The 56959-nt window shown below is 68.4% G+C and carries 60 protein-coding genes and 1 pseudogene (1 of these 61 cut by a window edge); 59 read left to right on the forward strand and 2 right to left on the reverse strand.

Features of this window, described 5'->3' with window-relative positions; translation table 11 throughout:
* From DEJ17_RS17795 to rpoC, 5 genes and pseudogenes are all read left to right on the forward strand, one after another.
* Positions 1 to 413: pseudogene (locus DEJ17_RS17795) on the forward strand (hypothetical protein); the annotation flags it as partial.
* A complete protein-coding gene (locus DEJ17_RS11150; RefSeq protein ID WP_110893899.1) occupies positions 410 to 1081 on the forward strand; it encodes a response regulator transcription factor in 672 nt (223 codons plus the stop codon). The pseudogene DEJ17_RS17795 and the gene DEJ17_RS11150, both read left to right, overlap by 4 nt.
* 331 nt (positions 1082 to 1412) lie before the next feature.
* Positions 1413 to 2012 carry a hypothetical protein gene (locus tag DEJ17_RS11155; protein ID WP_110893901.1) on the forward strand — a complete coding sequence of 200 codons (600 nt, stop codon included), beginning with the start codon at positions 1413 to 1415 and terminating at the stop codon, positions 2010 to 2012.
* Between the two features lie 420 nt (positions 2013 to 2432).
* Positions 2433 to 5921 carry a DNA-directed RNA polymerase subunit beta gene (rpoB, locus tag DEJ17_RS11160; protein ID WP_110893903.1) on the forward strand — a complete coding sequence of 1163 codons (3489 nt, stop codon included), beginning with the start codon at positions 2433 to 2435 and terminating at the stop codon, positions 5919 to 5921.
* Positions 5922 to 5965: 44 nt separating this feature from the next.
* The gene (gene rpoC, locus DEJ17_RS11165) at positions 5966 to 9847 is read left to right on the forward strand and encodes a DNA-directed RNA polymerase subunit beta' (protein ID WP_110893905.1); all 3882 of its coding nucleotides are present in this window, start codon (positions 5966 to 5968) and stop codon (positions 9845 to 9847) included.
* Positions 9848 to 9975: 128 nt separating this feature from the next.
* Here rpoC and DEJ17_RS11170 read toward each other — a convergent pair whose 3' ends face one another.
* Positions 9976 to 10371: a VOC family protein gene (locus tag DEJ17_RS11170; RefSeq protein WP_071245506.1), complete on the reverse strand. Its 396-nt coding sequence runs from the start codon at positions 10369 to 10371 to the stop codon at positions 9976 to 9978.
* An 85-nt stretch (positions 10372 to 10456) separates the two neighbouring features.
* Here DEJ17_RS11170 and DEJ17_RS11175 point away from each other — a divergent pair, with 85 nt between their 5' ends.
* The 44 genes from DEJ17_RS11175 (at position 10457) to map (ending at position 46436) form a co-directional block, all read left to right on the forward strand.
* The gene (locus DEJ17_RS11175) at positions 10457 to 11485 is read left to right on the forward strand and encodes a GNAT family N-acetyltransferase (RefSeq protein WP_181421141.1); all 1029 of its coding nucleotides are present in this window, start codon (positions 10457 to 10459) and stop codon (positions 11483 to 11485) included.
* 178 nt (positions 11486 to 11663) lie between these two features.
* Positions 11664 to 13331, forward strand: a complete 1668-nt coding sequence (locus DEJ17_RS11180) for a GspE/PulE family protein (protein WP_110893909.1) — start codon at positions 11664 to 11666, stop codon at positions 13329 to 13331.
* A 20-nt stretch (positions 13332 to 13351) separates the two neighbouring features.
* Positions 13352 to 14950, forward strand: a complete 1599-nt coding sequence (locus tag DEJ17_RS11185; protein WP_309146742.1) for a type IV pilus twitching motility protein PilT — start codon at positions 13352 to 13354, stop codon at positions 14948 to 14950.
* A complete protein-coding gene (locus DEJ17_RS11190; RefSeq protein ID WP_110893911.1) occupies positions 14950 to 16182 on the forward strand; it encodes a type II secretion system F family protein in 1233 nt (410 codons plus the stop codon). The genes DEJ17_RS11185 and DEJ17_RS11190 overlap by 1 nt, the downstream gene beginning before the upstream one ends.
* 184 nt (positions 16183 to 16366) lie before the next feature.
* Positions 16367 to 16825 (forward strand): type IV pilin protein, encoded by a 459-nt coding sequence (locus tag DEJ17_RS18155; protein ID WP_110893913.1) that lies wholly within the window; start codon positions 16367 to 16369, stop codon positions 16823 to 16825.
* A 76-nt stretch (positions 16826 to 16901) separates the two neighbouring features.
* Positions 16902 to 18245, forward strand: coding sequence for a carboxypeptidase-like regulatory domain-containing protein (locus DEJ17_RS11200; RefSeq protein ID WP_110893915.1), 1344 nt, complete (start codon positions 16902 to 16904; stop codon positions 18243 to 18245).
* Entirely contained in the window at positions 18245 to 18898 is a 654-nt protein-coding gene (locus DEJ17_RS11205; protein ID WP_110893917.1) for a PilW family protein, read from the forward strand. The genes DEJ17_RS11200 and DEJ17_RS11205 overlap by 1 nt, the downstream gene beginning before the upstream one ends.
* Positions 18895 to 20763 (forward strand): hypothetical protein, encoded by a 1869-nt coding sequence (locus tag DEJ17_RS11210; RefSeq protein ID WP_110893919.1) that lies wholly within the window; start codon positions 18895 to 18897, stop codon positions 20761 to 20763. Before DEJ17_RS11205 ends, DEJ17_RS11210 begins: the two co-directional genes overlap by 4 nt.
* Positions 20760 to 21623, forward strand: coding sequence for a prepilin peptidase (locus DEJ17_RS11215; RefSeq protein WP_375342571.1), 864 nt, complete (start codon positions 20760 to 20762; stop codon positions 21621 to 21623). Before DEJ17_RS11210 ends, DEJ17_RS11215 begins: the two co-directional genes overlap by 4 nt.
* 59 nt (positions 21624 to 21682) lie before the next feature.
* On the forward strand, positions 21683 to 22735 hold the full coding sequence (pilM, locus tag DEJ17_RS11220; protein ID WP_110893921.1) for a type IV pilus assembly protein PilM: 1053 nt from the start codon (positions 21683 to 21685) through the stop codon (positions 22733 to 22735).
* Positions 22732 to 23508: a hypothetical protein gene (locus tag DEJ17_RS11225; protein WP_110893923.1), complete on the forward strand. Its 777-nt coding sequence runs from the start codon at positions 22732 to 22734 to the stop codon at positions 23506 to 23508. Before pilM ends, DEJ17_RS11225 begins: the two co-directional genes overlap by 4 nt.
* Position 23509: 1 nt before the next feature.
* Positions 23510 to 24220 (forward strand): hypothetical protein, encoded by a 711-nt coding sequence (locus DEJ17_RS11230; protein ID WP_110893926.1) that lies wholly within the window; start codon positions 23510 to 23512, stop codon positions 24218 to 24220.
* A 176-nt stretch (positions 24221 to 24396) separates the two neighbouring features.
* Entirely contained in the window at positions 24397 to 24978 is a 582-nt protein-coding gene (locus tag DEJ17_RS11235) for a hypothetical protein (protein ID WP_146239702.1), read from the forward strand.
* Between the two features lie 27 nt (positions 24979 to 25005).
* The gene (locus tag DEJ17_RS11240; protein WP_110893930.1) at positions 25006 to 25491 is read left to right on the forward strand and encodes a DUF6121 family protein; all 486 of its coding nucleotides are present in this window, start codon (positions 25006 to 25008) and stop codon (positions 25489 to 25491) included.
* 35 nt (positions 25492 to 25526) lie between these two features.
* Positions 25527 to 26702, forward strand: a complete 1176-nt coding sequence (locus DEJ17_RS11245) for a hypothetical protein (RefSeq protein ID WP_110893932.1) — start codon at positions 25527 to 25529, stop codon at positions 26700 to 26702.
* 228 nt (positions 26703 to 26930) lie between these two features.
* Positions 26931 to 27299, forward strand: a complete 369-nt coding sequence (rpsL, locus tag DEJ17_RS11250; protein WP_017885540.1) for a 30S ribosomal protein S12 — start codon at positions 26931 to 26933, stop codon at positions 27297 to 27299.
* Positions 27300 to 27304: 5 nt separating this feature from the next.
* Positions 27305 to 27775 carry a 30S ribosomal protein S7 gene (gene rpsG, locus DEJ17_RS11255; protein WP_017885539.1) on the forward strand — a complete coding sequence of 157 codons (471 nt, stop codon included), beginning with the start codon at positions 27305 to 27307 and terminating at the stop codon, positions 27773 to 27775.
* Positions 27776 to 27872: 97 nt separating this feature from the next.
* Positions 27873 to 29990, forward strand: a complete 2118-nt coding sequence (fusA, locus tag DEJ17_RS11260) for an elongation factor G (protein WP_110859496.1) — start codon at positions 27873 to 27875, stop codon at positions 29988 to 29990.
* Between the two features lie 147 nt (positions 29991 to 30137).
* Positions 30138 to 31325 carry an elongation factor Tu gene (tuf, locus tag DEJ17_RS11265; protein WP_110859497.1) on the forward strand — a complete coding sequence of 396 codons (1188 nt, stop codon included), beginning with the start codon at positions 30138 to 30140 and terminating at the stop codon, positions 31323 to 31325.
* Between the two features lie 174 nt (positions 31326 to 31499).
* Complete coding sequence (locus DEJ17_RS11270) at positions 31500 to 32477, forward strand: DNA topoisomerase IB (protein ID WP_110859498.1); 978 nt, start codon at positions 31500 to 31502, stop codon at positions 32475 to 32477.
* A gap of 80 nt (positions 32478 to 32557) precedes the next feature.
* Positions 32558 to 33385, forward strand: coding sequence for a DarT ssDNA thymidine ADP-ribosyltransferase family protein (locus DEJ17_RS11275; RefSeq protein ID WP_110859499.1), 828 nt, complete (start codon positions 32558 to 32560; stop codon positions 33383 to 33385).
* A gap of 520 nt (positions 33386 to 33905) precedes the next feature.
* Complete coding sequence (gene rpsJ, locus DEJ17_RS11280; protein ID WP_017885534.1) at positions 33906 to 34214, forward strand: 30S ribosomal protein S10; 309 nt, start codon at positions 33906 to 33908, stop codon at positions 34212 to 34214.
* Positions 34215 to 34226: 12 nt separating this feature from the next.
* Positions 34227 to 34883, forward strand: a complete 657-nt coding sequence (gene rplC / locus DEJ17_RS11285; protein ID WP_110893934.1) for a 50S ribosomal protein L3 — start codon at positions 34227 to 34229, stop codon at positions 34881 to 34883.
* 2 nt (positions 34884 to 34885) lie between these two features.
* Positions 34886 to 35545: a 50S ribosomal protein L4 gene (gene rplD, locus DEJ17_RS11290; protein WP_027466730.1), complete on the forward strand. Its 660-nt coding sequence runs from the start codon at positions 34886 to 34888 to the stop codon at positions 35543 to 35545.
* A complete protein-coding gene (gene rplW, locus DEJ17_RS11295; RefSeq protein WP_027466729.1) occupies positions 35542 to 35841 on the forward strand; it encodes a 50S ribosomal protein L23 in 300 nt (99 codons plus the stop codon). The genes rplD and rplW overlap by 4 nt, the downstream gene beginning before the upstream one ends.
* Before the next feature lie 18 nt (positions 35842 to 35859).
* Entirely contained in the window at positions 35860 to 36699 is an 840-nt protein-coding gene (gene rplB / locus DEJ17_RS11300; RefSeq protein ID WP_027466728.1) for a 50S ribosomal protein L2, read from the forward strand.
* A gap of 11 nt (positions 36700 to 36710) precedes the next feature.
* A complete protein-coding gene (gene rpsS / locus DEJ17_RS11305; RefSeq protein WP_017885529.1) occupies positions 36711 to 36992 on the forward strand; it encodes a 30S ribosomal protein S19 in 282 nt (93 codons plus the stop codon).
* A 25-nt stretch (positions 36993 to 37017) separates the two neighbouring features.
* Positions 37018 to 37410: a 50S ribosomal protein L22 gene (gene rplV / locus DEJ17_RS11310; protein ID WP_035809257.1), complete on the forward strand. Its 393-nt coding sequence runs from the start codon at positions 37018 to 37020 to the stop codon at positions 37408 to 37410.
* Positions 37410 to 38222, forward strand: a complete 813-nt coding sequence (rpsC, locus tag DEJ17_RS11315) for a 30S ribosomal protein S3 (protein WP_017885527.1) — start codon at positions 37410 to 37412, stop codon at positions 38220 to 38222. Before rplV ends, rpsC begins: the two co-directional genes overlap by 1 nt.
* Positions 38223 to 38224: 2 nt before the next feature.
* Positions 38225 to 38644: a 50S ribosomal protein L16 gene (gene rplP, locus DEJ17_RS11320; RefSeq protein WP_017885526.1), complete on the forward strand. Its 420-nt coding sequence runs from the start codon at positions 38225 to 38227 to the stop codon at positions 38642 to 38644.
* Entirely contained in the window at positions 38644 to 38964 is a 321-nt protein-coding gene (gene rpmC / locus DEJ17_RS11325; RefSeq protein ID WP_017885525.1) for a 50S ribosomal protein L29, read from the forward strand. The genes rplP and rpmC overlap by 1 nt, the downstream gene beginning before the upstream one ends.
* Positions 38964 to 39248 carry a 30S ribosomal protein S17 gene (rpsQ, locus tag DEJ17_RS11330; RefSeq protein WP_017885524.1) on the forward strand — a complete coding sequence of 95 codons (285 nt, stop codon included), beginning with the start codon at positions 38964 to 38966 and terminating at the stop codon, positions 39246 to 39248. Before rpmC ends, rpsQ begins: the two co-directional genes overlap by 1 nt.
* Positions 39249 to 39279: 31 nt before the next feature.
* Positions 39280 to 39648 (forward strand): 50S ribosomal protein L14, encoded by a 369-nt coding sequence (gene rplN / locus DEJ17_RS11335; protein WP_017885523.1) that lies wholly within the window; start codon positions 39280 to 39282, stop codon positions 39646 to 39648.
* Positions 39649 to 39651: 3 nt separating this feature from the next.
* Complete coding sequence (gene rplX, locus DEJ17_RS11340; RefSeq protein WP_017885522.1) at positions 39652 to 40011, forward strand: 50S ribosomal protein L24; 360 nt, start codon at positions 39652 to 39654, stop codon at positions 40009 to 40011.
* Positions 40011 to 40601 (forward strand): 50S ribosomal protein L5, encoded by a 591-nt coding sequence (rplE, locus tag DEJ17_RS11345; RefSeq protein WP_110859500.1) that lies wholly within the window; start codon positions 40011 to 40013, stop codon positions 40599 to 40601. The genes rplX and rplE overlap by 1 nt, the downstream gene beginning before the upstream one ends.
* Positions 40602 to 40754: 153 nt before the next feature.
* A complete protein-coding gene (gene rpsH / locus DEJ17_RS11350) occupies positions 40755 to 41153 on the forward strand; it encodes a 30S ribosomal protein S8 (protein ID WP_017885519.1) in 399 nt (132 codons plus the stop codon).
* A gap of 6 nt (positions 41154 to 41159) precedes the next feature.
* Positions 41160 to 41696 carry a 50S ribosomal protein L6 gene (gene rplF, locus DEJ17_RS11355; protein WP_017885518.1) on the forward strand — a complete coding sequence of 179 codons (537 nt, stop codon included), beginning with the start codon at positions 41160 to 41162 and terminating at the stop codon, positions 41694 to 41696.
* Between the two features lie 2 nt (positions 41697 to 41698).
* Positions 41699 to 42073: a 50S ribosomal protein L18 gene (rplR, locus tag DEJ17_RS11360; RefSeq protein ID WP_027466725.1), complete on the forward strand. Its 375-nt coding sequence runs from the start codon at positions 41699 to 41701 to the stop codon at positions 42071 to 42073.
* A complete protein-coding gene (rpsE, locus tag DEJ17_RS11365) occupies positions 42070 to 42894 on the forward strand; it encodes a 30S ribosomal protein S5 (protein WP_110893936.1) in 825 nt (274 codons plus the stop codon). The genes rplR and rpsE overlap by 4 nt, the downstream gene beginning before the upstream one ends.
* Positions 42894 to 43079, forward strand: coding sequence for a 50S ribosomal protein L30 (rpmD, locus tag DEJ17_RS11370; protein ID WP_173168934.1), 186 nt, complete (start codon positions 42894 to 42896; stop codon positions 43077 to 43079). Before rpsE ends, rpmD begins: the two co-directional genes overlap by 1 nt.
* Complete coding sequence (gene rplO / locus DEJ17_RS11375; protein ID WP_110893938.1) at positions 43076 to 43540, forward strand: 50S ribosomal protein L15; 465 nt, start codon at positions 43076 to 43078, stop codon at positions 43538 to 43540. Before rpmD ends, rplO begins: the two co-directional genes overlap by 4 nt.
* 147 nt (positions 43541 to 43687) lie before the next feature.
* Complete coding sequence (gene secY, locus DEJ17_RS11380; protein WP_110893940.1) at positions 43688 to 45010, forward strand: preprotein translocase subunit SecY; 1323 nt, start codon at positions 43688 to 43690, stop codon at positions 45008 to 45010.
* Positions 45007 to 45597: an adenylate kinase gene (locus DEJ17_RS11385; protein ID WP_110893941.1), complete on the forward strand. Its 591-nt coding sequence runs from the start codon at positions 45007 to 45009 to the stop codon at positions 45595 to 45597. Before secY ends, DEJ17_RS11385 begins: the two co-directional genes overlap by 4 nt.
* Positions 45598 to 45602: 5 nt before the next feature.
* Complete coding sequence (map, locus tag DEJ17_RS11390; protein WP_375342572.1) at positions 45603 to 46436, forward strand: type I methionyl aminopeptidase; 834 nt, start codon at positions 45603 to 45605, stop codon at positions 46434 to 46436.
* 145 nt (positions 46437 to 46581) lie between these two features.
* Here the strand turns inward: map and DEJ17_RS11395 are convergent, their stop codons facing one another.
* On the reverse strand, positions 46582 to 47868 hold the full coding sequence (locus tag DEJ17_RS11395) for an LCP family protein (RefSeq protein WP_110893945.1): 1287 nt from the start codon (positions 47866 to 47868) through the stop codon (positions 46582 to 46584).
* Positions 47869 to 48162: 294 nt separating this feature from the next.
* On the opposite strand from DEJ17_RS11395, the gene infA reads away from it, so the two are divergent.
* The 10 genes from infA to DEJ17_RS11445 form a co-directional block, all read left to right on the forward strand.
* Positions 48163 to 48384, forward strand: a complete 222-nt coding sequence (gene infA, locus DEJ17_RS11400; RefSeq protein ID WP_017885509.1) for a translation initiation factor IF-1 — start codon at positions 48163 to 48165, stop codon at positions 48382 to 48384.
* A 70-nt stretch (positions 48385 to 48454) separates the two neighbouring features.
* The gene (gene rpmJ, locus DEJ17_RS11405) at positions 48455 to 48571 is read left to right on the forward strand and encodes a 50S ribosomal protein L36 (protein ID WP_022903266.1); all 117 of its coding nucleotides are present in this window, start codon (positions 48455 to 48457) and stop codon (positions 48569 to 48571) included.
* Between the two features lie 186 nt (positions 48572 to 48757).
* On the forward strand, positions 48758 to 49132 hold the full coding sequence (gene rpsM / locus DEJ17_RS11410) for a 30S ribosomal protein S13 (RefSeq protein WP_017885508.1): 375 nt from the start codon (positions 48758 to 48760) through the stop codon (positions 49130 to 49132).
* Between the two features lie 9 nt (positions 49133 to 49141).
* A complete protein-coding gene (gene rpsK, locus DEJ17_RS11415; RefSeq protein ID WP_017885507.1) occupies positions 49142 to 49540 on the forward strand; it encodes a 30S ribosomal protein S11 in 399 nt (132 codons plus the stop codon).
* 205 nt (positions 49541 to 49745) lie between these two features.
* Positions 49746 to 50741 (forward strand): DNA-directed RNA polymerase subunit alpha, encoded by a 996-nt coding sequence (locus DEJ17_RS11420; protein ID WP_017885506.1) that lies wholly within the window; start codon positions 49746 to 49748, stop codon positions 50739 to 50741.
* Between the two features lie 63 nt (positions 50742 to 50804).
* Positions 50805 to 51383 (forward strand): 50S ribosomal protein L17, encoded by a 579-nt coding sequence (gene rplQ / locus DEJ17_RS11425; RefSeq protein ID WP_110859505.1) that lies wholly within the window; start codon positions 50805 to 50807, stop codon positions 51381 to 51383.
* Positions 51384 to 51538: 155 nt separating this feature from the next.
* Positions 51539 to 52657 (forward strand): aromatic acid exporter family protein, encoded by a 1119-nt coding sequence (locus tag DEJ17_RS11430; RefSeq protein WP_110859506.1) that lies wholly within the window; start codon positions 51539 to 51541, stop codon positions 52655 to 52657.
* 76 nt (positions 52658 to 52733) lie between these two features.
* Complete coding sequence (gene truA / locus DEJ17_RS11435) at positions 52734 to 53642, forward strand: tRNA pseudouridine(38-40) synthase TruA (protein ID WP_258366775.1); 909 nt, start codon at positions 52734 to 52736, stop codon at positions 53640 to 53642.
* A complete protein-coding gene (locus DEJ17_RS11440; RefSeq protein ID WP_110893947.1) occupies positions 53639 to 54382 on the forward strand; it encodes an MBL fold metallo-hydrolase in 744 nt (247 codons plus the stop codon). The genes truA and DEJ17_RS11440 overlap by 4 nt, the downstream gene beginning before the upstream one ends.
* 148 nt (positions 54383 to 54530) lie before the next feature.
* On the forward strand, positions 54531 to 56959 hold the 5' portion of the coding sequence (locus DEJ17_RS11445) for an ExeM/NucH family extracellular endonuclease (RefSeq protein WP_146239705.1). Its footprint extends 658 nt past the window's final position; 2429 of the gene's 3087 nt are visible here — the first part of the coding sequence; it begins with the start codon at positions 54531 to 54533; its stop codon lies off the right edge, out of view.

The following is a 56959-nucleotide window of genomic DNA, read 5'->3' on the forward strand; positions in this document are numbered from 1 at the left end:
CCGCCGACCACGCGTCGGGCCTGACGGCCCTCGTCGACGCGCACCGCTCGTTCGGCGGCGAGCTCGTGGTGCAGGGCGACGCGACCCTCGCGGTCCTCGACGCCGCCCACCGTGCCGCCGTGGTCCAGGTCGTCCGGGAGGCCCTCAGCAACGCCCGCAGGCACGCTCCCGGCCGCCCCGTGTCCCTGTCCGTGATCCGGGACGGCGACGCCGTGGACGTCGTCGTGGCGAACCCGCTGCCGAGCGGCGGGCAGGGGTTGCTCGGGATGCGCGAGCGGTTCGCGGAACTCGGCAGCGAGGCCACGGTGGAGGCCGAGCGTTCCGACGACGAGTTCGTCGTCGCCATGCACCTGCCGGTCGACGTCACGGTCGACGCGGACGCAGCGGCCGCCGTCGAGGACGACCACTCGTGACCATCCGGGTGCTCGTGGTCGACGACCAGGCCATCGTCCGCGACGGCCTGGTGACGGTGCTGTCGCTCGTGCCCGACCTGCAGGTCGTCGGGCAGGCGGCGGACGGTGCCCAGGCCATCGCCGCCGTCGAACGACACACGCCCGACGTCGTCCTGATGGACCTGCGGATGCCGGGGGTCGACGGGCCGACCGCCACCGCGCGGATCGTCGCCGAGCACCCCGGGGTGGCGGTCCTGGTGCTGACGACCTACGCCGACGACGACTCGATCGTGACCGCACTCCGGGCGGGGGCCCGCGGCTACCTGACGAAGGACGCCGGGCGGACGGAGATCGCGACCGCGGTCCGGGCGGTGGCCTCCGGGCAGTCGACGTTCGACGCGACCGTCGGTGCACGGCTGGTGGCGCGCCTCGCCGGCGGTGCCGCTGCCGGTGCTGGTTCCGCTGCGCTGGCGGGAGCTGATCCGGCCCCGTCGCTCGGTGCCCGGTTCCCGGAACTCACTCCGCGCGAAGTGGACGTCCTCGAGCGGATCGCGGACGGCCGGACCAACCCGCAGATCGCCGCCGAGTTGTTCCTCACGGTGCCCACGGTGAAGTCGTACGTGAACCAGGTCTTCGCGAAGCTCGGGGTCCGGACCCGCGCCGAGGCCGTCGCCCGCGTCCTGCGCTGATCGTCCGCGGGACCCCGTCGTCCCCGGGGTGCACTGCGGACTCGTGAATGCGTACACATGGACAACCAGCGGACGCCAAGACTCGTTGCGTACCGTTGACGCCTGTCGTCACGACGTCCGAGCGTCGATGCGTGCGGTGCCCCACACACCACGCGTCCGCCCGGTCACCGTGACCACGACGTGCCCGTGAGCGCCCCCTCCGCTCGAGCGTGCGCGCCGTCGGCGTGCTGCTGCGCGCCACCCCTCCGGCCACCCGTGCGCGCTGGCCGTCGAACGCACCGCACCCGACGTCGAGTGCACCACTGCTGATCCGCCGCAGGAGACCTCCGTCATGACCGCCGACACCATGAGCGTGCCCACCGCCCGCTCCACCGCTCCGGACACCCGCCGGGCGGGCACCCGCCCCACCAGGGTGATCCGGGCCTCCCGGCCGTTCCACGCCGACCGCGAGACGGCACCCACCTGGATGCGCGTCGTCGGCACGGCGCTGCTCGTCGGCGGCGCCGGCCTGTCCGCCGCCGTGCTGGGCTGGCCCGGCGACGCACCGGAGGTCGCCCTCCTGGTGCCGGCCCTGCTCGCCGTCGCCCTCGGGCTGTTGCTCCTGCTCGCACGTGCGGGGTTCACCGTCACCGAGCGGTACGTGACCCTGCACTTCCGCCCGCTGCCGCCGCGGCGCATCCCGCGTCGGCGGATCACCGACGTCCGCCTGGTCGAGGCGGACGCGGCCACCTACGGCGGCGTCGGCCTGCGGGTCCGTCGCGGCGTGCGGGCGCTCATCCTCACGCCGGGGCTCGGGATCGAGCTCACGGACGACCGGGGGCGGGTGACGTTCGTCCGCACACGTCGTCCGGAGGACGCGTTCCGTGCGCTGGCCGGACTGCCGGGCGGGCCGGGAGGCGCGGATCGCGTCGAGCGCGAGCGTCTCGGCTGAGCAGGCCCCGGCTGAGCAGGCCCCTGGCTGAGCACGGGAATGGAAGCGGTGTGTGGCGGCTTATACACGCCACTGCCGAATCCGGTCAAGCCGGGACTGGACAGCCCGCCACGGAGCGAACTATGATGACAGTTCGCGCTCCCTGGCATCCGTGTCGTCATATTTCGGTCGACGCAGAGTCTTCAGAACCACCGAGTTCTGAGATGTACAGACTCATCTCGCCCTGGTGCAGCCGGACCCGTATATGGCGGCGGGTACCGCTCACGGAGATCATCCCACACGTGCACCGACGTTCCGCGTCAGGCACGCGTCGGCGTGGTCGCAGGGCTTGCATCCTCAGGGGTCGCCGAGCGATCAATCCACTCACCTACACACTGCTCGTCAGTGTCGGCCCGACGGGGCCTACCGGAGGTCACACCCTTGGCTGCTGCGCCCAACGCATCCACCAACCCCAAGAACGGTCGCAACCACTCGCGACTCTCGTTCGCCAAGATCACGGACACCCTCACGGTTCCTGATCTGCTCGCACTCCAGACGGAGAGCTTCGACTGGCTCGTCGGCAACGACGTCTGGAAGGCCCGCCTCGCCGAAGGGCAGGAGCAGGGTCGCACCGACCTCGCGCTGCACTCGGGGCTCGAGGAGATCTTCGAGGAGATCTCCCCGATCGAGGACCTCGGCGAGACCATGCAGCTCTCGTTCACCGCGCCCGAGCTCGAGGACCCGAAGTACTCGATCGACGACTGCAAGGAGCGCGGCAAGACCTACGCTGCTCCGCTGTACGTCAACGCCGAGTTCATGAACCACATGACGGGTGAGATCAAGACGCAGACGGTCTTCATGGGCGACTTCCCGCTCATGACCGAGCGCGGCACGTTCATCATCAACGGCACCGAGCGCGTCGTCGTGTCGCAGCTCGTCCGTTCGCCCGGCGTGTACTTCGAGCGCCAGCAGGAGAAGACCTCCGACAAGGACATCTACTCGGCGCGGATCATCCCGTCGCGTGGTGCCTGGCTCGAGTTCGAGATCGACAAGCGCGACCAGGTGGGCGTGCGCATCGACCGCAAGCGCAAGCAGTCCGTGACCGTCTTCCTCAAGGCCCTCGGCCTGACGAGCGAAGAGATCATGGACGAGTTCCAGGGCTTCGCGTCGATGGAGTCGACCCTCGAGAAGGACGCCGTCCTCACGAAGGAAGAGGCGCTCAAGGACATCTACCGCAAGCTCCGTCCGGGCGAGCAGGTCGCTGCCGAGGCCGCGCGTGCGCTCCTCGACAACTTCTACTTCAACCCGAAGCGCTACGACCTGGCGAAGGTCGGCCGCTACAAGGTCAACCGCAAGCTCGGCATGGACGCTCCGCTGTCCGACTCGGTGCTCACCGTCAAGGACATCGTCGCGACGATCAAGTACCTGGTGTCGCTGCACGCCGAGCGCACCACGATCGACGGCGTCCGTGACGGCGAGCCGGTGCAGCTGCGCCTCGACGTGGACGACATCGACCACTTCGGCAACCGTCGCATCCGCGCTGTCGGCGAGCTCATCCAGAACCAGGTCCGCACGGGTCTGTCCCGCATGGAGCGCGTCGTCCGCGAGCGCATGACCACGCAGGACATCGAAGCGATCACGCCCCAGACGCTCATCAACGTGCGTCCGGTCGTCGCCGCGATCAAGGAGTTCTTCGGAACGTCCCAGCTGTCGCAGTTCATGGACCAGAACAATCCGCTCGCGGGCCTGACGCACAAGCGTCGTCTCTCGGCCCTCGGCCCGGGTGGTCTGTCCCGTGAGCGTGCCGGTGTCGAGGTCCGTGACGTCCACCCGTCGCACTACGGCCGCATGTGCCCGATCGAGACCCCGGAAGGCCCGAACATCGGCCTGATCGGTTCGCTCGCGTCGTTCGGTCGGATCAACTCCTTCGGCTTCATCGAGACCCCGTACCGTCGCGTCGTCAACGGCGAGGTCACGAAGACCATCGACTACCTCACCGCTTCGGAAGAAGACGACTTCGTCGTCGCGCAGGCCAACGCCCCGCTGACGAACGACTTCCACTTCGCCGACGACAAGGTGCTCGTCCGCAAGAAGGGTGGCGAGGTCGAACTCGTCGCCAAGGACGAGGTCGACTACATGGACGTCTCCCCGCGCCAGATGGTGTCGGTCGCGACGTCGCTCATCCCGTTCCTCGAGCACGACGACGCGAACCGCGCCCTCATGGGTGCGAACATGCAGCGTCAGGCCGTCCCGCTGCTCCGTTCCGAGTCGCCGCTCGTCGGCACCGGCATGGAGGGCTACACGGCCATCGACGCCGGCGACGTCGTCACTGCCGACAAGGCCGGTGTCGTCTCCGAGGTCTCGGCCGACGCCGTCACCCTGCAGCTCGACGAGGGCGGCACGCAGACCTACTACCTGCGCAAGTTCGACCGCTCCAACCAGGGCACGAGCTACAACCACCGCGTCATCGTCTCCGCAGGCGAGCGCGTGGAGCAGGGCGAGGTCATCGCCGACGGTCCCGCGACGGAGAACGGCGAGCTCGCGCTCGGCAAGAACCTCCTCGTCGCGTTCATGCCGTGGGAGGGCTACAACTACGAGGACGCGATGATCCTGTCGCAGAACCTCATCAAGGACGACACGCTCTCCTCGATCCACATCGAGGAGTACGAGGTCGACGCCCGCGACACCAAGCTCGGCAAGGAGGAGATCACCCGTGACCTCCCCAACGTCAGCCCGGACCTGCTGGCCGACCTCGACGAGCGCGGCATCATCCGCATCGGTGCCGAGGTCCGCCCCGGCGACATCCTCGTCGGCAAGGTCACACCGAAGGGCGAGACCGAGCTGAGCGCCGAGGAGCGTCTGCTCCGTGCCATCTTCAACGAGAAGTCGCGCGAAGTCCGCGACACCTCGCTCAAGGTGCCCCACGGTGAAGAGGGCACGATCATCGGTGTCAAGGTGTTCGACGCGCAGGACGGCGACGACGAGCTCGGCTCGGGCGTCAACCAGCGCGTGGTCGTCTACATCGCCCAGAAGCGCAAGATCACCGCGGGTGACAAGCTCGCCGGTCGTCACGGCAACAAGGGCGTCATCTCGACCATCCTCCCGGTCGAGGACATGCCGTTCCTCGCCGACGGCACCCCCGTCGACATCGTCCTCAACCCGCTCGGCGTCCCCGGCCGCATGAACTTCGGCCAGGTGCTCGAGATCCACCTCGGGTGGCTCGCCAAGCAGGGCTGGAACGTCGAGGGCATCCAGGACTGGGCCGAGAACCTGCCGGAGGCAGCGCACAGCGCCGAGCCCGGCACCAAGGTCGCCACCCCGGTGTTCGACGGTGCGTACGAGCGCGAGATCGAGGGCCTCCTCGACTCGACCCTCCCGAACCGCGACGGCGAGCGCCTGATCGGCTCGTCCGGCAAGGCACAGCTCTTCGACGGCCGCTCCGGCGAGCCGTTCCCGGAGCCCGTCTCGGTCGGTTACATGTACATCCTCAAGCTGCACCACCTGGTCGACGACAAGATCCACGCGCGTTCGACCGGTCCGTACTCGATGATCACGCAGCAGCCGCTGGGTGGTAAGGCGCAGTTCGGTGGACAGCGATTCGGTGAGATGGAGGTGTGGGCGCTCGAAGCGTACGGTGCCGCCTACGCCCTCCAGGAGCTCCTGACGATCAAGTCCGACGACATCCTCGGCCGCGTGAAGGTCTACGAGGCGATCGTCAAGGGCGAGAACATCCAGGAGCCCGGTATCCCCGAGTCCTTCAAGGTCCTCATGAAGGAGATGCAGTCGCTCTGCCTGAACGTCGAGGTCCTCTCGGCCGACGGCCAGGCGGTCAGCCTGCGCGACAACGATGACGAGGTCTTCCGCGCTGCGGAGGAGCTGGGCATCAACATCTCCTCGCGGTTCGAGTCGTCCTCTGTCGACGACATCTGATCCCGCCCGTACATCGAAGCCTGAATCAGCAAGAGAGAAGAACATTGCTCGAAGCAACTTCCTTTGACGCCATTCGGATCGGCCTCGCGACCGCCGAGGACATCCGTCAGTGGTCGTACGGCGAGGTCAAGAAGCCGGAGACCATCAACTACCGCACCCTGAAGCCCGAGAAGGACGGTCTGTTCGGCGAACAGATCTTCGGTCCTTCCCGCGACTGGGAGTGCGCCTGCGGCAAGTACAAGCGTGTCCGCTTCAAGGGCATCGTCTGCGAGCGCTGCGGCGTCGAGGTCACCAAGTCCTCGGTCCGTCGTGAGCGCATGGGCCACATCGAGCTCGCCGCCCCCGTCACGCACATCTGGTACTTCAAGGGCGTCCCGTCGCGCCTCGGGTACCTCCTCGACATGGCGCCGAAGGACCTCGAGAAGGTCATCTACTTCGCGGCGTACATGATCATCGACATCGATGAAGAGGGCCGTCACGCGGACATGCCGGGTCTCGAGAACGAGATGCGTCTCGAGATCAAGACCCTCGAGGGCCAGCGCGACTCGATCATCGCCGACCGCCTCAAGAAGCTCGAGGACGACCTCGCAGCCCTTGAGGAAGAGGGTGCGAAGGCCGACGTCAAGCGCCGCACCAAGGACACCGCCGAGAAGGAGATGTCCCAGGTCCGCAAGTCGTTCGACGAGGACATCACCCGTCTCGAGCGTGTGTGGGAGGACTTCCGCAACCTCAAGGTGGGCGACCTCAAGCCCGAGGACGCCGTCTTCCACGAGCTCCAGGACCGGTTCGGGATCTACTTCGACGCCTACATGGGCGCCGAGGCGATCAAGCTCCGGCTCGAGGCGTTCGACCTGGCTGCCGAGGCCGAGGCACTGCGTCTGCAGATCGCCGAGGGCAAGGGCCAGAAGAAGATCCGCGCGATCAAGCGTCTGCGCGTCGTCAGCTCCTTCCTCGCCACCGGCAACTCGCCGGCCGCGATGGTGCTCGGCGTCGTGCCGGTCATCCCGCCGGAGCTGCGCCCGATGGTGCAGCTCGACGGTGGCCGTTTCGCCACGTCGGACCTCAACGACCTCTACCGTCGTGTGATCAACCGCAACAACCGTCTCCGCCGCCTGCTCGACCTCGGTGCCCCCGAGATCATCGTGAACAACGAGAAGCGCATGCTGCAGGAAGCGGTCGACGCGCTGTTCGACAACGGTCGTCGTGGACGTCCGGTCACGGGTACCGGCAACCGCGCCCTGAAGTCCCTGAGCGACATGCTCAAGGGCAAGCAGGGTCGTTTCCGCCAGAACCTGCTCGGCAAGCGCGTCGACTACTCGGGCCGTTCGGTCATCATCGTCGGCCCGCAGCTGAAGCTGCACCAGTGCGGTCTGCCCAAGCAGATGGCGCTCGAGCTCTTCAAGCCGTTCGTGATCAAGCGCCTCATCGACCTGTCGCACGCGCAGAACATCAAGTCGGCCAAGCGCATGGTCGAGCGTTCGCGTCCGCAGGTGTGGGACGTGCTCGAGGAGATCATCCGCGAGCGCCCCGTCCTGCTGAACCGTGCGCCGACGCTGCACCGTCTGGGCATCCAGGCGTTCGAGCCGCAGCTCGTCGAGGGCAAGGCCATCCAGCTCCACCCGCTCGTGTGTGCTGCGTTCAACGCGGACTTCGACGGTGACCAGATGGCCGTGCACCTGCCGCTGTCGGTCGAGGCCCAGGCCGAGGCCCGCATCCTGATGCTCGCCTCGAACAACATCCTGAAGCCGTCCGACGGCCGTCCGGTGACCCTGCCCGCACAGGACATGATCATCGGTCTGCACCACCTCACGACCGTCCGCGAGGGCGCCGTGGGCGAGGGCCGTGCGTTCTCGTCGGTGGCCGAGGCGATCCTGGCGAACGACCAGCACACGCTGCACCTCAACGCGATGGCGAAGATCCGCATGACGGGTGTCCACTTCGCCGAGGGTGAAGCACCCGAGGGCTACGAGCAGGGCGACACCGTGCTGCTCGAGACGACCCTGGGCCGTGCGCTCTTCAACGAGACCCTGCCGGCGAACTACCCGTTCGTCCAGAAGGTCACGGACAAGGGCGTGCTCTCCGCGATCGTCAACGACCTCGCCGAGCGCTACTCCAAGACCGAGACGGCCGCTGCGCTGGACCGGATCAAGGACGCCGGTTTCTACTGGGGCACGCGCTCCGGTGTGACCGTCGCCCTGTCGGATGTCGTGACGCCTCCTCGCAAGAAGGAGATCATCGCGGGCTACGAGATCCAGGCCGCCAAGGTGCAGGGCGAGTTCGACAAGGGTCTGATCACCGACTCCGAGCGTCGCGCCGACCTGATCAAGATCTGGACCGAGGCCACGAACGAGATCGCGCAGGAGATGCGCGACAACTTCCCGGTCGACAACACCATCAACCGCATGGTGTCGTCCGGTGCTCGTGGTAACTGGCTCCAGGTCCGCAACATCGCCGGTATGCGTGGTCTGGTGAACAACCCGAAGGGCGAGATCATCGCCCGCCCGATCATCAACTCGTACCGCGAGGGCCTGACCGTGGCGGAGTACTTCATCGCCACCCACGGTGCTCGTAAGGGTCTTGCCGACACCGCGCTCCGTACCGCTGACTCCGGGTACCTCACCCGCCGTCTCGTGGACGTTTCGCAGGACGTCATCATCCGCGAGGACGACTGCGGCACGACGCGTGGCCTCGAGCTGCCGATCGCGACCGTGGACGCCGACGGCAAGCTCGTCCGCGACCCGCGCGTCGAGAACACCGTGTACTCCCGCACCCTGGCCACCGAGGCCGTGGACGCACAGGGCACGGTCGTGGCAGAGGCCGGTGAGGACGTCGGTGACGTGCTCATCGACAAGCTGCTCGCGGCCGGTGTCGAGAGCATCAAGGTGCGCTCGGTCCTGACCTGCGAGTCCGCCGTCGGTGTCTGCGCGAAGTGCTACGGCCGTTCGCTCGCCACGGGCAACCTCGTCGACATCGGCGAGGCGGTCGGCATCATCGCCGCCCAGTCCATCGGTGAGCCCGGTACCCAGCTGACGATGCGTACCTTCCACACGGGTGGTTCGGCCTCGGCCGACGACATCACCCAGGGTCTGCCGCGTGTCACGGAGCTCTTCGAGGCGCGTACCCCCAAGGGCGCGTCCCCGATCGCCGAGGCCCCCGGGCGCGTCGTGGTCGAGGACACGGACAAGGGTCGTCGGATCATCCTCACGCCGGACAACGGCGACGAGCCGTTCATCTACCCGGTGCTCAAGCGTGCGACGCTCCTCATCGAGGACAACCAGCACGTCGAGCTCGGCGAGCAGTTCATCGCCGGCACCGTCGACCCGAAGGAAGTCCTCCGGGTCAAGGGTGTCCGAGAGGTCCAGAAGCACCTGGTCAACGGTGTGCAGGACGTCTACGGCTCGCAGGGTGTGCCGATCCACGACAAGCACATCGAGGTCATCGTCCGCCAGATGCTCCGCAAGGTCACCGTCGTCGACCACGGCGACACCGACCTGCTCCCGGGTGAGCTCGTCGACCGGTCGCGCTACAACGCGCTGAACCGTGCGGCGCTGCAGGAGGGTCGCAAGACCGCCTCCGCTCGCCAGGAGGTCATGGGCATCACGAAGGCGTCCCTCGCGACCGAGTCGTGGCTGTCCGCCGCTTCCTTCCAGGAGACCACCCGCGTGCTCACGCAGGCGGCCATGGAGGGCAAGCAGGACCACCTCGTCGGCCTCAAGGAGAACGTCATCATCGGTAAGCTCATCCCCGCCGGGACGGGCCTCAGCCGGTACCGTGACGTGGACGTGAACGCGACCGAAGAGGCGAAGGCGGAGCGGTACCCCAACCGCATCTTCGCCGACGACTCGTCGTTCTCGGACGCCGACCTGAGCTTCGTCGACTTCGACAGCTTCTCGTCGGACGACTTCACGCCGGGCACGTACAACTGAGCCTGATGTGATCCCCCGAAGGCCCCGTCTCCGCAAGGAGGCGGGGCCTTCGTCGTGTCGTCACCACGGGTCGGCCTGGAGGCGCGGTGCGGGGCCGCCACGGGCCTCCGGTCCGCCGTGGGTCGCGACTAGAGCGCGCGGCCCGCGCCGTTGTCGCGGCCGGAACCGCGACCGGTCTCGTCGACCAGCGAGAACAGGCTCAGCACGTTGCCGTCGGGGTCGCGGACGTCGAACCAGTCGACCGCCCCGTCGACGCACTCGACGGGGCCGATGTCGATGCCGAGCGCGCCGATGCGTGCGTGCTGCGCGGCGACGTCGTCGACACCGAAGCGGACGCTGACCGGGTTCTCCTCGGCCTGTTCGTCGACGTAGAGCTGGATCCAGATGCCGCCGACCTCGTACTCGGCGACGCCGTCCTCGGGCTCGAGGTCCGGCTCGGTGCGCTCGAAGACCGCGCCGTACCAGAGGCAGGACGCCTCGATGTCGCTGACGGGCAACCCCACGGTCACGCTCGTGATGTCCATGACTCATCATGTGCCCGGGTGGGGGTGTGCGTCGAGGGGGATTCCGCGGTGCCGCGCTGTCCGGCCCGCATGGCAGGGTGGGGTGATGGCAACCCTGCGCGAACGGATCCCCGCCCCGTCCCAGCTCGAGCTGCCGTCACCCGTGAGCGGCATCGTCTTCCGTCCGGGGTCGCGCGACGATTTGGTGGGCATGCACGCGGTCGCAGTCGCTGCCGCTGCACTCGACGATCCTCGTGCCCGTCCCTCCACAGCGGACCTCGACCGCTCGTTGTCCACCGAAGGGCTCATCGTCAATCTGGACACGGTCGTCGGCGTCGATGCTGATGGACGTGTGCAGGCTTACGGCATCGTCATCGACGTCCCTTCGCGGGTCACCGCGGCACGGGCGGTGCTCAGCGGTGCCGTCCACCCCCGGTACCGGAGCAGTGGTGTCGGGCGCCGGCTCCTGGCGTGGCAGGTCGGTCGAGCGCGGCAACGGCTCGCGGCGCTCGACATCGACCTTCCCGCGACCCTCGACATCGGTGGCCGCTCCGGTGCTCCCGTCCTCGCCCTCGCCGAGCGGCTCGGGTTCCGGCCGGTCCGGCACTGGGTCGAGATGGAGCTCGTCTTCGCCGACCATGCCGTCGACGGCCCCCCGATGCCCGCGTTCCCCGATGGTCTGGTCCTCCGTCCAGCGGCCCCGGACGACATCGAGCCGATGCGAGCCGCCAAGAACGACGCCTTCCGCGACCACTGGGGCTCGCAGCCGATGGTCGCGTCCGACTGGCGGGGCTTCCTCACCGCACCGAAGAGTCGGCTCGACCTGTCCCGACTCGTGGTCGATCCCCTGGGCAACGTGCTCGCCTTCGCCGTCGTCGAGGTCGATCCGGACGGGTTCGCCGAACGCGGACGGGCGTTCGGCTACGTGCACTGGGTGGGGGTCACCCGTTCCGCGCGTGGTCGCGGGTTGGCGCCGCTCGTGCTCGGCGCCGCACTCGCGGCGATGCGAGCGGACGGGCTGTCGGCTGCGGTGCTGGACGTCGACACCGAGAACCCGAGCGGCGCGGCCCGGATCTACGAGCGGCTCGGATTCGTCCGGGGCGAGGTCCACGTCACGGCCGCGGTGTCCCTCTGACCGGGGCCGAACGGGTCGTGGACCCCAGTTCTGGGTGCAGCCAGACCCCCTCCGCCCCCTCTTTCTGGGACTGCGGTCGGCGAGGGCGCCAGAAGTAGCGTGGTCGGGCGCCACATCCCTGGTGGTGCATCACCCGACGACGTCTCGCCGTGCGCGAGTCCAAGGAGGCACGGGACTCATGGCGACCCTGTCCGAGATCCTCATCCTGAACGGCGCGCTTCCGATCGAGCACCTCGATGCGATGACGGGCGACGAGGACCTCGACGAGCGCGCCATCCGGGGCCTGGTCGACCAGGGCGTCGTGAGCGAGGCCCAGTTCATCACTGCCCGGGCCGCGTCGAACAACTCGCGCACCGTCCCGCTCAGCGACTACCCGGTCGACGGCACCGCCGTGTCGATCCTGCCGGCCGCACTCTGCCGTCGCCACGGCGTGCTCGGTGTCGGATTCGAGGGCGACCTCCTCATCCTCGCGATGGTGAACCCCACGAACGTGCTCGCGATCGACGACGCCCGCACCGCCTCGGGCCGCACGATCAAACCGCTGCAGGTCGAGGAGCGTGACCTGGTCGCAGCGCTCGACCGCTACCTGCGCGCCGACGACGAACTGAACGACCTCACGTCGTCGCTGGAAGAAGAAGCGTCGGCCACCTCGAACACGCAGGTCGACATCGCCGACGGCGCCCTCGACGACGTCCCGATCGTCCGCTTCGTGAACCTGCTCGTGTCGCAGGCCATCCAGGACCACGCATCCGACATCCACATCGAGCCGGGCGAGCACGAGGTCCGGATCCGGTACCGCATCGACGGCGTGCTGCACGAGATGGCGCCGGCGCCGAAGAACATCCAGAACGGTGTGATCAGCCGTCTGAAGATCATGAGCGACATCGACATCGCCGAACGTCGCAAGCCGCAGGACGGCCGCATGTCGGTGCGGCACGGTGGTCGGCAGATCGACCTCCGTGTGGCGACGCTGCCCACCGTGTGGGGCGAGAAGGTCGTCATGCGGATCCTCGACAACACGAACACGTCGCTGACCCTCAAGGACCTCAACCTCCTCGAGCAGAACTTCCAGGCCTACCAGCGGTCTTACTCGAAGCCGTACGGCATGATCCTGGTCACCGGCCCCACCGGTTCGGGCAAGTCGACGACCCTGTACACGACCCTCAACGCCGTGGCGAAGCCCGAGATCAACGTCATCACGGTGGAGGACCCGGTCGAGTACCGGATGGCCGGCATCAACCAGGTGCAGGTCAACCCGAAGGCCGGGCTGACGTTCGCGTCCGCGCTCCGCTCGATCCTCCGCTCCGACCCCGACGTCGTGCTGCTCGGTGAGATCCGCGACCACGAGACCGCCCAGATCGCGATCGAGGCGTCGCTCACCGGGCACCTCGTGCTCTCGACCCTGCACACCAACGACGCGCCGTCGGCCGTGACCCGCCTGACCGAGATGGACATCGAGCCGTTCCTGGTCGGGTCCGCACTCGACTCCGTCGTCGCCCAGCGACTCGCGCGCCGGCTGTGCGACCGGTGCAAGGCGCCCGCCGTGTACGAGATCGAGCAGCTCCAGGCGCTCGGGTTCCTGCGCCCCGGCGACGAGATGCCCGCGTTCTTCGCCCCGGTCGGCTGCGCCGTCTGCTCGAACACCGGGTACCGCGGCCGCATCGCCCTGCACGAGGTCATGACCGTGACCGAGGAGATCGAGCGGCTCGCCGTCGGTCGCGCATCGAGCGCGGAGATCAGTCGTGTGGCGCAGCAGCAGGGCATGCTGACGCTCCGCCAGGACGGCTTCGAGAAGGTCAAGCTCGGCATGACGAGCGTGGACGAGATCCTGCGCGTCGTCGCGTGACCGGGGAACAGGACGAGCAGATGACCGACTCCGTGTACGACATCACGATGCCCGGCGACGAGCCCGTCGCCGGGTGGCACCCCGGCACCCCCGGCGCCGAGGTCGGTTCCCGCCGCGCCGCGCGTCTGGCCGCGGCAGCCGCTGCCCCGCCCGAGCAGGTCTACGACCTGACGGACGACTCGGCGGTGTGGCCCGCGCCCACCGGCACGCCGGTTGCGAGCCCGGTTGCCGGTCCCGTGGGTGGTCCGGTCGCTGCGCCCGTGGCGCAGTCCGCCACCGCTCCGGCGACGCCGCCCGCCGCGGTGCCGTCGTCGACCGCCACCTACGGGTACGCCGAGCCGGCGACCCAGCAGCTGCCGGCCATCGCGTACAGCGGCGCCCACCACGCCCCACCGGCGGCACCTGCTCCGGCTCCCGCCCCCGCCGCGGCATCGGCCGGTGACATCGACTTCGCCCGGCACGCGCGCGAGGTCGCCGACCCCGACCTCATCACCGCACTGGCGCAGGTCGTCTACCAGGGGGCCTCCGACCTGCACGTCACGGCCGACGCCCCGCCCACCGTCCGCGTCGACGGCTCGCTCCGGCCGGCCGTGCCCGGAGGCGCGTGGTCGCGCGGCAAGGTCATCGCGGCACTCAAGACGCTGCTGTCCGTCGAACAGGCCGGGCAGTTCGACCACGACCAGGAGCTCGACTTCGCGTACTCGCTGTCGCCGGAGTACCGCTTCCGCGCGAACTACTACCAGCAGCGCGGCAACTGGGGCGCGGCGTTCCGCATCATCCCCACCAGGATCAAGACGCTCAAGCAGCTCGGCATCCCCGCGCACGTCGGTGACTTCGCCGGCCTGCCCCGTGGCCTGGTCCTCGTCACCGGTCCGACCGGTTCGGGCAAGTCGACCACGCTCGCCGCGCTCATCGACCTGGTCAACGAGAGCCGTGCCGACCACATCGTCACGGTCGAGGACCCGATCGAGTTCATGCACGACCACAAGCGGTCCATCATCAACCAGCGCGAGGTCGGCGCCGACACCCACTCCTTCGCCTCGGCGCTCAAGCACGTGCTGCGGCAGGACCCCGACGTCATCCTGATCGGTGAACTCCGCGACCTCGAGACCATCTCCGTCGCGCTCACCGCCGCCGAGACCGGCCACCTGGTGTTCGCCACCCTGCACACGCAGAGCGCACCCGGCACGATCGACCGCGTCATCGACGTCTTCCCGCCGCACCAGCAGGGGCAGATCCGCACCCAGCTCGCCGCCACCCTGCAGGGTGTCGTCTGCCAGACCCTCGTCCCGAAGGCCAACGGCGTCGGCCGGGTCGTCGCCACCGAGATCATGACGATCACCCCGGCCATCGGCAACCTCATCCGCGAGGGCAAGACCTACCAGATCACGTCCGCCATGCAGGCCGGACGTGACCTCGGCATGCACACCATGGACCAGGACCTCGCCGAACTGGTCAACGTCGGCACCATCTCGCGCAAGGCCGCGATGGAGAAGGTGCACGACGAAGAGGGCTTCGACCGGCTCGTCCAGCGCGTCGAGTCCCCGTCCGACTCCTCGGCCGCCGCGATCGCCGCCAGCGGCATCGACTTCGGCGACAAGTTCTCCGGAGGCTACTGATGTCACTCGCGTTCGACTACCGCGGGCGTGACGGGGCCGGCAAGCTCGTCAAGGGCCGCCTCGACGCCGCGTCCGAAGGGGCCGTCGTCCAGCGTCTCCGGGGGATGGGCGTCTCCCCGATCGCGATCACCGAGGCGAAGGCCGGCACCGGGCTGCAGACCGAGATCAAGATCCCTGGGTTCGAGAAGGGCGTCGGGCTCAAGGACCTCGCGATCATGTCGCGGCAGGCCTCGACGATGCTCACCTCGGGGCTCTCGCTCCTGCGGACCCTCACGATCCTGTCCGACCAGACCGAGAACAAGAAGCTGAAGGACATCCTCGGCAAGGTCCGCGACGACGTGGAGCGCGGCGTCTCGTTCTCCGACGCCGTCGCGAAGTACCCGGTCGACTTCCCGCCGATCATGATCAACATGATCCGTGCGGGGGAGACCGGCGGGTTCCTCGACCAGGCCATGGACTCCATCGCGACGAACTTCGAGAAGGAGCACAAGCTCCGCTCGACGATCAAGTCGGCGATGACCTACCCGGTGGTCGTGCTCGTGATGTCACTGGTGGCGGTCGCCATCATGCTCATCTTCATCGTTCCGATCTTCCAGGACATGTTCTCGTCGCTCGGCGGAACGCTCCCGCTGCCGACGCAGATCCTCGTCTCCCTCTCGCACGCCATGCGGTACGTCGCGATCCCGCTCGCGATCGTCGTCGTGCTGGCGTGGCTGTGGTGGCGGGCGAACAAGAACACCGAACGCGTCCGGGCGTTCATCGATCCGATCACCTTGAAACTGCCGGTCTTCGGACCCCTGCAGAAGAAGATCGTCATCGCACGGTTCGCGCGCAACTTCTCGAACATGATCGGCGCCGGCGTTCCTATTCTGCAGGCATTGCGCATCGTCGGTGAAGTGTCGAACAACTTCGTCGTGAAACGCGCGCTCGACAATGTCGCCGAAGCTGTCCGGAAAGGCGAATCCATCGCCGTCCCGCTCGCCGCGCAATCGGTGTTCCCAGCAATGGTGACGCAAATGGTCGCGGTGGGTGAAGACGCCGGATCGCTCGAGATCATGCTCGAGAAGATCGCGGTGTTCTACGACGCCGAGGTCGAGGCCACCACGGATGCCCTGACCTCGCTGATCGAGCCGCTGCTCATCGCGTTCCTGGGCGTGGTGGTGGGCGGGATGATCATCGCGCTCTACATGCCGATCTTCCAGATCACGAACGTCGTGCAGAACGCTTCGTAGCCATTCCACCCCCGTGTGGGGGCAACGCCGATTTCGCGCATCCCCCGCACTGGGGGTGTTTTGCGCCTGGAATGGCCCCCGTTCTCGGGATTGGCCCCCCGATGTGCTCCGAATACGCTGACATCCGGCGGCCGAGCAAGCCCCGAACTCATTTCCCCGACATTCCCCGCAGAATGGAAAAACCATGTACTTCGCTCTCATGGGCAAGCTCGACGCTCGCCGCAAGGGTCTCCTGAAGGACGGCGAGAAGGGCTTCACGCTCATCGAGCTCCTCGTCGTCGTCATCATCATCGGCATCCTCGCCGCGATCGCCATCCCGGTGTACATCGGCGTGCAGAACAACGCGAAGGACTCGGCCGTGAAGTCGGACGTGACGAGTGCGAAGACCGCCGTCGTGAGCATTGCCACCAATGGAGACGCAACGTACCCCGCCGACAAGACGGACATCACCACCGCTGACTACAAGAAGGCGGGCGCGACTGTCGGAGCAGACACGACGCTGACCTACACGGCCAACGCCGACAAGACCCTCTTCTGCATCCAGGGCACGAGCAAGGCGACTGGCAAGACCTTCGGTGCCACGGACGCTGCCGGTGTGGCTGAGGGAACCTGCGCCGCGGGCGTGTTCACGAAGAAGCCCTAGTTCGCCGCTCGGGCGGACGGCGACACGTCGGTCGCCGTCCGCCCGACGTACTTCCACTCGAGTCAGAAGGGACGCCATGATCTCGCGCATCGCCGAGCGACTGCGTTCCGCACGTGAGAGCGAGGGTGGCTTCACGATCATCGAGGTGATGGTCGCGATGACGATCTTCGCCCTGATCGCCGCCGGCATCGCCGCCGGCGTCACCGCTTCTCTCGTGCTCTCGAAGGACACCCGTGCGCGCGAGGTCGCATCGACGATCGCGATGGAGGACATCGACGACCTCCGGGACACCCCGAGCATCTTCAACGTGAAGAGCGGCACCGCCACCAAGCAGGTCGGCAACCAGGTCTTCGACCTGACCCGGAAGGTGTCATGGACCCGGTCGTCCGGCGCGGCCACCGCCTGCGGCACGGGTGACGGCAGCCTGTCGTACAAGGCCGTGACGGTGACGGTGCGCTGGAAGACCAGCGCTGCAGCGTCCGGGACCCAGCAGGTCGAGATGTCGAGTGCCATCGCTCCACTCACGAACATCAACTCGGACACGACGGGCTCGATCCTCGTCGGCGTGACGAACGCGAACGGGATCGGTGTGTCCGGGATCGTGCCGACCGTGAGCGGTGGCCCCGCCGGGGTCACGTTCCCGGCGACGGACGCGGAGGGCTGCACCTACGTGGCCGGCGTCGCGCCGGGGACCTACAAGGTGTCCATCGCCCGCACCGGGTACATCGACTCGACCCAACAGCCGAGTCCGTCGTCGCAGTCGGTGACGGTGTCGGTCGGGAGCTCCGGTGCCGCCGCGTTCACCTTCGACAAGGTGACGACCTACTCGTTCAAGTACCTGACCTCGCCGGCATCGTCCGCGATCCTGCCGACCAACCTGCCGTTGTCGATCACCAACGGGACGTCGGGCACGACCGTGTTGAACCCCGCCCCGACGAGCGCGGCCTTGTTCCCGTTCCCCTCGGGGTACCAGGCGGTCGCGGGGCTGTACTCCGCAGACGTGTCGTCCGACGCCGCAGCGACCTGCCTGGGCCCGGAACCAGGCGCCTGGACGACCGCCAACAAGGCCGGCAAGAAGGGGACGGCGACGGAGTTCAAGGACGCGACCGGGCCGATCTCGATCAGCATGGGCGCGATCACGCTCGCCAAGCCGGACAAGGCGCTCTTCATCACCGCGAAGACCACGACGGCCGTGAACGGCGATCCCGGCTGCGCGAAGGGGATGACCCTGAGCTTCCCGAAGCCGACGTCCGACAGCATGACGATCGCCCTGCCGTGGGGAACCTGGAAGCTGTTCACGGGCGGCACCGCGGGCGCGGCGACGACGCCGCTCACGCTCACCGCCACCAACACCGCGATGGTCAGCAACGGTGCCGTCACCGATGGCGTCGTCCTCGTCGACCCGAGGCCGGCCAGCTGATGCGCGCGCTCCTCCGTCGTCTGCGTGGCGATCAACGCGGGATCACGCTCGTGGAGCTCCTCGTCGCCATGCTCGTGACGTCGCTGCTGCTCACCCTGGTCGGGAGCTTCTTCGTGTCGATCTCGAAGGCGCAGCGCACGGTGTCCTCGGTCAACGACAGCACCCGACAGGGCACCACGTCGATGACGCAGCTCAGTCGGTACCTGCGTGAGGCATCTCGTTGGCAGGTGAGCAAGACGGTCAGCGCGCCCGCGTTCGTGAGCGCCACTGGCCGGAGCGTGCAGTTCTACTCGGGTGTCGACCTGTCCAGCGCGCGGGCCGGGCTCACCAAGGTGACGGTCGACGTCGTGTCGAACCGGCTGCGCATGCAGCTGCAGCGGGGCGACTGCCCGACCGGCGGGTACTGCACGTTCACCGGCGCCACCCGGACGCTGTGGCTCGCCGACGTGGTCCGTGCCGGCACGCTCTTCTCGTACATCGACGCGGACAACGGCCCCGTGTCCGCGCCGGCGAACGCCACCTACGACACGATCCGTTCCGTCCGCGTGGCGCTGACGGTGGGGTCGACGGACGGCGTGACCGTCAACGACAGCACGTTCCAGGCCACCATCAACCTGCGCAACCTCGACTACGGCGCAGCCACGGAGTCATGATGCTCATCCGGATCCTCCGAGGCCTGCGTGCCCGAGACGACGAACGCGGGGTCGCCCTCGCGGCCGTCATCGGGATCGGTGCGGTGCTCATGATCGTGCTGTCCCTCGTCGTCGCCACCGCGACGAGCGGTGCGACGAAGGCGACGACCGACACGAACTACAACAAGGCGATCGCGGCCGCGTACGCGGGTCTCTCCGACTACCAGGGCCGCCTCGCAGCCGACAACGCCTACGTCAAGTACGGCGTGCGCACCGCGTTCTCGTCGACGAGCACGTACACGGCAGATCCGGCGAACAAGGCCTTCGGCACCGCGAAGGACGGCTCGTGGGCGAACGTGGTCGGGAGCACCGACCAGTCCTACCGGTACGAGGTCGACAACTCCGACTACTCGACGACCGGCAAGGTCCGCCTGCGCGTGACGGGGAAGGCCGGTGCCACGACGAGGACCATCGTCGTGGACCTCCGCGGTGACGGCTTCGTCAACTACCTGTACTTCACGAACTACGAGTCCCAGGACCCGAGCCTGACGAACGCCGGCTGCGTCTCGAACCACCGCAACGACGACGACTGGAGCTCCAGCAGCAGCTGTGAAGCGGTCACGTTCGCCAGCGGTGACGTCCTCGACGGGCCGGTCCGGTCGAACGACGTCATCACCGCCTGCGGAGCGACGTTCAACTCGAGCGTGCAGGACACGGGCCCCGCCGACTTCTTCTACACGAGCAAGGCGACGACCATCGACTCCGCCTGCCGCTCGTCCACGAAGTTCATCGGCGGGAAGATCAAGAACGTCGGGACGCTCCCCATGCCGAGCACCAACGCGAACATGAAGCAGGAGGCACGGACCGACATCCCCGAGAAGGTGGCGAAGCCCGGGTGCCTGTACACCGGTCCGACGTCCATCACGTTCCTCGCCGGGGGCAAGATGCGCGTGGTCTCACCGTGGACCATCTCCACACAGGTCAAGGGCAACGCCACGGGCAGCGCCATCGCGCCGGGTCCGGGGAACGACGCCCTGTGCGGCTCGGTCGCTGCCCTCCGGGGAACCGGTGCCGTCATCCCCACGCTGCCCGCGAACTTGGTCTACGTGCAGAGCGTGCCGTCGACGGTCGGTGACCCGAACTACTGGGCGTCCAGCGCGACACCGTCCGGCACGGTCAACGGGACCGTGAACGCGGGTTCGCCGGTCTACTGCCAGCAGACGGTCAAGTCGGGGAACTCGACGAGTTCGGACTACGGCAACGGCCTGGGGTACCCGCTCAACGGCGAGTTCACCGGAACGCGCGGGGATGCCGGGTACTACGGGTGCCGCAGCGGTGACGCTTTCGTGTCCGGATCCTTCGGCGGACAGATGACCCTCGCCGCGGAGAACTTCCTGTACGTGACCGGGAGCATCGTCTACCAGAACGGCCGGACTTCGGACGACATGCTCGGGCTCGTCGGGCAGAAGGCGGTCTCCGTCTACAACCCCGTGTCGTGCTCGAGCTACTCCGGCTGGTCGAACACGGTGTGCAACACGGGCAGCAGCTCCTACTCGACGAACACGGCGCCGACCAAGAACATCGAGATCGACGCGGCCATCGCCAGCAACCTCGGCACGTTCAACGTCCAGAACAGCCAGTACGGGTCGAACCTCGGCATCCTCACGATCTACGGATCGATCGCCCAGCAGTTCCGCGGCTCGGTCCGCACCTCGTACGGGAACGGTCTTCTGACGGGGTACGCGAAGGCGTACTCGTACGACAGCAGACTCAAGTCCTCCGCCCCGCCCAAGTTCCTGCAGCCGGTCTCGACCACCTACGGTGTGACGACCGAGACCGAGTCCGCGACGGCCTTCCGCGCCGACGGCACCCCGACGGGGAAGTGACCGTGGCTTCCTTCGCCTCGGTGACGCCCCTCGTCGCCGCGCTGGTCGGTGTGCTCGGTCTCGCGATCGGGTCGTTCCTGAACGTCGTCGTGTACCGGGTGCCCGCGGGCATGTCCGTCGTCGCGCCCGCCAGCTCCTGCCCCGGGTGCGGTCATGCAATCCGGGGCCGCGACAACGTGCCCGTCGTCTCCTGGATCGTCCTGCGCGCCCGGTGCCGCGACTGCGGCGCGCCCATCTCGGCCCGGTACCCGCTCGTCGAAGCCGCCACGGGCCTCCTGTTCGTCGCGGTGACGCTGCTCTCGGTACTCGCACCGTGGTCGCCGCTGGTGGCACCGGACGGCGTCTCCGGATCGATCCACGCAGCGGTCCTGCTCGTTGCGCTCCTGTACCTGATGGCGATCAGCATCTCGTTGACGCTCATCGACCTCGACACCCACACGTTGCCGAACCGGATCGTGCTCCCTGCCTACATCGTGCTGCCCGTGCTCCTGCTGGCTGCGTCGGCGGCGTCCGGGGACTGGGGCGCCGCGCTCCGGGGGCTCATCGGCCTGGTCGTCCTCGGCGGCGTCTACCTCGTGCTCGCGCTGGCGGTGCCCGGCGGGATGGGGCTCGGTGACGTGAAGCTCGCCGGCGTGCTCGGCCTCGTGCTGGCGTACCTCGGATGGGGACCCCTCGCAGTGGGTTCTTTCGCGGCGTTCCTGCTCGGAGGTACCTTCGCAGTCGTCCTCCTGGTCGTGCGCCGGGCGGGCCGTCGCAGCGGGATCCCGTTCGGCCCTTGGATGCTCGCGGGTGCCTGGCTCGGCATCGCCGTCGGTGCCCCCGCATGGGACGGCTACCTGCGCCTCCTCGGACTCGCCTGACGCCTCGCCGCGCGCTGACCCACCAGACCGACCCGAAGACGGTCACGGAAGGACCACCCATGTCGAAGAGCATCGTGGGCGTCGACATCGGCGCCGCCGCGATCCGTGCTGTCGAGGTCCAGGACGCCGACAAGCCGAGACCGACGATCCTGCGGTTCGCCGAGGTGCCCGTGCCCCCGGGCGCGACGAAGCAGGGGGAGGTGCTCGAGCCGAACACCGTCGCGGGTGCGCTCCGACAGCTCTGGTCGCTCGGGCGCTTCCGCTCGAAGGACGTCGTGCTCGGCATGGGCAACCAGCGCGTGCTGTCGCGCGACCTGACGGTCCCGAAGGCCCCCATCGCGCAGATCCGTGAATCGCTGCCCTTCCAGGTGCAGGACATGCTCCCGGTGCCCGTGGGCGACGCCATCCTCGACTTCTACCCGACCAGCGAGGAGACGGGGGAGAACGGCCCCACAGTGAGCGGTCTCCTCGTCGCCGCCGTGAAGGACGCCGTGCTCGCCAACGTCCGCGCGGTCCAGAATGCCGGGCTCAAGCCGGTCGGTGTCGACCTCATCCCGTTCGCCCTGGCACGTGTCCTCGCGCCAGCGAACCGGTCGGGCACCGTCGCCATCGTCGAGTGCGGCGGCAACACGACGACCGTCGTCATCGTCACCGACGGCGTCCCGAAGTTCGTCCGCATCGTGCCGACCGGCGGCGACGACATCACGCGGCTCCTCGCCGGTCGTCTGACGATCGACGAGGGAGCGGCCGAAGCCGTCAAGCGCCACCTGGGCATGGATCCGGAGCGGGCGCGGACCGGCGACGACGCGCTCGCGGTCGCGGCGGTCCGCGAGACGATGGGCGAACTGCTCTCGAGTCTCCGCAACACCGTCAACTACTTCGTCAACACCCACCCTGCCGAGCCCGTCGGCGAGATCCTGCTCTGCGGCGCTGCAGCTGCGCTCCCCGGTTTCGCCGCAGCGCTCTCGGAGTTCACCCGGACGCCCGTCCGGTTCGGGGCACCGTTCGCCAACGTCGCGCTCGCGAAGTCCATCCGGGTCGAGGACCTGCACGCCCACGGCGCATCGATCGCGGTGGCATGGGGACTCGCCGCGGGAGGGAAGGCAGCATGAGCCAGTCGACCAAGTCGAAGCCCTCGCGTTCTGGACGGAGTCGCCGTCGAGGAGTCGCGCCCGACCCGGCCCTGCGCGTCGCCGCCGAGACCGCGGAGCGCGTCAAACGTCAGCGTCGGACCACCCCCAGCGAGATCGTCGTCGGGGGTCGCCCCAGTGTCGACCTGCTGCCCACCGAGGTCCTCGCCGACCGACGCGGCAGCCGTGTCGTCCGTCGGATGTGGGCGGGCGTCGTCCTCGTGGCGATCGTGGTCGGGATCGCGACCGCCGGAGCCAGCCTCCTGTCCAGCCAGGCCCACGACGACCTGACCCACGCGCAGGACGAGACCCTGTCGCTCCTGCAGCAGCAGGCGAACTACCGCGAAGTCCGGGACACGGAGGCCGGTACTGCGCTGCGTGAAGCCGCGCAATCGGTCGGGGGGGCCACGGAGATTGCCTGGCAGCCGTACCTCGCTTCGCTGAAGGCGTCGCTCCCGGCGGGAGTCGAGATCACCGGCGTCGCGATCGACTCGGCCACGCCGCTGGAGACCTACGCGCAGGCCGACACCCCGCTCCAGGGGCAGCGTGTCGCGACCCTGACCATCGACGCGCAGAGTCCGACGCTGCCGTCCGTCCCGTCGTGGCTCGATGCCGTCAAGGGGCTCAAGGGCTTCGTCGACGCGACCGCGAACTCGGTCACGCTCGACCCGACGACCGGCACCTACACCGTGAACATGACGATTCACGTCGACCAGGCCGCCTTCGACGGCAAGTACCAGGACAAGGGCGAGTGAGATGACCCGCAACCGACTCAACATGCTCCTCGCCGTCGTGGCGATGGTCGTGGTGGCGCTCGCGGGGTTCTTCCTCGGCGTGCAGCCACATCTCGCACAGGCCGCGAGCGACCGCACCGACCAGGTGTCGGTGGACGCGACGAATCGGACGACGGCGGCGGAACTCGCGCGGCTCAAGGACCGCGCGAAGTCCCTGCCGGCGATGAGGGCGGAACTCGCGGAGCTCACCGCCTCAGTGCCGTCGAGTGCGAACATGTCCTCCTTCTACGGTGCCGTCGACAGCGTCGCAGCCCAGGCGGGCGTGAAGGTGTCCGCGATCACGACGTCCGACGCTCTGGCCTACACCGCTCCCGTCGCGGCCTCGACGGCCGCGGGCACCGAGGACCCGTCGGCCTCCACGACGGACGAGGCGACGCCCGAGCCGACCGCGGCATCCACCGGCGCCGCGACGGCACCCGTGACCGACCCGGCGATCTCGGCCGCGAACTTCTCGGCCATCCCCGTCTCCGTGTCGGTCGACGGGTCGTTCGACCAGGCCCTGTCCTTCGTCGGGGGCATGCAGGACGGCGCTCGACTCTTCCTGGTCACCACGGTGTCGTCCTCCATCTCGCAGGACTCGACCGACCCGGCCGCGTCGGCTGCGACGACGTGGACGTTCGGTGGCTACGTGTACGTCCTGACCGCCGACTCGGACACGGTCGCGAAGGGCTGACCCGACCCCCACGGACTGGGGTCGGCCGCGCCACGCCGACCCCACTTCCGCGACACCCGTCGTTGTGATTACGCTGCACCGGACGCCGTGATCGCGGCTGCTCATCCCCTCTCGAACGGTCGGCTCGAACCGGCCGTTCCTCGTCGTGCCCGGAGTCGCGCGTGTTGGTCGGAATCGTGGAATTCCTCGGTTGGTTCGGGGCAGTAACCGTTTTAGCTGGTTACATTTTGTTCTCCACCGGCAAGATCCCGAACGGCCCGCTCTACCAGCTGTTCAACCTGGTCGGCGGCGTCGCGGTGGCCATCAACGTCGCCGCGCACCACGCCGTCCCCTCGACGATCGTCAACGGGATCTGGGCGATCGTCGCCGTCGTCGTCCTGGTGAAGATGGGCCGAGCGCGTCGCGCGGCGAAGCGCGACGGGTCCTCGGCTCTCGCGTCGCCGGTCCTGCACGCTGAGCCGGCCGCGACGACCGGCGTCCTGCCGGTCATCGGCCCGGCGCTGCGCGACCACGAGCCGGAGGAGACCGCTGAGGCGGACGCCGCCACGGGCCTCCAGTCCGACGACCTGACGGACGTGACGGCGCCGGATCCCGCACCCGCCGCTCCTCCAGAGCCGCCCGCCCCCATGACGGAGACCGTCCCGATCATCACGGCCACGATCGCCCTCGCCCTGGTCGCCGCCGCGCAGGAGCAGTCCGACCGGGCGGACCGTCGCGAGCACGCGGACGACACGGGCCACGCCGAACCCGCTCACTGACCAGCCGGTCGGCGATACGATCGGCGCATGTCCCGGTGGCTGATCGCGACGATGACGTCCGTCCTCTTCATCGCGCTCGTGATCGCCCTCACGGGCTTCGAAGCCCTGCTCGCCGACGTCGAGGTCATCTCGCAGCCCGACGCCACCCCGTACCTCGGGCCCGCGATGGTGGTCGGCGCCGCGGTGGTGGTCTTCCTCGCGACCGCGGCGGGTGCGCGTGACGGCAACCCCGGTGTGACGGCCCTGGTGGCCGCAGCGACGGTCTACCTGGTCATGCTCGGCGTCGGAGGCGTGGGCTACGCGCTCGTCCGCTCGGACGCGACGGAGCTCCTCGTCTTCCCCGCCGGGTACGCCCTCGGCCCGTTCGTGGTCGGCTCCGTCGTGGTCGCGCTGCTGTCCGTCATCGGCGGGATCTCGATGGCCCGGCACCAGGCGCGGACCGGCACCGCGACCGACGGAGCTGTCACCCGAACGGAGTCCACCGTCGCGGGCGAGGACCACTCGGCGCGGTAGTCTCGCGGGGTAGGCGGACACGCAACGGGGGAACGATGAGCGACGAGCAGACGGCGGATCCGGACCAGCACGGCTGGGGCTCGGTGCCGCCCGTCGCCACGATCCGCGGGACGCAGGACGCGCCGCTCGACGCCCCGCTGGACCCGCGGGGCGGCGCGCAGTTCGGCGCGCGGCGGGCGCGCCCTCGCCGGAAGCTCCGCCGTGGCCAAGTCGCCGGGATCGTCGCCGGCATCGTGGTGCTCTCGCTGCTCCTGGTCGGCGGAATCGCCGGCTCCCTGATCGGCTCGTCCACGCACTCCGCTGACCGCCCGGTGCGGGCCTTCCTCGACGACCTGACGGCCGGACGCGTGGCCGACGCCCTCGACGACGCGGGCATCGATCGCGAGAAGACCGACGTGCTCCTCGGCGAAGCCGCCTACGCGAAGGCTTCGGACAAGGTCACCGGCTACCGCGTCGCCGCGACGCGGACAGAGGGCGACACCGCGACGGTCCGCGCGTACCTGCGCCAGGGCGGGCAGGACGTCGCCGCGACCTTCACGCTGGACAAGACCGGGACGGACTGGGGTGTGTTCCCGATCTGGGAGCTGCAGGCCCCCGACCTCGGCTCGGTCAACGTCGCCGTGCGGGGTCCGTCCGGTGCTGGGGTCACCGTCGCCGGCCGGGACGTGAAGACCGCGAAGGACGGCACGGTGAGCCTCCGCGCGCTGCCCGGGACCTACGACGTCGCCTTCGACGGCGACAAGTGGACCACGGCCAGTGGGGGATCGGCGAGCGTCAGCGGGTTCGGGCGGTCGACCTCGACCCCGCTGCAGATGACCACGACCCTGACCGCCGCCGGGCAGCAGGCCGCCGAGCGAGCGGTGGACGACTGGGTGGACGGCTGCATCGCCTCCACCGACGCCGCCCCCACCGGGTGCAGCTTCTACGCGTACGGGCAGAACCCCGCGTACACGTACTCGAACCAGAAGTGGACACTCGAGACGCGGCCGACGGTCCGGGTCGGCAGCTGGACGACGAACGGTTGGTTGATCACGACGACGGCGCCCGGCCGGGCGAAGTACACGGCCGACATCTCGGGTGCTGCCGGCACCGGAACGGCGTCCGCGGGGCCCCTCAACGTGAACGCGAGCGGGTACGTCACCGGGTTCTCGAGCGACGGTGCCACGTTCCGCTCGGCGGTGGGCAACGGGTCCTCCGACACCGGCTCATGACGGTGTCGGTTCCCGGGGTGACCCGGATTGATTTCGTCCCGTTACGCGGGTAGTCTCTACCGGGTGTGCGCCCTCGGGCGCGCCCGAAAAGTCCGGCGAGCGGGATCGCCCAGCCGGACCACTCCGTCCCCCACTCGAACACCCGCCGTCCGGCGGTGCTCAGCGTGGGACGAGGAAGCCGGCGGAACGCGCCGGCCAGAGAGCACGAGCGAAGAACCAGGAGAACAGTTGCCTACTATTCAGCAGCTGGTTCGCAAGGGTCGTACGCCGAAGGTCACCAAGACCAAGGCGCCCGCCCTGAAGGCGAACCCCCAGCAGCGTGGTGTGTGCACCCGCGTCTACACCACCACCCCCAAGAAGCCGAACTCGGCACTGCGCAAGGTCGCTCGTGTCAAGCTCTCGAACGGCACCGAGGTCACGGCCTACATCCCCGGTGAGGGCCACAACCTCCAGGAGCACTCGATGGTGCTCGTCCGTGGCGGTCGTGTGAAGGACCTCCCGGGTGTGCGGTACAAGATCATCCGTGGCGCCCTGGACACCCAGGCAGTCAAGAACCGTAAGCAGGCTCGTAGCCGCTACGGCGCGAAGAAGGGTTGAGTTAGATGCCTCGTAAGGGTCCCGCCCCCAAGCGTCCCGTCGTCGCCGACCCGGTCTACGGCGCGCCGATCGTCAGCCAGCTCGTCAACAAGATCCTGCTCGACGGCAAGAAGGGCCTCGCCGAGCGCATCGTCTACGGTGCACTCGAGGGCGTTTCCGCCAAGAACCAGCAGGACGCCGTCGTGACGCTGAAGAAGGCGCTCGACAACGTCCGTCCGACCCTCGAGGTCCGCAGCCGCCGCGTCGGTGGCTCGACCTACCAGGTCCCGGTCGAGGTCAAGCCGCACCGCGCGAACACCCTCGCGCTCCGTTGGCTCACCTCGTACGCCAAGGCCCGTCGCGAGAAGACGATGACCGAGCGTCTCATGAACGAGATCCTCGACGCGTCGAACGGCCTCGGTGCCGCGGTCAAGCGCCGCGAGGACACGCACAAGATGGCCGAGTCGAACAAGGCCTTCGCCCACTACCGCTGGTAGTCCCGGCTCTGCTGGCTGATCGGTCCGGGCGCCGACGGGCAAAACCCCCGGCGCCCGGCCGACCACCAATCTCCTACAACTCTTCCGGAGGAACCCTGTGGCACAGGACGTGCTCACCGACCTGAACAAGGTCCGCAACATCGGCATCATGGCGCACATCGATGCCGGCAAGACCACGACGACCGAGCGCATCCTGTTCTACACGGGCATCACGCACAAGATCGGTGAGGTCCACGACGGCGCTGCCACGATGGACTGGATGGCGCAGGAGCAGGAGCGCGGCATCACGATCACGTCGGCCGCGACGACCTGCTTCTGGGACAACAACCAGATCAACATCATCGACACCCCCGGTCACGTGGACTTCACGGTCGAGGTGGAGCGCTCGCTCCGCGTCCTCGACGGTGCGGTCGCCGTCTTCGACGGCAAGGAGGGCGTCGAGCCCCAGTCCGAGACCGTCTGGCGTCAGGCCGACAAGTACGACGTCCCGCGCATCTGCTTCGTCAACAAGATGGACAAGCTGGGCGCCGACTTCTACTACACCGTCGACACCATCGTGAACCGCCTCGGCGCGGAGCCCCTCGTGCTCCAGCTGCCGATCGGTTCCGAGAGCTCGTTCGAAGGCGTCGTCGACCTCGTCCAGATGCGTGCACTCACCTGGCGCGGCGACGCCAAGGGTGACGTCGCGATGGGCGCGAAGTACGAGATCGAAGAGATCCCGGCCGACCTGCAGGACCGTGCCGCCGAGTACCGCGAGAAGCTCATCGAGCGCGTGGCCGAGGCGGACGACGTCCTCATGGAGCGCTACCTCGAGGGCGACACCGACTTCTCGGTCGCCGAGATCAAGGCAGCCATCCGTGCCCTCACGGTGAGCAGCACGCTCTACCCGGTCCTCTGCGGTTCCGCGTTCAAGAACCGTGGTGTCCAGCCGATGCTCGACGCCGTCATCGACTACCTCCCGTCCCCGCTCGACGTGCCGCCGATGATCGGCCACGACGTCAAGGACGAGGAGAAGGAGATCATCCGCAAGCCCGACGCGTCCGAGCCGTTCTCGGCCCTCGCGTTCAAGGTCGCGGTGCACCCGTTCTTCGGTCGTCTGACCTACGTGCGCGTCTACTCGGGCTCGATCGAGTCCGGTGCCCAGGTCGTCAACTCGACCAAGGGCAAGAAGGAGCGCATCGGCAAGATCTTCCAGATGCACTCCAACAAGGAGAACCCGGTCGCCAACGTGACCGCTGGCCACATCTACGCGGTCATCGGCCTCAAGGACACCACCACCGGTGACACCCTGTGCGACCCGACCAACCAGGTCGTCCTCGAATCGATGACGTTCCCGGAGCCGGTCATCGAGGTCGCCATCGAGCCGAACACGAAGGCTGACCAGGAGAAGCTCTCCACGGCCATCCAGAAGCTCGCCGAAGAGGACCCGACGTTCCGCGTCGAGCTCAACGCCGAGACCGGTCAGACGACGATCAAGGGCATGGGCGAGCTCCACCTCGACATCCTCGTCGACCGCATGAAGCGCGAGTTCCACGTCGAGGCGAGCGTCGGCAAGCCCCAGGTGGCGTACCGCGAGACGCTCACCAAGATCGTCGAGCGCTACGACTACACCCACAAGAAGCAGACCGGTGGTTCCGGCCAGTTCGCGAAGGTGCAGATCGCGCTCGAGCCGATGGAGGTCACGAGCGAGAAGGTCTACGAGTTCGTCAACGCGACCTCCGGTGGCCGTGTCCCGCGCGAGTACATCCCGTCGGTCGACGCCGGTATCCAGGACGCCATGCAGGTCGGCATCCTCGCGGGCTACCCGACGGTCGGCGTGAAGGCCATCCTCAAGGACGGCGCGGCGCACGACGTCGACTCGTCCGAGATGGCGTTCAAGATCGCCGGCTCGATCGCCTACAAGGAAGCGGCTCGCAAGGCCGGTCCGGCGATCCTCGAGCCGATCATGGCCGTCGAGGTCCGTACTCCTGAGGAGTACATGGGCGACGTCATCGGTGACCTGAACTCCCGTCGTGGCCAGATCGCCTCGATGGAGGACGCCTCGGGCGTCAAGGTGGTCCGCGCGAGCGTGCCGCTGTCCGAGATGTTCGGCTACGTCGGCGACCTGCGGTCGAAGACCTCTGGTCGTGCGGTCTACTCGATGACCTTCGAGACCTACAGCCAGGTCCCGGCCAAGGTCGCCGAGGAGATCATCGCGAAGAACGCGGGGGAGTAGCGCTCAGCGCTTCTCCACAGGCGGGGGCGCCCGGCGACGGGCCCCTCGCCACCAAGTAAAGTACAGACACACACCGCGCACCAACGGTTCCGAGCCCATCCAGGGCCGGCCGGGGGTGACGCTTCCGAGTCCTGAGGAGGACCCACAGTGGCCAAGGCCAAGTTCGAGCGCACCAAGCCGCACGTCAACATCGGAACCATCGGTCACGTCGACCACGGCAAGACCACGCTCACGGCGGCGATCACCAAGGTTCTGCACGACCAGTACCCGGACCTCAACGAGGCCCGCGACTTCGCGCAGATCGACAACGCTCCCGAGGAGCGCCAGCGCGGCATCACGATCAACATCTCGCACGTCGAGTACCAGACCGAGAAGCGTCACTACGCGCACGTCGACGCCCCCGGTCACGCCGACTACGTGAAGAACATGATCACGGGTGCGGCACAGATGGACGGCGCGATCCTCGTGGTCGCCGCCACCGACGGCCCGATGCCCCAGACGCGTGAGCACGTGCTGCTCGCCCGTCAGGTCGGCGTCCCCTACATCGTCGTCGCACTGAACAAGTCCGACATGGTGGACGACGAGGAGATCCTGGAGCTCGTCGAGCTCGAGGTCCGCGAGCTCCTCGGCTCGCAGCAGTTCGACGAGGACGCCCCCGTCGTGCAGGTCTCGGCGCTCAAGGCGCTCGAGGGCGACGAGAAGTGGGTCAAGTCGGTCCAGGACCTCATGGCCCAGGTCGACGAGCACGTGCCGGACCCGGTGCGCGCCACCGACCAGCCGTTCCTGATGCCGATCGAGGACGTCTTCACGATCACCGGTCGTGGCACGGTCGTCACCGGTCGCGTCGAGCGTGGCACGCTCAACCTGAACGAGGAGGTCGAGATCGTCGGCATCCGCGCGACGCAGAAGACCACCGTCACGGGCATCGAGATGTTCCGCAAGCTGCTCGACCAGGCGGTCGCCGGTGACAACACCGGTCTGCTCATCCGTGGCCTCAAGCGCGAGGACGTTGAGCGCGGCCAGGTCGTCGTGAAGCCGGGTTCGGTCACGCCGCACACCGAGTTCCAGGCGAACGCGTACATCCTGACCAAGGACGAGGGTGGGCGTCACAACCCGTTCTACGCGAACTACCGCCCGCAGTTCTACTTCCGCACCACGGACGTCACCGGCGTCATCACGCTGCCCGAGGGCACCGAGATGGTCATGCCCGGTGACACCGTCGCCATGACCGTCGAGCTGATCCAGCCGATCGCCATGGAAGAGGGCCTCCGTTTCGCCATCCGTGAGGGTGGTCGTACGGTCGGTGCCGGTACGGTCGAGAAGATCATCAAGTAACTCCGGTTCCTTGCGACAGCGGGGTCGGGCCTTCAGGGCCCGGCCCCGCTTCGTCGTTCCCGGCCGCTCACGGGCCGTACAGGGCGCCGGAGCGGAGGCCCGGGGCCGGGCCGGTGCCGTGCCTCCTGTCCGCCCCGTGACCCGTCACAGGCGTCACGGAGTTGGCTCGGCGTCGTGACACGCCTCCGCAGATCCGCGACCTCCGGTCGCGGCTACCACCGCGTCCGATCCGGGAGCGGCTTCTCGTACCGTGACCCCCAGGGCAACACGGTGACCGATCCGGACGAGCGCCGTCGGCTCGAGGAGTTCGTGATCCCGCCGGCGTGGGACGACGTCTGGATCTCGCCGTACCCCAACGGACACATCCTCGCCACCGGGACGGACGGCGCCGGTCGACGGCAGTACATGTACCACCCGTCCTGGCGGGAGCGGATGGACCGCATCAAGTACGACCGCGCGCTGGCACTCGCCGAATCGCTGCCGGTCGCCCGCCGTGGCGTCACGCAGGACCTCCGTCGCCCCGAGCCGGACCGTCGGCGGGCACTGGCCGCAGCGTTCCGCATGCTCGATCAGGGGTCGCTCCGGGTGGGGTCGGAGCGGTACGCCACCGAGCACGGGAGCCGTGGTCTGTCGACGCTGCTCTGCGCGCACGCCCACGTCTCCGGCGACGACATCGAGCTCGACTTCCCCGGCAAGAGCGGGCAGGAGTGGTCGTCCTCGATCCACGACCACGACCTCGCGCGGGTCATCGCGGGCATGAAGCGGCGCGGACCGAACGCGCGGCTGCTGTCGTTCCGCGAGCGTCGCGGGGCGGAGTGGGAGCCGCTCTCGGCCGAGGACATCAACGCCTACGTCAAGGAACGTGCTGGCGACGAGTTCACCGCGAAGGACTTCCGGACCCTGCACGGCACGGTCGCGGCTGCGGTCGACCTGGCGAAGACCGGCCCGCAGTCGTCGCAGGCCAAGCGGAAGAAGGCCGTCTCGCACGCGGTCAAGGCCGCCAGCGAGGAGCTCGGCAACACCCCGACGGTGTGCCGACAGAGCTACATCGACCCCCGGTTGCTCGACGCGTACGACCACGGGGAGACCATCGATCCGAACCGCCTGGCGTCCGCCGAGGCCGAGGTCCGGGCGCTGCTCTACCGACAATGACCCGGGGGCCGTCCGGATGACGTAGCGTTGGTCGACGTGCCGGACCACCCCCACACGGCACGGAAGGACCCACAACAGTCGTGACCGACGAGTGCATCCACGGTTTCCCCACCGAGCTCTGCGACATCTGCGCACCCCGGCAGCGCGAAGCGTCGGAGACCCCAGCCACCCCGGCACCACGCCGGACCCGCATCACCACCAACCTGCGCGTCGACCCGCCGGCCTCCGGGCCCGGGACGTCGCTGCGGTCGCCGACGTCGCTCCGTTCGTCGTCCGCCGACCTGCCCGAGGCGCGTGAGTTCGCAGCGCTCCGCGCCCACCACGTCACCCACATCGACAACCTCGACGGCATCGTCGGCGCCGGTGCGATCCTGGCGTCCGACCAGGCGGAGCCCGTCGTCGACGTGAGCTCTGCCGACACCCGCGCCGCCCGCGCCGAGGCCGAGGCACCAGACGGCTCCTCGATCGCCGGCCACGTGCCGTTCACGCTGTCCCCCGACGCCACCCGTTGGGACGAACTCCGGACGGGCGCCGAGGGCGAGCGCTGGTCCGATGCCGCCCGTCGCACCCGGGCGATCGACTACGTGGTGCTCGTCGTGCCGGTCTCGGCGTTCGGTGCGTCCGTGATCGTCGCCGACCAGGACGCCGACGCCGACGACGTCCGGTTCGCCGTCGGGCCGGACGCCGCCACGAACCTGATCCGTCGCACCGACTTCACGGACCCGGAGATGCACGGCCTCGAGCTGCTCGCCGGTCCGAGCGTGCCGTTCACGTCGGTCGCGGTCATCGGCGTGCCGAACGACAAGGCACGGCAGACGGTCCGCGCCGTGCTCGCCGACCACGGTGGACACGCTCCCCGGGTGGCCGTCTTCCCGCCGTGGTTCGTGCCCCCGGTGACCGCCGAGTGACGGTCTCCTGACCCGATTCGAGCACCCTCCGGACCACGTCCGGAGGGTGCTCCGCGTTGCGGGGCCGAGCCGAGCCTCCAGGCCGTCCGATCCGCGTGGATCCGGGCAAGCGCGCCCGCGGGACACGCCCGGCGATTCGCGACACGCCCGGGTTGCACGTGGGCCGGGGCTATGCGAGACTTGTCCGGTTCCGAATTCCCCGTGGGTGCACGCCCACAGGATCACTGCTCTGGCAGTGCACAACCCCCTTGTTCAGCAGGGCTGGGTTGGGCCGCAGGCAGCAGAACACGACTCCCCGAGATGGGGCGGACGCGGTGCACCACTGCTGCGCCCGGACCACGAGGCAGTCGATTGCCCACGCTGGACGGCCACGGTCGCCCGCGAGGTTGACAGGTGAACAGCGGTCATCCCCAGTGGATGCGGCCGGTTGGTTCAGGAAAACAGCACGGTCCGCAGGAATGCGGAACCGAGCGGCGTCAGGCGGCCAGAGGGTGCGCGGCGCAGAGAGGACAAGAGACACATGGCGGGACAGAAGATCCGCATCCGGCTCAAGTCGTACGACCACGAGGTCATCGACACGTCGGCCCGGAAGATCGTCGACACGGTGACCCGTGCCGGTGCAACCGTGGTCGGCCCGGTGCCGCTCCCCACCGAGAAGAACGTGATCGCAGTGATCCGTTCCCCTCACAAGTACAAGGACTCGCGCGAGCACTTCGAGAAGCGCACGCACAAGCGGGTCATCGACATCGTCGACCCGACGCCGAAGGCCGTGGACTCGCTCATGCGACTCGACCTGCCGGCAGACGTCAACATCGAGATCAAGCTGTAAGGGGGCTGACCAATGGCGAACTCAACCAAGACCGTCAAGGGCCTCCTCGGCAAGAAGCTCGGCATGACGCAGGTGTGGGACGAGAACAACAAGTTCATCCCCGTCACCGTGATCGAGGTCGGCCCGAACGTGGTCACCCAGATCCGCAACGCTGAGCGCGACGGCTACGAGGCGATCCAGATCGCCGCCGGCGCCATCGACCCGCGCAAGGTCAACAAGCCGGCCGCTGGCCACTTCGAGGCCGCTGGCGTGACCCCGCGTCGCACCCTCACCGAGATCCGTACCAACGACTCCGCTGAGTACACGCTCGGCCAGGAGCTCACCGTGGACGGCACGTTCACGGCGGGCCAGAAGGTCGACGTCGTCGGTACCTCCAAGGGCAAGGGCTTCGCCGGTGTCATGAAGCGCCACGGCTTCCACGGCGTCAGTGCCTCGCACGGTGCGCACCGCAACCACCGCAAGCCCGGCTCGATCGGTGCTTCCTCGACCCCGTCGCGCGTCTTCAAGGGCATGCGCATGGCCGGTCGTATGGGTGGCGACCGCGTGACCGTCCTCAACCTCACGGTGCACGCCGTCGACGCCGAGAAGGGTCTGCTGCTCGTCAAGGGCGCCGTCCCCGGTGCTCGTGGCCGCTCCGTCTTCGTCCGCACCGCCGTGAAGGGTAAGTGATCATGGCCACCACGACCGCAACCACGATCGACGTCCTCGACGCATCGGGTGCCAAGTCCGGCACCGTCGAGCTCCCCGCAGCTCTCTTCGACGTCGAGACCAACGTCCCGCTGATCCACCAGGTCGTCACCGCGCAGCTCGCAGCCGCGCGTCAGGGCACCCACAAGACCAAGAACCGCGGCGAAGTCCGCGGTGCCGGTCGCAAGCCGTTCAAGCAGAAGGGCACCGGCCGCGCCCGTCAGGGTTCCGTCCGTGCTCCGGAGCACACCGGCGGCGGCGTCGTCCACGGACCGACTCCGCGCGACTACTCGCAGCGCACCCCGAAGAAGATGATCGCCGCTGCTCTGCTCGGCTCGCTCTCGGACCGCGCCCGCGGTGGCCGCATCTCCGCTGTGGAGGGCTTCGTCGCGGCTGAACTGCCGTCGACCAAGACCGCCCGCACGCTCCTCGAGAAGGTCGCGCCCGTCAAGAACGTGCTCGTCGTGCTCGAGACGGACGACGAGCTGACGCTCAAGTCGATCCGCAACCTGTCGAACGTCCACGCGCTCTCGTACGGCCAGCTCAACGCCTACGACGTGCTGCGTTCGGACGCCGTCGTCTTCAGCAAGAGCGCCCTCGACGCCTTCATCGCGTCGAAGACCGCGAAGGAGATCACCGCATGAGCGGCTTCAACAAGGACCCGCGCGACGTCATCATCTCGCCGGTCGTCTCGGAGAAGAGCTACGCGCTCATCGACCAGGGCAAGTACACGTTCATCGTGGACCCCCGCTCGAACAAGACCGAGATCAAGCTCGCCATCGAGAAGATCTTCGACGTCAAGGTCGCGAGCATCAACACGCTGAACCGCCCGGGCAAGACCCGTCGCACCAAGTTCGGTCTCGGCAAGCGCAAGGACACCAAGCGCGCCATCGTGACGCTCAAGTCCGGTTCGATCGACATCTTCACGGCTGTCGGCTGAGGACCAGAGGGATAAATCATGGCTATTCGTAACTACAAGCCGACGACCCCCGGTCGTCGCGGCTCGTCGGTCGCCGACTTCGCTGAGATCACGCGTTCGACTCCGGAGAAGTCCCTGCTTCGTCCGCTGCCGAAGACCGGTGGTCGCAACAGCTCCGGCCGCATCACCACGCGTCACATCGGTGGTGGCCACAAGCGCCAGTACCGCGTGATCGACTTCCGTCGCTCCGACAAGGACGGCGTCGACGCCAAGGTCGCTCACATCGAGTACGACCCCAACCGCACTGCGCGCATCGCGCTCCTGCACTACGTGGACGGCACGAAGCGCTACATCATCGCGCCGAACAAGCTGAAGCAGGGCGACGTCATCGAGCAGGGCCCCGGCGCCGACATCAAGCCCGGCAACAACCTGCCGCTGCGCAACATCCCCGTGGGTACCGTCGTGCACGCCATCGAGCTCCGCCCCGGTGGCGGCGCCAAGATGGCTCGCTCCGCCGGCGCCTCGGTCCGTCTCGTCGCCAAGGACGGCCCCTACGCGCAGCTCCGTCTGCCGTCGGGCGAAGTCCGCAACGTCGACGCACGCTGCCGCGCCACCATCGGCGAGGTCGGCAACGCCGAGCAGTCGAACATCAACTGGGGCAAGGCCGGCCGCATGCGCTGGAAGGGCGTCCGCCCGACCGTCCGTGGTGTCGCCATGAACCCGGTCGACCACCCGCACGGTGGTGGTGAGGGCAAGACCTCCGGTGGTCGTCACCCGGTCAGCCCCTGGGGTCAGTCCGAGGGCCGTACGCGCAAGCCGAACAAGCCGAGCGACAAGCTCATCGTCCGTCGCCGTAACGCCGGCAAGAAGCGCAAGTAGGAGTTCAGAAGATGCCACGCAGTCTGAAGAAGGGCCCCTTCGTCGACGAGCACCTGCTCCGCAAGGTCGTCACGCAGAACGAGGCCAACACCAAGAACGTGATCCGCACGTGGTCGCGTCGGTCGATGATCGTCCCGAACATGCTCGGGCACACCATCGCCGTCCACGACGGCCGCAAGCACATCCCGGTGTTCGTCACCGAGTCGATGGTCGGTCACAAGCTCGGCGAGTTCGCGCCGACCCGCACCTTCCGTGGTCACGTGAAGGACGACAAGAAGGGCCGTCGCCGCTGAGGCGGCGACGCAGAGGAGGAACGAAATGGTGGAGTCGATCGCACGCGTGCGACACATCCGCGTCACGCCTCAGAAGGCCCGTCGCGTCATCGAGCTGATCCGCGGCAAGCAGGCCCACGAGGCCCTCGCCATCCTGAAGTTCGCCCCCCAGGGCGCTTCGGAGCCCGTGTACAAGCTGGTCGCCTCGGCGATCGCGAACGCACGGGTCAAGGCGGACTCGACGAACAGCTTCCTCGACGAGCGCGACCTCTACGTGAGCCGCGTCTTCGTCGACGAGGGCACGACCCTGAAGCGGTTCCAGCCGCGCGCCCAGGGCCGCGCCTTCCGCATCAACAAGCGCACCAGCCACATCACGGTCGTCCTCGCGACGCCCGACGAGGCCGAGGTTGCCGCGACGAGCAAGAAGGCGAGCAAGTAATGGGCCAGAAGGTCAACCCGTACGGCTTCCGTCTCGGGATCACGACGGACCACGTCTCGCACTGGTTCACCGACAGCAAGAAGGCCGGTCAGCGCTACGCCGACTACGTGGCCGAGGACATCAAGGTGCGCGAGTACCTGAAGAAGACCCTCGACCGCGCAGGTGTCGCACGCATCGAGCTCGAGCGCACCCGTGACCGCGTCCGCGTGGACATCCACACGGCTCGTCCGGGCATCGTCATCGGTCGCCGCGGCGCCGAGGCCGAGCGCGTTCGTGGTGAGCTCGAGAAGCTCACCAAGAAGCAGATCCAGCTGAACATCCTCGAGGTCAAGAACCCCGAGACCGAGGCCCAGCTCGTCGCGCAGGGCATCGCCGAGCAGCTCTCCGCTCGTGTCGCGTTCCGTCGCGCCATGCGCAAGGGCCTGCAGGGTGCGCAGCGCGCCGGTGCCAAGGGTGTCCGCATCCAGGTGTCGGGTCGTCTCGGCGGTGCCGAGATGTCGCGTTCGGAGTTCTACCGCGAAGGCCGTGTGCCGCTGCACACGCTCCGCGCGAACATCGACTACGGCTTCTACGAGGCCCGGACCACGTTCGGCCGCATCGGCGTGAAGGTCTGGATCTACAAGGGCGACATCACGAACAAGGAGCTCGCTCGCGAGCAGGCGAACCAGCGTTCGTCGCGCCCCGAGCGTCGTGGCGGCCCGCGCGGTGAGCGTGGAGACCGTGGCGGCGACCGTCGTGGCGGCGACCGCGGTGACCGTCGCCCGCAGCAGGCCCCGCAGGACGCGCCGGCCGGCGCAGGAGTTGAGGCGTAACCATGCTTATTCCCCGTCGAGTCAAGCACCGCAAGCAGCACCACCCGAAGCGCTCGGGTCAGGCCACCGGTGGTACCAAGGTCAGCTTCGGCGACTACGGCATCCAGGCCCTCACCCCGGCGTACGTGACCAACCGTCAGATCGAGTCCGCTCGTATCGCCATGACGCGTCACATCAAGCGTGGTGGCAAGGTCTGGATCAACATCTACCCGGACCGTCCGCTGACCAAGAAGCCCGCCGAGACCCGCATGGGTTCCGGTAAGGGTTCGCCCGAGTGGTGGGTCGCGAACGTGAAGCCGGGCCGGGTGCTCTTCGAGCTCTCCGGCGTCAGCGAGGAGATCGCCCGCGAGGCGTTGACTCGTGCAATCCACAAGCTGCCCCTCAAGGCACGCATCATCAAGCGCGAGGAGGGCGACGCATAATGGCGATCGGTTCCAAGGAGCTCCGTCCGACGGAGCTCGACACGTTCGAGAACGAGCGTCTCGCTGACGAGCTGAAGAAGGCCAAGGAGGAACTCTTCAACCTCCGCTTCCAGTCGGCCACCGGCCAGCTGGAGAGCCACGGTCGTCTCCGTGCCGTCAAGCGCGACATCGCCCGCATCTACACCGTCCTCCGCGAGCGCGAGCTCGGCATCCGTGCCACTCCCGCGCCCGTCGAGACCGCCCCCAAGGCCAAGAAGACGACGAAGAAGGCTGACAAGCCGGCCGAGTCGACCGAGGCCGAGACCGCCGAGGAGAAGTAATGGCGAACGAAGAGAAGAACTCCGCCGCCCTCACTCGCGGCTACCGCAAGACGCGTCGCGGCTACGTGACGAGCGACAAGATGGACAAGACCATCGTGGTCGAGGTCGAGGACCGCGTGAAGCACGCGCTCTACGGCAAGATCATCCGTCGCACGTCCAAGGTGAAGGCCCACGACGAGCTCGGCACCGCTGGTGTCGGCGACCTCGTCGTGATCAGCGAGACCCGTCCCCTCAGCGCGTCCAAGCGCTGGCGCCTGGTCGAGATCCTCGAGAAGGCCAAGTAGGCCTCGGCCTGCTTCGGAATAGGAGACAGCAGTGATTCAGCAGGAATCCCGCCTGAAGGTCGCCGACAACACGGGTGCCAAGGAGATCTTGACCATCCGCGTGCTCGGTGGCTCGGGTCGTCGCTACGCCGGCCTCGGTGACGTCATCGTCGCCACGGTGAAGGACGCCATCCCCGGCGGCAACGTGAAGAAGGGTGACGTCGTCAAGGCCGTCATCGTTCGCACCAAGAAGGAGACCCGTCGTCAGGACGGCTCCTACATCAAGTTCGACGAGAACGCGGCAGTGATCCTCAAGGCCGACGGCGACCCGCGCGGTACGCGCATCTTCGGTCCGGTCGGTCGCGAGCTCCGTGACAAGAAGTTCATGAAGATCATCTCGCTCGCGCCGGAGGTGCTGTAAGCCATGGCGAACATCAAGAAGGGTGACCTCGTCCAGGTCATCACGGGCGCGACGCAGGAGCGTGGCGGCGACCGTGGCAAGCAGGGCAAGGTCATCGAGGTCCTCAAGGACAAGAACCGCGTCGTCGTCGAGGGCGTGAACTTCGTCACGAAGCACGTCCGCGTCGGCCAGACGCAGCGTGGTTCGAAGACCGGTGGCATCGAGCAGCACGAAGCCTCGATCCACGTCTCGAACGTCGCGCTCGTCGACCCGAAGACGAAGAAGCCGACGCGTGTTGGTTTCCGCACCGAAGAGGTGGAGAAGGACGGCGTCAAGAAGACCGTCCGTGTCCGCTACGCGAAGAAGTCTGGTGAGAAGCTCTGATGACTGACACGACTGCTGCGCCCGCTGGCAAGATCCAGCCGCGCCTCAAGCAGAAGTACCTGGCCGAGATCAAGTCGGCCCTCACCGAGCAGTTCGGTTACGCGAACGTCAACCAGGTCCCCGGCCTGGTCAAGGTCGTCGTGAACACCGGTGTCGGCGAGGCCGCTCGCGACTCGAAGATCATCGAGGGTGCCATCAAGGACCTCACGGCGATCACGGGTCAGAAGCCCCAGGTCAACATCGCCCGCAAGTCGATCGCGCAGTTCAAGCTGCGCGAGGGCCAGGCCATCGGCGCGCACGTCACCCTCCGTGGCGACCGCGCGTGGGAGTTCCTGGACCGCCTGGTCACGCTCGCACTGCCCCGCATCCGCGACTTCCGCGGTCTCAGCGACAAGCAGTTCGACGGCAACGGCAACTACACGTTCGGTCTCACGGAGCAGTCCGTGTTCCACGAGATCGACCAGGACCGCATCGACCGTGTCCGCGGCTTCGACATCACTGTCGTGACCACCGCGAAGACGGACGACGAGGGACGCGCGCTGCTCCGGCAGCTCGGCTTCCCGTTCCGCTCCAACGAGCAGACGGTCTAAGCTACTTCGAGCGGTGCGGGCCGGAGGATTCACGTCCTCCGGCCCGCACGCACGAACACACCGATCTCGGGGAACCGCCCCGGGATCACTCGATCGCTCAGGTCGGCATTCGTGGAACGGGTGTCGAAACCAGGCGAGAAATGGACGAACATCATGACGATGACCGATCCGGTCGCAGACATGCTGACCAGATTGCGGAACGCGAACTCCGCGCACCACGACGCAGTCGCGCTCCCGAGCTCCAAGCTCAAGAAGAACATCGCCGACATCCTCAAGCGTGAGGGCTACATCAGCGAGTGGAAGGTGGAGGACGCCCGAGTCGGGCAGACCCTCACCATCGACCTGAAGTACGGCCCCGAGCGCGAGCGTTCGATCGCCGGCATCAAGCGCGTCTCGAAGCCGGGCCTGCGGGTCTACGCGAAGTCGACGGAGATCCCCCAGGTCCTCGGTGGCCTCGGCGTGGCGATCCTCTCGACCTCCTCCGGCCTCCTGACCGACCGCGAAGCCGAGCAGAAGGGCGTGGGTGGGGAAGTCCTCGCCTACGTGTGGTGATCGACAATGTCACGAATCGGACGTCTCCCCATCGACATCCCCGCCGGCGTCACCGTCTCCGTTGACGGTCAGAACGTGGCGGTCAAGGGCCCGAAGGGCGAGCTCGCGCTCGTCATCGCGGAGCCCATCCAGGCCAAGGTCGAGGAGAACCAGGTCCTCGTCACCCGTCCGGACGACGAGCGCGAGTCGCGTTCGCTCCACGGACTGACCCGGACCCTCATCGCCAACAACATCATCGGCGTGACCCAGGGCTACACCAAGGGCCTCGAGGTCGTCGGCACCGGTTACCGTGTCGCGGCCAAGGGCTCGAACCTCGAGTTCGCGCTCGGGTACTCCCACTCGATCACGGTCGAGCCGCCGGCGGGCATCAGCTTCGCGGTGGAGGGCAACAACAAGGTCACCGTCGCCGGTATCGACAAGCAGGCTGTCGGCGAGGTCGCCGCGAACATCCGGAAGCTCCGGAAGCCCGAGCCCTACAAGGGCAAGGGTGTCCGTTACGCCGGCGAGAACGTGCGCCGCAAGGCCGGAAAGTCAGGTAAGTGATCATGGGACTCCTCAAGACACGAGGCAAGAGCAAGGCGGCCGCCAAGGCGCGTCGTCACAACCGTCTCCGCAAGAAGATCACCGGCACCGAGGCTCGTCCCCGTCTCGCCGTCACCCGCTCGTCACGTCACGTGTTCGTGCAGGTCATCGACGACTCGAAGGGTCACACCCTCGCCAGCGCCTCGACGATGGAGGCCGACCTCCGCTCGTTCGACGGCGACAAGACCGCCAAGGCCCGTCGCGTCGGTGAGCTCCTCGCCGAGCGCGCGAAGTCGGCTGGCGTCGAGGCCGTGGTCTTCGACCGCGGTGGCAGCAAGTACGCCGGTCGCGTCGCCGCGATCGCCGATGGTGCCCGTGAAGGAGGGCTGAACCTGTGAGCGACAACGCGAACACCAACGAAGACGCCAAGACCGAGGCCGTCGAGGCCACGGAGACCACCGAGGCGAGCACGGAGGCCACGGCCACCGAGGCAACCGCCGAGGCGACCACCGAGGGCGCCAAGACCGGCAAGGAGGCGGAGGCACCTGCCGTCGCCGAGCGTCCGGTCGAGACCGCCGCGGGTTCCGCGTCCAACAACCGCGACTCGGCCGACAACCGTGGCCGTCGTGGTGGCGGTCGTGACCGTCAGCAGGGCCGCGACCGCAACAACCGCGGTGGCGACAGCCAGTTCCTCGAGCGCGTGGTGACCATCAACCGCGTCTCGAAGGTCGTCAAGGGCGGTCGTCGCTTCAGCTTCACGGCGCTCGTCGTCGTCGGTGACGGCAACGGCCTCGTGGGCGTCGGCTACGGCAAGGCCAAGGAGGTCCCCACGGCGATCTCCAAGGGCGTCGAGGAGGCGAAGAAGAACTTCTTCCGCGTCCCGCGCGTCGGCAACACGATCCCGCACCCGGTGCAGGGCGAAGCCGCTGCCGGTGTCGTGCTCCTGCGTCCGGCCGCTGCCGGTACCGGTGTCATCGCCGGTGGTCCGGTCCGTGCCGTGCTCGAGTGCGCCGGCATCCACGACGTCCTGAGCAAGTCGCTCGGCTCGTCGAACACCATCAACATCGTGCACGCGACCGTCGAGGCCCTGAAGCAGCTCGAGGAGCCCCGCGCCGTCGCGAGCCGTCGTGGCCTCGACGTCGACCGGGTCGTCCCGGCTCGTCTGCTCCAGGCCGAGGCCGCAGCCCTGCGTGCCGCGACCGAGAAGGCAGGTGCGTGATGGCGACCCTGAAGATCACGCAGATCAAGTCCGTTATCAGCGAGAAGCAGTACCAGCGCGACACCCTGCGCAGCCTGGGCCTCAAGCGCATCGGCCGTACGGTCGAGCGTGAGGACAACGCCCAGAACCGCGGGTACATCGCGACGGTCGCGCACCTCGTGAAGGTCGAGGAGGTCGACGCATGAGCGACGAGAAGAACGAGCGCGTGCAGGTGCTGAAGCTGCACCACCTCCGCCCCGCCGAGGGCGCCAAGAAGGACCGCACCCGTGTGGGTCGCGGTGAGGGCTCGAAGGGCAAGACCGCTGGACGTGGTACCAAGGGCACGAAGGCCCGCTACCAGGTCCGGGTCGGCTTCGAGGGTGGGCAGATGCCGCTGCACATGCGCACCCCGAAGCTCCGCGGGTTCAAGAACCCGTTCCGGGTCGAGTACCAGGTCGTGAACCTGGACAAGATCTCGGAGCTCTACCCCGACGGTGGCGACGTCACCGTTGCGGGCCTGGTCGCCAAGGGCGCCGTCCGCAAGAACGAGAAGGTCAAGGTTCTCGGTCAGGGTGACATCAACGTGAAGATCACGGTCACGGTCGACAAGGTCTCGGCGTCCGCTGCCGAGAAGATCGTGGCTGCTGGCGGCACCGTCTCCCAGTAACCCCCGTCGGCGGCCCGTGCGTTTGCGCACGGGCCGCCGTTACGGTTTCCTTGACAGTGGCCGGCATCCGCCAGCCGGGTCGGCCCTGCCGACCGAAACCGGTCCGGCCGCGATCGACGGCCCCGGTCCCACAAGTTCGGAGTCATCGTGTTCAGAGCGGTCGCGCGCATCATGCGCACCCCTGATCTTCGCAAGAAGATCGGCTTCACCCTCGCGATCATCGCGCTGTTCCGTCTCGGGTCGTACATCCCGGCACCGTTCGTCGACTACGCCGCCGTGCAGAGCTGTCTCGCCAGCGCGTCGTCCTCCGGCGGTCTCTACGACCTCATCAACCTCTTCTCCGGTGGCGCGCTGCTGAAGCTCTCGGTCTTCGCGCTCGGCATCATGCCGTACATCACGTCGTCGATCATCGTGCAGCTCCTGCGCGTGGTCATCCCCCACTTCGACACCCTCTACAAGGAGGGCCAGTCGGGCCAGGCGAAGCTGACGCAGTACACGCGCTACCTCACGATCGCGCTGGGCGTCCTGCAGTCCACGACCCTGATCACGGTCGCCCGTTCCGGCGCCCTGTTCGGTACCAACGCCTCCGCTTCGTGCACCTCGATCATCTCGAATGACAGCTGGTACGCCATCATGCTGATGGTCGTCACGCTGACCGCCGGCACCGGCCTCATCATGTGGATGGGCGAGCTCGTCACCGAGCGCGGCATCGGCAACGGGATGTCCCTTCTGATCTTCACGTCGATCGCGGCGCAGTTCCCGTCGGCGCTCTGGGCGATCGAGCAGTCGCAGTCATTCGAGCTTTTCCTGTTCGTGATCCTGGTCGGACTCGTGATCATGATGGCCGTCGTGTTCGTCGAGCAGTCACAACGGCGGATCCCCGTGCAGTACGCCAAGCGCATGGTCGGGCGGCGGACGTACGGCGGCAACAACACCTACATCCCGATCAAGGTGAACATGGCCGGCGTCGTGCCCGTCATCTTCGCCTCGTCACTGCTGTACCTGCCGGCCCTGGTCGCGCAGTTCAACCAGCCCTCGGACGGCTCCGAGCCGGCGGCGTGGGTGACCTGGATCCAGAACAACCTGACCTCGGGTGACAACTGGTTCTACATGGTCCTGTACTTCCTGCTCATCGTCGGGTTCACGTACTTCTACGTGGCGATCACCTTCAACCCCGAAGAGGTCGCCGACAACATGAAGAAGTACGGCGGGTTCATCCCCGGTATCCGTGCCGGGCGTCCCACCGCCGAGTACCTCGACTACGTCCTCACCCGGGTGACGCTGCCCGGTTCGCTCTACCTCGGTCTCATCGCGCTCATCCCGCTGGCAGCACTGGCGCTGTTCGGCGCGAACCAGAACTTCCCGTTCGGTGGCGCGAGCATCCTCATCATCGTGGGTGTCGGTCTCGAGACCGTGAAGCAGATCGACTCGCAGCTGCAGCAGCGTCACTACGAAGGGCTTCTCCGTTGAGCGCACGTCTCATCATCGTCGGACCTCCCGGAGCCGGGAAGGGCACCCAGGCCCGCCGCATCGCCGACTCCTTCGGGATCCCCGCGATCTCGACCGGGGACATCTTCCGCAAGAACGTGGCAGAGGGCACGCCCCTCGGCGTGCAGGCGAAGGCGATCATGGACGCCGGCGACTACGTGCCGGACTCCCTGACGAACGAGCTCGTGAAGTCCCGCCTGCAGGAGCCGGACGCCGAGCACGGCTTCCTGCTGGACGGCTACCCGCGCACGGTCGGGCAGGTCGAGTACCTCGACGCACTGCTCGCTGAGCAGGGCACCGGGATCGACGCCGTCGTGCAGCTCGTCGCGGACCAGGACGAGCTCGTCGGCCGCCTGTTGAAGCGCGCCGAGGAGCAGGGTCGCAGCGACGACAACGAGGAGACGATCCGCCGTCGCCAGCAGGTCTACGCCGAGCAGACGGCGCCCATCGTGGCGGCCTACGGCGAGCGTGGCCTGGTGGTCGACGTCGACGGCCTGGGCGGCATCGACGAGGTCGGCGACCGCATCCAGACGGCACTGTCGGGTCGCGGACTCTCCGCGACCGTCTGACCAGCGTGGTGCGGTTCAAGAAGCCCTCGATCTACAAGACCCCGGACGAGCTCCGGGCGATGGTCCGGCCGGGACTGCTGACAGCCGAGGCGCTCGACGCCGTCCGTGCGGCGATCCGACCCGGCATCACTACCGGAGAACTCGACGCGATCGCCGAGCGCACGATCCGTGACGGCGGGGGGATCCCGAACTTCCAGCTCGTGCCCGGGTACCGCCACACGCTGTGCGTGTCGGTGAACGACGAGATCGTGCACGGCATCCCCGGTGATCGCGTGCTCGCACCTGGCGACATCGTGTCGGTGGACGCCGGTGCCGAGGTCGACGGCTGGAACGGCGACAGCGCGTTCACGACCGTCGTGCCCGGTGGCGACGCGGCGGTCGCCGCAGCCCGGCAGACGCTCTGCGACACGACGGAGCGGTCACTCTGGCACGGCATCGCCGCGCTCGCCCACGCGAAGAACCTGCACGAGGTGGGTTCCGCCGTCGAGGACGCGATCGACGAGACCGGTGCGTGGGGCATCGTCGAGGACTACACCGGCCACGGTATCGGCCGGTCGATGCACGAGGATCCGCCGGTCTTCAACTACCGCGTCCGCGGCGCGGGGCCGGCCGTCAAGCCGGGGTTGGTGGTCGCCATCGAGCCCATGGTCACAGCCGGCACGATCGACAGCTCGACGGACGACGACGAGTGGACGGTGCGCACGCTCGACGGCTCCGACGCCGCGCACTGGGAGCACAGCGTCGCGGTGCACGCGGCCGGCATCTGGGTGCTCACCGCCGCCGACGGCGGCGCTCGGGGCCTGGTCCCGCTGGGTGTGACGCCCGCCCCGATCGCGTAGGACGGGCCTCCGATCCGGTCGTCACGACCGGGAGGCGCGGTGCGGACCCGCCGTGTCGGCCAGCGTGCGTGCGAGACACGTCCAGAGCCAGACGTGGCCTTCCTGTCGGCCACACCCCGCGGCGACGAGCTGACGGCGTGCGCCGTCAGTTGCCGACGGAGCAGGTTTCCTCTGAGGCGCTCTGCCCCGTGATCGACGAGGGCAGGGGCGTGGCCGACGCGGTCGGGGTGGCGGTGGCGCTCGGAGTCGCTGCCGAGGTGCCGGCGGACGACGACGTGTCGGACGAACCCGACGACGTGCCGGAGGACCCGGACGACCCGTTGCCGCTCGAGGACGCCCCACCGCTCGACTGGGACTCCTCGGACGCGCGACCGGTGCTCGAGTCGCTCAACGAGGAGCGGACGTCGTTCTGCAGTGCCACGTTGAGGGTGTGGGCCGTCTCCTGGTCGACGATGACACGAGCGCTGTCGGCGGGGTCGTCGGCGACCGGGTACTGCACGAAGAGCATGTTGGCCGTGCTCATCCCGCGCAGCGCGGCCGCGAGCTTGACCAGGGTCCCGGTCTGGGCCAGGCCGTCGGACAGCGTCATGTTGGACAGGGCGGCTCCGGCCAGCTTGTAGAGCGTGATCGGGTTCGAGAGCGTGCCGTCCGAGGTGACCTTGCGGAGGAGCGCCGACAGGAACACCTGCTGCGAGCTGATGCGGGCGAGGTCGCTCCCGTCACCGACACCGTGGCGGGTGCGCAGGAAGGCGAGGGCGTCCGAGCCCTCGAGGGAGTGCGAGCCCTTCGTGAGGTGCAGGCCGGTGAACGTGTCGTCGATCGGCTGGGCGACGCAGACGTCCACCCCGCCGAGGGCGTTCGACATCTCGATGACGCCGTCGAAGGTGATGAGTCCGGCGTAGGGGATGCTCAGGCCGGTCAGGTTCTCGACGGTGTCCACGACGCAGGAGACTCCGCCGTTGCCGAGCGCGGTGTTGAACATCGCCGAGGTGGACGCCGGGTAGGTCGTGCCGGTCGCGGGGTTCGTGCAGGCCGGGATGGGGACCATCAGGTCACGGGGGAAGCTGACCGCGGTGAGCTGCTGGTGGTCCGCCGAGATGTGGATGAGCATCGTGACGTCGTTGCGAGCGCCCTCGACGTCCTCGTCCGAATCGAACTGGCCGACGCGGGTGTCGCTGCCGATGAGCAGGATGTTCGCCCCGCCCTTGATCGCCGAGATGTCCGCGGTCTTCGCGGTGCTCTGGTCGTCGGTGCTGAGCGCAACGGTCTGCGGCGCCGTGGCGAGCTGTGCTCCGGCGATGGCGGCGACACTCGTGCCGCTGACGAGCAGGACGGCGACGGCGGACGCGACGACGGTGACGAGCGTGCCCCAACCCCGGCGACGGGCCTGCTTGCCGTGGCTGGCGAAGGGGCGTCGGGTGGCGTCGGGCACGTGTTCTCCGTTCGGTGGTCCGGCGCGGGCTGCTGGTGCGGCGGACGTGGCTGCGGAGCAAAACTACGGTTCGCGCGCAAGTGCGCGCCCGGAGCGCGCCGTCAAACCACTGTGGAACGCTCAGGCGCGGCTCCGGAAGCCCCAGACGTGGGGTGTTCCGCGTCCCCACTTGGCAATTGCGGGTTTACCACATAAGATCGATCTTTGGTGTGTCATGCCCTCTCGGGTGTGGCGACCGACCCGCAGACCGGTTCGGGGATCACACCTGTTCCACAACCAAGCGACAGTGAGGCTATGGCCAAGAAAGACGGCGTCATCGAGATCGAAGGCTCGGTGCTCGAAGCTCTGCCCAACGCGATGTTCCGCGTTGAGCTGACGAACGGACACAAGGTCCTCGCGCACATCTCCGGGAAGATGCGCCAGCACTACATCCGCATCCTCCCCGAGGACCGCGTGATCGTGGAGCTGAGCCCGTACGACCTGACCCGCGGCCGGATCGTCTACCGCTACAAGTGATCCGCGAGCTGGAAAGGAACGGCACGGCAACCCTGCCGAGCACGAAGCCAGCGAGCACGAGGAAAGAACCATGAAGGTCAACCCCAGCGTCAAGCCCATCTGCGAACACTGCCGTGTGATTCGCCGCAAGGGCCGCGTCATGGTGATCTGCAAGAGCAACCCGCGTCACAAGCAGCGCCAGGGCTAGTCCCGGGCGTGTGACCGGCGCCGAGGGTGTCCATCGGACACCAGGCTGCTCGAGCACGAACCACAACTGAAGATCGACAACGCAGTACCAGAACCCGGTCGCACGACGGCCGGGGGACACCTCGGGGCGGAGGCCCGGGCACCGGTACTGCGCCACACCTCCATCGACAACAGGAGCAGCCAGCACATGGCACGTCTAGCAGGCGTCGACATCCCGCGCGAAAAGCGCGTGGAGATCGCACTCACGTACATCTACGGCGTCGGCCGTACCCGCGCCGTCCAGGCACTGACGGAGACCGGTATCTCCGGTGACATCCGCGTCAAGGACCTGACCGACGACCAGCTCGTCGCCCTCCGTGACTTCATCGAGGGCAACTTCAAGGTCGAGGGTGACCTCCGCCGTGAGGTCGCCGCCGACATTCGACGCAAGGTCGAGATCGGCAGCTACGAGGGTCTCCGCCACCGTCGTGGTCTCCCGGTGCGCGGTCAGCGCACCAAGACCAACGCTCGTACCCGCAAGGGACCGAAGCGCACCGTGGCAGGCAAGAAGAAGGCTCGATAGGAGACCCCGATGGCTACCCCCAAGACTGCCGCGCGCAAGCCGCGCCGCAAGGAGAAGAAGAACGTCGCCGTGGGCCAGGCCCACATCAAGAGCACGTTCAACAACACGATCGTCAGCATCACCGACCCGTCGGGTGCCGTCCTCAGCTGGGCGTCCTCGGGTGCCGTGGGCTTCAAGGGTTCGCGCAAGTCGACGCCGTTCGCGGCGCAGCTCGCTGCCGAGTCCGCTGCGCGTCAGGCGCAGGAGCACGGCGTCAAGAAGGTCGACGTCTTCGTGAAGGGCCCGGGCTCGGGTCGCGAGACCGCGATCCGCTCCCTCCAGGCCGCTGGCCTCGAGGTCGGCTCGATCAACGACGTCACGCCGCAGGCGCACAACGGGTGCCGCCCGCCCAAGCGCCGTCGCGTCTGACGCGAGGAGCAACCGGCCGCGCCCTGCTCGTCCCCTGACCGGATCCGTTTCGGCGAGGGCGGGCAGGGCCCGCGGCCATTCCTGGTCGTTCGATCGCGCACGTGTGTGCGCGTGATCACAACTCAACAGACCCGTCGGGGCCCACGCGGCCCCGTCGTACCGCCAAGTGTCATATAGCGGACACTTCGCCGAAAGGAATCCCACAGTGCTCATTGCACAGCGCCCCACCCTGACCGAGGAGCCGATCTCCGAGCACCGCTCGCGCTTCGTCATCGAGCCGCTCGAGCCGGGCTTCGGTTACACCCTCGGCAACTCGCTGCGCCGCACGCTCCTCTCCTCGATCCCCGGCGCGGCTGTCACCAGCATCCGCATCGACGGCGTCCTCCACGAGTTCAGCACCGTCCCCGGTGTCAAGGAAGACGTCACCGAGATCATCCTCAACATCAAGAGCCTGGTCGTCTCGAGCGAGCACGACGAGCCCATCACGGCGTACCTGCGCAAGCAGGGTGCCGGTCAGGTCACCGCAGCGGACATCTCCGCTCCGGCCGGCGTCGAGATCCACAACCCGGAACTCGTCATCGCGACCCTGAACGACACCGCGCGCTTCGAGCTCGAGCTCACGATCGAGCGTGGCCGTGGCTACGTCTCGGCAACGCAGAACCGTTCCGAGTTCAGCGAAGCGGGTCAGATCCCGATCGACTCGATCTACTCGCCGGTCCTCAAGGTCACCTACCGCGTCGAGGCGACGCGTGCCGGTGAGCGCACGGACTTCGACCGCCTGGTCGTCGACGTCGAGGCGAAGCCGGCCATCACGCCGCGCGACGCCATCGCGTCGGCCGGCCGCACGCTGGTCGAGCTGTTCGGGCTCGCCCGCGAGCTCAACACGGCGGCTGAGGGCATCGAGATCGGCCCAGCGCCGGTCGACGCAGTGCTCTCGAACGAACTGCAGACCCCGATCGAGGACCTCGACCTGTCGGTCCGCAGCTACAACTGCCTGAAGCGGGAGGGCATCAACACGGTGTCCGAGCTCGTCGCCCTGTCGGAGACGCAGCTCATGAACATCCGCAACTTCGGTCAGAAGTCGGTGGACGAGGTCAAGGACAAGCTCACCGAGCTCGGCCTGTCCCTCAAGGACACCGTCCCCGGATTCGACGGCGCCCACTTCTACAGCGGGTACGACGAGGACGAGTCCAACAACTGACCTCGCGCTCACGCGCAAGCGCGCTGACACCGCGCGCACCACTTTCACCACTGGAGAACTGACATGCCGAAGCCCACCAAGGGCCCCCGCCTCGGTGGCGGTCCCGCCCACGAGCGCCTGCTCCTGAGCAACCTCGCCAACGCCCTCTTCACGCACGGTCGCATCACGACCACCGAGACGAAGGCCAAGCGCCTCCGTCCGGTCGCCGAGCGTCTCATCACGTTCGCGAAGCGCGGCGACCTGCACGCGCGTCGTCGTGTGATCAGCATCCTGCGCGACAAGTCCGTCGTGCACACGCTGTTCACCGAGATCGCCCCCCAGGTCGAGGACCGCCAGGGCGGTTACACCCGCATCACGAAGCTCGGCTTCCGCAAGGGCGACAACGCTCCGCTGGCGTCGATCGAGCTCGTCCTCGAGCCCGTCTCGAGCACGCCCGCTCCGGTCAAGCGCAACTCGGCTCCGGCCGCTGCTGCCGCCCCAGTCGACGAGCCCGCCGCTGACGAGACCGCCGAGGAGGCCCCGGTCGAGGAGACCGAGACCACCGAGGAGTCCGCCCCGGTCGAGACCGAGTCCGAGACCGAGGCTGCTGCCGAGGTCGAGGCCGATGCCGCCGAGAAGTCGGACGACGCCGACACCAAGTAGTCCGGTGCCCTCAGGGGCGCCGCACCACCACGAGGAAGCCCCCGCGATCCAGGTCGCGGGGGTTTCCTCGTGTCCAGGGCCCCGCGTTCGCTGATCGCGCGGCAGGGTCGACGTGCCGCGTCAGGCGGCCGACCGGTACGACAGGGAAGGAAGCCATGGCGTTCCAGCACGTTGCGGGTCTGGGGACACGGGTGTGGCGGTGGAGCCGGACCTCGGGCACGCAGCCGCGCCTGCTGCACGCCGGCAAGGCCGCCGCCGCCGCGGTGATCGCCTGGCTCGTGGCGCAGCACATCCCGGGCGTCGCGGCCGAGTACCCGTACTACGCGCCACTCGGCGCCGTCGTCGCGATGCAGACCACGGTGTTCGCGGGCATCCGGAGCGGTGTGCAGACCCTGGTCGGGATCGCCCTCGGCATCCTCATCGCCGCGTTCACGATGTGGGTCGGCGATCCCGGCTTCCTCGCGATCGCGCTCGCGGTCGGCGTCGGGGTGCTGGTCGGCGGGTTCCGCGTGCTGGGGGAGGGGAGCTCGTGGGTGTCGACCGCGGCGCTCTTCGTGCTGCTCGTCGGCGGCGCGCACGCCGAGGGCTACTCGCTCGGGTACCTCGTGCAGATGGCGGTGGGTGTCGTCGTCGGGCTGCTGGTCAACTTCCTGGTGTTCCCGCCGCTGCACTTCTGGGACGCCGAACACCGCATCGACGCGGTGAACGGCGTGCTGGCGGACCACCTCGACGGGCTGGCAGCCGTGCTCGAGGAGGGCAAGCGCGACGAGAAGGCGTGGGACCACCAGCAGGACCGCCTGGACCGCGCGATCGCGGACGTCCGGTCGCGGGTGGCGATCGCGCACGAGAGCCGCCGGCTCAACCCCCGCGGGGCACTGCGCGGGTCGCGAGCGCGGCTCCAGAAGGACGGCGGACGCTTCCGGGCACTGGAGCGCGTCGCCTGGTACACGACCGACCTCACCGAGCTCGTGGCGCGCTCCGGTCCGGTCTCCGAGGGTGTCGGGCGTCCGGACCCCGCGTTCGCCACCCCCATCGCCGAAGCGCTGCGGAAGATCGCCAGCACGATCCGCGGTGACTCCCCGGAGGACCAGGCCGAAGCGGCCATCGCACGACTCGAGACCGCGCTCGACGAATCGCGTGAGAACCCCTCCCACGTCGCGGTCACCTCGGCCGCGCTCGTGGCCCTGCGCGGGATCGTCGAGTCCGAGCGGCGCGCCACCGACGACCTCGACACCCGGACCGGTCCGTCGGCGTTCGGCCGTCCGCGCGGCTGAAGGGGTGCGGGCGGTCGCCGTCCGGCAGACCGAGCGCGGGCCGGGAGGCACGGATCACCCCCGCTACGGTGGTCACGTGGACGAGACGGTCGGCTTCCAGCACCGCGACAGCACGGGTGACGTGCGGCTGCGACTGGACATCGCCTACGACGGGGCGGCGTTCTCCGGGTGGGCTCGGCAGCCCGGGCTTCGGACGGTACAGGGCGCGCTCGAGGCCGCACTCGCCACCGTCTTCACCCGCTGGGGTGAACCGCCGTTGCTCACCGTCGCCGGACGCACCGACGCCGGGGTGCACGCCACGGGGCAGGTCGCACACCTGGACCTGTCGGCGGAGCAGTGGGCAGCGCTCACCGCCAAGCGCGGGACGGGTCGCTCACCGCTCGACGGGCTGCTCAAGCGGGTCAACGGCATCGCAGCACCCGAGGGAGACGTCGTCGTCACCGGTGCCTCGGTGGCGCCCGCCGGGTTCGACGCCCGGTTCTCCCCGCTCTGGCGCCGGTACGAGTACCGGATCGCGGACGCCGACGCCCCGCGCGATCCACGTCGGCGCGGGCACACGGTCTGGCACGCGGCGCGGCTCGACCCGGCAGCGATGGAGCGCGGTGCGCTGACGTTGCTCGGGCTGCACGACTTCGCGACGTTCTGCAAGCCGCGCGAGGGGGCGACGACCATCAGGACGTTGCAGCAGTTCCGCTGGGACCGCGAGCCGGACGGCGTGCTGGTGGCGCGCCTCCAGGCCGACGCCTTCTGCCACTCCATGGTGCGGGCGATGGTCGGCGCGACCATCGCCGTCGGCGAGGGCCGCTTCGGCCCGGACCGCCTCGAGGAGCTCCGCGTCGCCGAGGAACGCACGAGCGCCTTCAAGACGGCGCCGGCGAAGGGACTGACCCTGACCGAGGTGGGGTACCCGGCGGACGCGGAGCTCGCGGAGCGGGCGGAGCAGACCCGGGCCCGACGGTCGGTGGACGGTAGCGTCGAGGGATGAGCCCGCGCGAACCCCGTTCCGTCGTGTCCGTCGCCCCCGGAGTCGTCTTCGTCGAGGGTCCGGTGTCCAACTGGGTGGTGCTGGCGGAGGAGGACGGCGTCGCGCTGATCGATGCCGGGTACCCGGCCGACACCGACCTCGTGCTCGACACCGTGCGCGCCGCCGGACACGATCCCGCCGACCTCCGACGCGTCTACGTGACGCACGGACACGTCGACCACGTCGGCGGCATCCCCGGGATCCTCGAGCGGTACCCCGACGTCGAGGTGCTCGCCCACGCCGACGAGCTCGCCAACGTGCGCGGACCGGAGCGGCAGCAGGTCACCCCGGCGGAGATCGGCGGCCGGCTCGCCAGCCCCCGCGTGCTCGCCTGGCTGGCACGGGCGATCCGCTCCGACGCCCTCCGACCCACGGCCGTCCCGTCCGCTCGCGCGTTCACCGGTACGGACTTCGCGGGTCGGGCGATCTCGCCGTTCCCGGCCGTCGGCCACACCGACGGCTCGACCGCCTACCTGCTGCCCGCGGCGGACGCGATCGCCACCGGCGACGCGGTCGTCAGCCGGCACGACACCCAGCCGGGGTCGTGGGCCCCGCGCCCGCGGATGATCACACCGTTCTTCACCACCGACCAGGACCGCGCGCTCGAGTCCGCACGGGCGCTGCCGTTCCCGGCCCTCGTGCTGCCGGGACACGGACCGGCCGTCCGACGTGTGGGCGGGACGTGGCTGCCGATCGGCTGACGCCGCCGAACGCGATCGGCTGATGCCGCGCGATCGGCCGTGCCGCCGAACGCGATCGGCTGGTGGCGCACGATCGGCTGATGTTGCCGAACGCGATCATTCACCTCGACGCAACCTGAATGTCCCCGCAGGTCGGTAGCGTGCGAGCATGGCCAACACCCTCGGGCGCACTCTGCTGTGCGCCACGGCGGCCGCGACGCTCCTCGCGGCACCACTCGTCACCGTCACCGCAGCGACCGCGAACCCCGAGGGGACCGACCTCGTCATCGAGGAGGCCTACCTGAAGGCGGGGAGCAAGGGCGCGTTCTACAACGAGAAGTTCGTCGAGATCGGCAACCCGACCGACGACGCCGTGTCGCTCGACGGGTGGTCGCTCCAGTACCGCTCCGCCACGGGTACCGGCACGTTCTCGGCCAGTGCGCTGCAGGGCACCGTGCCGGCGAAGGGCACCTTCCTGGTGTCGATGGCGGGCAACGGCGGGGCCACCCCGGCCGGCGAGGACCTGCCCGCCGCCGACGACACCGCGACGCTCAACCCCTCGGGCACCACGGGCACGCTCGTGCTGTCCGACGCCACGGCACCCCTGGCGCTCGCCGCCGGACCCGTCACCACCGGCACCGACGGCGTGGTCGACCTGCTCGGCTACGGCGCCTCGAACACGTTCGAGTCGGCCGTGCGCACCGTGACCGGGGACAACTCCGTCCCGAACGGCCTGGTCCGTCAGGGCACCACGGACACCGACGTCAACGGTGCGGACTTCTCCGTGACGACGACGCTCACCCCGCGGAACGCCGCGGGCGAGACGACGGCACCGACCGATCCCACGGAACCGACCGACCCGGGTGACGGCGGGACCCCCACGCCCGGCACCCCTGCCGAGACCGTGACCATCGCCCAGCTGCAGGGCACCACGGACACCTCGCCGTACGCCGGCAAGAACGTCACGACCGACGGCGTCGTCACCGCGGTGTACGGCACCGGTGGTCTCAACGGCTACACGATCCAGACCCCCGGCACCGGCGGCGCCATCGACCTCGGCGCCCACACCGCGTCCGACGCGGTGTTCGTCTTCTCGTCGGCCACCGCCGGACTGGTGCACGAGGGCGACCACGTCCGAGTCACCGGCGCCGTGTCCGAGTACTCCGGCCTGACCGAGCTCACGGTGTCCGGGGCCTCGTCGCTGCAGCAGCTGGACGACACCGTCGCGGCACCGCAGCCCGCCGCGGTCGCGTTCCCGTCGTCCGACACCCAGCGTGAGTCGCTCGAGAGCATGCTCGTCGCTCCGCAGGGGGCGTACACCGTCGCCGACAACTACACGACGAACCAGTACGGCGAGGTCGTGCTCGCCAGCGGCACGAAGCGCCTGGTCCAACCGACCGAGGTCGGCCGCCCTGGCAGCGCCGAGGCGAAGGCCGTCGAGGCCGACAACGCCGCGCGCAAGGTCACGCTCGACGACGGTGCGAGCACCAACTTCCTGACCCAGGCGAACCAGGGCATCCCGGTGTCGTGGCTCACCCAGGGTCCGGTCACCGTCGGGGCCGCCGCCACCTTCACCGAGCCGGTCGTCCTCGACTACCGCAACAACGGGTGGAAGTTCCAGCCGACCGCGCCGATCACGGGTGCGACCCCGGCCGCCGAACTGCCGGCGTCGTTCTCGGAGGTGCGGCAGCCGGCGCCGCAGGACGTCGGTGGTGACCTGAAGCTCGCCGGCTTCAACGTGCTCAACTACTTCCCGACCACGGGCGACGAGCTCACCGGCTGCAAGTACTACACGGACCGCGCCGGTGACCCCGTCACGGTGAACTCGGGCTGCGACGCCCGCGGTGCCGCCGAGCAGGAGGACTTCCTGCGCCAGCAGGTCAAGATCGTCAAGGCGATCAACGGTTTGGACGCCGACGTCGTCTCGCTCGAGGAGATCGAGAACTCCGTCCGCTTCGGTCAGGACCGTGACGCCGCCGTGGCCACCCTGGTCGACGCGCTCAACGCCGCCACCGGTCAGGACACCTGGGCCTACGCGAAGTCTCCGGCCGTCGTGCCCGCGAGCGAGGACGTCATCCGACTCGCCCTCATCTACAAGCAGGACCGCGTCGAGCCCGTCGGCGAGTCGACGATCCTGCTCGACGACGCGTTCACGAACGCCCGCCAGCCCGTCGCCGACGCGTTCCGCCCGGTCGGCGGGACCGCGGACGACGACTTCCTGGTGATCGCGAACCACTTCAAGTCGAAGGGCTCCGGCACCGGCGAGAACGCCGACCAGGGCGACGGGCAGGGTGCGTCGAACGCCGACCGCGTCGAGCAGGCGAAGGCCCTCGTGACCTTCTCCACCGACATGCAGGAGCAGTACGGCACCGACAAGGTGTTCATGCTCGGCGACTTCAACGCCTACAGCAAGGAGGACCCTGTGGTGGTCCTCGACGAGGCCGGCTACACCGACCTCGGCCCGGCGCTCGACAACACCGAGTACTCGTACGTGTTCTCCGGCCTGAGCGGCTCGCTCGACCACGTGTTCGCGTCGGAGGCCGCGCTCGAGACGGTCACGGGCGTGGACATCTGGAACATCAACTCGGTCGAGTCGGT

It is taken from the genome of Curtobacterium sp. MCSS17_011, assembly GCF_003224275.1.
Classification (GTDB): domain Bacteria; phylum Actinomycetota; class Actinomycetes; order Actinomycetales; family Microbacteriaceae; genus Curtobacterium.

What these genes read in the sequence shown, in the direction of transcription:
- DEJ17_RS11155 (WP_110893901.1), top strand. Translation starts at nt 1,413, where the DNA reads ATGACCGCCGACACCATGAGCGTGCCCACCGCCCGCTCCACCGCTCCG.
- DEJ17_RS11170 (WP_071245506.1), bottom strand. Translation starts at nt 10,371, where the DNA reads ATGGACATCACGAGCGTGACCGTGGGGTTGCCCGTCAGCGACATCGAG.
- DEJ17_RS11175 (WP_181421141.1), top strand. Translation starts at nt 10,457, where the DNA reads ATGGCAACCCTGCGCGAACGGATCCCCGCCCCGTCCCAGCTCGAGCTG.
- DEJ17_RS11180 (WP_110893909.1), top strand. Translation starts at nt 11,664, where the DNA reads ATGGCGACCCTGTCCGAGATCCTCATCCTGAACGGCGCGCTTCCGATC.
- DEJ17_RS11185 (WP_309146742.1), top strand. Translation starts at nt 13,352, where the DNA reads ATGACCGACTCCGTGTACGACATCACGATGCCCGGCGACGAGCCCGTC.
- DEJ17_RS11190 (WP_110893911.1), top strand. Translation starts at nt 14,950, where the DNA reads ATGTCACTCGCGTTCGACTACCGCGGGCGTGACGGGGCCGGCAAGCTC.
- DEJ17_RS18155 (WP_110893913.1), top strand. Translation starts at nt 16,367, where the DNA reads ATGTACTTCGCTCTCATGGGCAAGCTCGACGCTCGCCGCAAGGGTCTC.
- DEJ17_RS11200 (WP_110893915.1), top strand. Translation starts at nt 16,902, where the DNA reads ATGATCTCGCGCATCGCCGAGCGACTGCGTTCCGCACGTGAGAGCGAG.
- DEJ17_RS11205 (WP_110893917.1), top strand. Translation starts at nt 18,245, where the DNA reads ATGCGCGCGCTCCTCCGTCGTCTGCGTGGCGATCAACGCGGGATCACG.
- DEJ17_RS11210 (WP_110893919.1), top strand. Translation starts at nt 18,895, where the DNA reads ATGATGCTCATCCGGATCCTCCGAGGCCTGCGTGCCCGAGACGACGAA.
- pilM (WP_110893921.1), top strand. Translation starts at nt 21,683, where the DNA reads ATGTCGAAGAGCATCGTGGGCGTCGACATCGGCGCCGCCGCGATCCGT.
- DEJ17_RS11225 (WP_110893923.1), top strand. Translation starts at nt 22,732, where the DNA reads ATGAGCCAGTCGACCAAGTCGAAGCCCTCGCGTTCTGGACGGAGTCGC.
- DEJ17_RS11230 (WP_110893926.1), top strand. Translation starts at nt 23,510, where the DNA reads ATGACCCGCAACCGACTCAACATGCTCCTCGCCGTCGTGGCGATGGTC.
- DEJ17_RS11240 (WP_110893930.1), top strand. Translation starts at nt 25,006, where the DNA reads ATGTCCCGGTGGCTGATCGCGACGATGACGTCCGTCCTCTTCATCGCG.
- DEJ17_RS11245 (WP_110893932.1), top strand. Translation starts at nt 25,527, where the DNA reads ATGAGCGACGAGCAGACGGCGGATCCGGACCAGCACGGCTGGGGCTCG.
- rpsG (WP_017885539.1), top strand. Translation starts at nt 27,305, where the DNA reads ATGCCTCGTAAGGGTCCCGCCCCCAAGCGTCCCGTCGTCGCCGACCCG.
- rpsJ (WP_017885534.1), top strand. Translation starts at nt 33,906, where the DNA reads ATGGCGGGACAGAAGATCCGCATCCGGCTCAAGTCGTACGACCACGAG.
- rplC (WP_110893934.1), top strand. Translation starts at nt 34,227, where the DNA reads ATGGCGAACTCAACCAAGACCGTCAAGGGCCTCCTCGGCAAGAAGCTC.
- rplD (WP_027466730.1), top strand. Translation starts at nt 34,886, where the DNA reads ATGGCCACCACGACCGCAACCACGATCGACGTCCTCGACGCATCGGGT.
- rplW (WP_027466729.1), top strand. Translation starts at nt 35,542, where the DNA reads ATGAGCGGCTTCAACAAGGACCCGCGCGACGTCATCATCTCGCCGGTC.
- rplB (WP_027466728.1), top strand. Translation starts at nt 35,860, where the DNA reads ATGGCTATTCGTAACTACAAGCCGACGACCCCCGGTCGTCGCGGCTCG.
- rpsS (WP_017885529.1), top strand. Translation starts at nt 36,711, where the DNA reads ATGCCACGCAGTCTGAAGAAGGGCCCCTTCGTCGACGAGCACCTGCTC.
- rplV (WP_035809257.1), top strand. Translation starts at nt 37,018, where the DNA reads ATGGTGGAGTCGATCGCACGCGTGCGACACATCCGCGTCACGCCTCAG.
- rpsC (WP_017885527.1), top strand. Translation starts at nt 37,410, where the DNA reads ATGGGCCAGAAGGTCAACCCGTACGGCTTCCGTCTCGGGATCACGACG.
- rplP (WP_017885526.1), top strand. Translation starts at nt 38,225, where the DNA reads ATGCTTATTCCCCGTCGAGTCAAGCACCGCAAGCAGCACCACCCGAAG.
- rpmC (WP_017885525.1), top strand. Translation starts at nt 38,644, where the DNA reads ATGGCGATCGGTTCCAAGGAGCTCCGTCCGACGGAGCTCGACACGTTC.
- rpsQ (WP_017885524.1), top strand. Translation starts at nt 38,964, where the DNA reads ATGGCGAACGAAGAGAAGAACTCCGCCGCCCTCACTCGCGGCTACCGC.
- rplX (WP_017885522.1), top strand. Translation starts at nt 39,652, where the DNA reads ATGGCGAACATCAAGAAGGGTGACCTCGTCCAGGTCATCACGGGCGCG.
- rplE (WP_110859500.1), top strand. Translation starts at nt 40,011, where the DNA reads ATGACTGACACGACTGCTGCGCCCGCTGGCAAGATCCAGCCGCGCCTC.
- rpsH (WP_017885519.1), top strand. Translation starts at nt 40,755, where the DNA reads ATGACGATGACCGATCCGGTCGCAGACATGCTGACCAGATTGCGGAAC.
- rplF (WP_017885518.1), top strand. Translation starts at nt 41,160, where the DNA reads ATGTCACGAATCGGACGTCTCCCCATCGACATCCCCGCCGGCGTCACC.
- rplR (WP_027466725.1), top strand. Translation starts at nt 41,699, where the DNA reads ATGGGACTCCTCAAGACACGAGGCAAGAGCAAGGCGGCCGCCAAGGCG.
- rpmD (WP_173168934.1), top strand. Translation starts at nt 42,894, where the DNA reads ATGGCGACCCTGAAGATCACGCAGATCAAGTCCGTTATCAGCGAGAAG.
- rplO (WP_110893938.1), top strand. Translation starts at nt 43,076, where the DNA reads ATGAGCGACGAGAAGAACGAGCGCGTGCAGGTGCTGAAGCTGCACCAC.
- infA (WP_017885509.1), top strand. Translation starts at nt 48,163, where the DNA reads ATGGCCAAGAAAGACGGCGTCATCGAGATCGAAGGCTCGGTGCTCGAA.
- rpmJ (WP_022903266.1), top strand. Translation starts at nt 48,455, where the DNA reads ATGAAGGTCAACCCCAGCGTCAAGCCCATCTGCGAACACTGCCGTGTG.
- rpsM (WP_017885508.1), top strand. Translation starts at nt 48,758, where the DNA reads ATGGCACGTCTAGCAGGCGTCGACATCCCGCGCGAAAAGCGCGTGGAG.
- rpsK (WP_017885507.1), top strand. Translation starts at nt 49,142, where the DNA reads ATGGCTACCCCCAAGACTGCCGCGCGCAAGCCGCGCCGCAAGGAGAAG.
- rplQ (WP_110859505.1), top strand. Translation starts at nt 50,805, where the DNA reads ATGCCGAAGCCCACCAAGGGCCCCCGCCTCGGTGGCGGTCCCGCCCAC.
- DEJ17_RS11430 (WP_110859506.1), top strand. Translation starts at nt 51,539, where the DNA reads ATGGCGTTCCAGCACGTTGCGGGTCTGGGGACACGGGTGTGGCGGTGG.
- DEJ17_RS11440 (WP_110893947.1), top strand. Translation starts at nt 53,639, where the DNA reads ATGAGCCCGCGCGAACCCCGTTCCGTCGTGTCCGTCGCCCCCGGAGTC.